This is a genomic window from Sphingomonas molluscorum (assembly GCF_039522995.1).
GTDB lineage: Bacteria > Pseudomonadota > Alphaproteobacteria > Sphingomonadales > Sphingomonadaceae > Sphingomonas > Sphingomonas molluscorum.
This window is the reverse complement of sequence record NZ_BAAAEL010000001.1, coordinates 702,963-758,197: the sequence shown is the minus strand read 5'-3', so window position 1 is coordinate 758,197 and position 55,235 is coordinate 702,963. Positions and strand designations below refer to the sequence as shown.

Sequence of the window (55,235 nt, the reverse complement as noted above, 5' to 3'; positions counted from 1 at the left end):
AGCGCCTTCACGCGGGCGGCGTCCCAGGCGGCGTCGTTGGGATAAAGCTCGGTCAGGTCCCAGGCGGCGGCAGTGGCGCCGGGCGCGGGGGCGGCGGGCTGCTGGGCCCAGGCGGGGGTGGCGGCGGCAAATCCGACAAGCGCAGAGGCGGCGAGGGCTTCGCGGCGGGTAAGATCGATCATGCGGGTTCCCGTGGATGGCTGCGTCGGACGACGCTCGGCCCCGATCATCGGGATTCGCGGGGTGGAAGGAAAGGGGGCGAAAAGAAAAGGGCCGGAAGGTTTCCCCTCCGGCCCCTTTCTGGGACGGCACCGGCAAAGCCGGTGCTGACGTCGGACGGACTTCGGCGGGCCGAAGTCCGCCGGCCGATCCGGTGCGAGTCCCGGGCCAGCACAGGCTGGCCCGGGCCGCAGCCGGATCAGAAGTCCATGCCGCCCATGCCGCCGCCGGGCATCGCCGGCATCGCGGGCTTGTCCTCGGGCAGCTCGGCCACGGTCGCTTCCGTGGTGATGAGCAGGCCCGCGACCGACGCCGCGTTCTGGAGGGCGGTGCGGACGACCTTGGTCGGGTCGATCACGCCGGCCGCCACCAGGTTCTCATAGGTGTCGGTCGACGCGTTGAAGCCGAACGAGGTGTCGTCCTGGTCGAGCAGCTTGCCCGACACGACGGCGCCGTCGTGGCCGGCGTTCTGCGCGATCTGACGGACGAGCGCGGTCAGCGAGCGGCGAACGATGTCGATGCCGCGGGTCTGGTCCTCGTTCGCACCGGTCAGGCCGGCGAGTGCCTTGGTTGCGTACAGCAGAGCCGTACCGCCGCCCGGGACGATGCCCTCTTCGACGGCTGCGCGGGTTGCGTGCAGCGCGTCGTCGACGCGGTCCTTGCGCTCCTTCACCTCGACCTCGGTCGCACCGCCGACCTTGATCACGGCCACGCCGCCGGCGAGCTTGGCGAGACGCTCCTGGAGCTTCTCACGGTCATAGTCGCTGGTGGTGACTTCGATCTGCTGGCGGATCGCGTCGGTGCGGCCCTTGATCGCGTCGGCTTCACCCGCACCATCGACGATGGTGGTGTTGTCCTTGTCGATCGTGACGCGCTTGGCGGTGCCGAGCATGCCGAGCGTGACGGACTCGAGCTTGATGCCCAGGTCTTCCGAGATGACTTCGCCCTTGGTCAGGATCGCGATGTCCTCGAGCATCGCCTTGCGGCGATCGCCGAAGCCCGGCGCCTTGACCGCTGCGACCTTCAGGCCGCCGCGCAGCTTGTTCACCACGAGCGTGGCCAGAGCCTCGCCCTCGATGTCCTCGGCGATGATCAGGAGCGGACGACCCGACTGAACGACGGCTTCCAGGATCGGGAGCATCGCCTGCAGGTTCGAGAGCTTCTTCTCGTGGATCAGGATGTACGGGTCGTTGAGTTCGACCGTCATCTTTTCCGGGTTGGTGATGAAGTAGGGCGACAGATAGCCGCGGTCGAACTGCATGCCCTCGACGACGTCGAGCTCGAATTCGAGACCCTTCGCCTCTTCGACGGTGATCACGCCTTCCTTGCCGACCTTCTCCATCGCTTCCGCGATCTTTTCGCCGACTTCACGGTCGCCGTTGGCGGAGATGATGCCGACCTGGGCGACTTCCTGGGTGCCAGCGACGGGCTTGGAGCGCGCCTTCACGTCCTCAACGACCTTGCCGACGGCGAGATCGATGCCGCGCTTCAGGTCCATCGGGTTCATGCCGGCTGCGACCGAGCGCATGCCTTCGCGAACGATCGCCTGGGCGAGAACGGTCGCGGTGGTGGTGCCGTCACCGGCGACGTCGTTGGTCTTCGAGGCCACTTCGCGCACCATCTGGGCGCCCATGTTCTCGAACTTGTCCTTGAGCTCGATTTCCTTGGCGACCGAGACACCGTCCTTGGTGATGCGCGGTGCGCCGAAGGACTTGTCGATCACGACGTTGCGGCCCTTGGGGCCGAGCGTCACCTTGACCGCGTCGGCCAGGATGTCGACGCCCTTGAGGATGCGCTCACGCGCGTCGCGCGAAAACTTTACTTCCTTGGCTGCCATGTTGGCTATTCCTCTTGCTCAGGCTCCAGCAGACGCAGGAACCTAGGATTCTGGATGCTTGGCTCTGGGCTCCTGCCTGCGCAGGAGCGCCGAACCGGGTCAGGAAATCAGCCGACGATCCCCAGGATGTCGCTTTCCTTCATGATCAGCAGGTCTTCGCCATTCACCTTGACCTCGGTGCCCGACCATTTGCCGAAGAGGATGCGGTCGCCAGCCTTGACGTCGAGCGGAGTGACCTTGCCGTCTTCAGCCTTGGTGCCGTTACCGGCGGCGACGACTTCGCCTTCCTGCGGCTTTTCCTTGGCGGTGTCCGGGATGATGATCCCGCCGGCGGTCTTTTCCTCGGCTTCGACGCGGCGAACGAGCACGCGGTCGTGCAGCGGACGAAAGTTCATGCGCGCTTTCCTTTCTGTGAACAGTGATTGGCACTCACCCGCAGCGAGTGCCAGCAGCCCGCATATGCGATCGCCCTCGCACCTCGTCAACGGGTCGCCCAGCCGAAAAAATGCGGTGCGCGACAGTGCGTGGCGGAATCGCGGGCGGCGCGCCCGGCCAGGCCGTAGCGCTGTGCCGAGACCCTGGAGACGCGCGGTTTACTCGCCTCTGGCGCTGCTTTAGCACCGCCATGACCTGACAAGGGGAAGATGCGCGTGAGACTGGTTCGGGGTGCCTGGAAGTTGCTGGTCGCGGTCAAGGACGGGCTCGTCCTGCTGGCGATGCTGCTGTTCTTCGGCCTGCTGTTCGCGGCGCTGGCCGCCAAGCCCAATCCGGCGATCAAGCCCGGCGCGCTGCTGGTGGCGCTGGACGGCACGGTGGTCGAGCAGCCGAGCGAGATGGACCCCTTTGCGACGCTGAGCGGTGCGAGCGTGGCGCGCGAACATCGGCTGCGCGACGTGGTGCACGCGCTCGACAAGGCGCGCGACGACAAGCGGGTGACGGCGGTGGTGCTGGATCTGGACCGGTTCGTCGGCGGCTACCCCTCCGTGGTGGCGGAAGTCGCCGCCGCGGTCGGCCGGGTGCGAGCGAGCGGCAAGCCGGTGCTCGCCTATGCGACCGGCTACACCGACAGCAGCTATCTGGTGGCCGCGAACGCCAGCGAGATCTGGGTCAACCCGATGGGCGGCGCGATGTTCACCGGGCCGGGCGGGGCGCAGCTCTACTACAAGGGCCTGATCGACAAACTGGGCATCAACGCGCACGTCTATCGCGTCGGCGAGTTCAAGTCGGCGGTGGAGCCCTATACCCGCGCTGACCAGTCCGAGCCGGCGCGTGCCGCCAACCAGGCGCTCTATGGCGCGATCTTCGGCCAGTGGCGCGAGGCGGTGGCGAAGGCCCGTCCCAAGGCGAAGGTCGCCGACTTCCTGACCCAGCCGGACAGGCTGGTGGTCGCGGCCGGGGGCGACATCGCCAAGGCCAATCTGGCGGCGGGGCTGGTCGACCGCCTGGGCGATCGCGTCGCGTTCGGCAAGCGCGTGGCCGAACTGGAGGGCGTCGGGATCGGCGACAAGAAGATCGCCGGCAGCTTCAAGGCGATCCCGCTTCGGAACTGGGTCGCGGCCAACCCGCTGCCCCAGACGGGCGACGCGGTCGGCATCCTGACCATCGCGGGCGAGATCGTCGACGGCGACTCCGGCTCCGGCACCGCCGGCGGCGACACGGTGTCGAAGCTGCTGCTCAAGGGCCTGGCCGAAAAGGAGCTGAAGGCGCTGGTGGTGCGGGTCGATTCGCCCGGCGGCTCGGCGCTCGCGTCCGAGCAGATGCGCCAGGCGATCCTGCAGGCCAAGCAGAAGGGCCTGCCGGTCGTCGTCTCGATGGGCGGCCTGGCCGCGAGCGGCGGCTATTGGGTGTCGACGCCCGGCGACGTGGTGTTCGCCGAGCCGAACACCATCACCGGCTCGATCGGCATCTTCGGGCTGATCCCGACGTTCGAGAACACGCTCGCCAAGATCGGCGTGACGACGGACGGCGTGCAGACGACGCCGCTGACCGGCCAGCCCAACGTGATGGGCGGCACCAACGCCACCTTCGACGCGCTGGTGCAGGCGACGATCGAGAACGGCTATCGCCGGTTCATCGGCCTGGTGTCGCAGTCGCGCCGGATGAGCCCGGAGCGGGTCGACCAGATCGGCCAGGGCCGGGTGTGGGACGGCGGCACCGCGCGGCAGCTGGGGCTGGTCGACCGGTTCGGCACGCTTTCCGACGCGGTGGCGGAGGCCGCGCGCCGCGCCAAGCTCGATCCGGCCAAGGTGCATGCGGAGTATCTGGAGAAGGAGCCGGGGGCGCTGGAGCAGTTCCTGGCGGCGATGAACGTGGGCGAGGAGGACGAGGATCGCGTCGGATCGGCCTCCACCGACCTGGTCTCGCGTCTGGCGGGCGAGCGGCGTGCGCTGCTGGCGCAGGCGCTGGGCGACGCCCGGCGGCTGGTAAAGGGTGGCGCCGCGATGCAGGCACGCTGCCTGGAGTGCGCCGGATTGGGGCCGGTGGTGCCGGCGCGCGAAGACGTGCGGCTGATGGACCTGATGCTGGCGCGGTTCGGCCTGTGATCGCAATCCGGGCGGCGACCGCCGACGATGCCGAGGCGATCGCGCAGATCTATGCCGCCTATGTGACCGGCAGCACGATCAGCTTCGAGGAGCAGCCGCCCGACGCCGCCGCCATCGCCGAGCGAATGGCGGAGCATGACGGCTTCTATCCGTGGCTGGTCGCGACGGGCACCGATCCGCTGGGGGAAACCGGGCCGGGCAAGATCCTGGGCTATGCCTATGCCGGGCCGTTCCGGTCGCGCGCCGCCTATCGCTTTTCGGTCGAGACGACGATCTACCTTGCGGGTGGCGCGCATGGGCAGGGCGCGGGGCGGCTGCTCTACGAGGCGCTGATCGTGACGCTGCGCGCGCAGGGCTTCACCCAGGCGATGGGGGTGATCGCGCTGCCCAACGGGCCGTCGATCTCGCTGCACGAGGCGGTGGGGTTCCGCCGCGCCGGCGTGATCCGCTCGATCGGCTACAAGCAGGGCCAGTGGATCGACATCGGCCTGTGGCAATGCGAGCTGGCGCACACGGGCATGCCGCCCGCCGAGCCGCGGCCGTTCCGCGACGTCGGCGTCGTGCGCGGCTAGGCTTCGTTCCAGGAGCAGAGGCCGGTGCCCGCGACCCTGGGCTCCTGCCTTCGCAGGAGCGCGGGAGCGTCAGTGCCGGCCGCGATAGGTCGGCAGGCCGAGCTTCCAGTGGATGGCGGCGGCCCGAAGCAGGAAGCCGGCGGCGGAGGCGCAGAGCGCCGAGGCGAAGCTCGGCAGCCCGAGCGAGACCAGCACCACATAGAGGCCGGAGGCGAGCGCTGCGGCGGTGACGTAGAGCTCCGGGCGCATCAGGATCGACGGCTCGCCCGCCAGCATGTCGCGCAGGATGCCGCCCGCGCAGGCCGTCACCACGCCCATGATCGCGGCCGGGATCGGCGGTACGCCGAACTCCAGCGCCTTGGCGACGCCATAGACCGCATAGGCGGCGAGCCCTGCCGCATCGAGCCACTCCAGCGCCTGCTGGCGCCACCAGCGTTGCGGGGTGATCCAGATCAGCACCGCCACCGACAGGCACAGCGCCGCGGTCTGCGCGTCGCGGACCCAGAAGACGGGCGCGCCGATCAGCAGGTCGCGGATCGTGCCGCCGCCGACACCGGTGATGAGCGCGAAGAAGGTGGCGGTCACCAGCGTCTGCGCGCGCTGCGCCGCCGCAAGCGCGCCGGTGGCGGCGAAGACCGCGATGCCGAGCAGGTTGAGAACCTGCAGCACGGGCCCGAGCGAGAGGGTTTCCATCGGCACGACCTCAGCTCGCTAGCGGTTCGTCGCAGATTGCGGAAGCCCGGGGGTTGGCGAGGGCAAACGAAGGAGGGAAAAGGGGCCATGCAACGTCTTCCGCTCTCCGTCCTGCTGGTCGCCGTGCTGCTCGCGGCGCTGGCCGGCTTCGTCGACGCCATCGCCTTTTCGGCCTTCGCCGGCTTCTTCGCTTCCTTCATGAGCGGCAACACCACCCGGCTGGGCGTGGCGATCGCGTCCGGGCTCCAGGACGAACTGCATACGGCGATCTCGCTGATCCTCGCGTTCGTCTCCGGCGTGATGGGGGGTGCGATCGCCGCACGGGCCGGCGGCGTACGGGGGCGCGAGGCGGTGATGCTGCTGGTCACGGCGCTGCTGGCGCTGGCGGCGCTGTGCCTGGGGTTCGGGCCGCGGCAGCTGGCGCTGGTGCTGCTGGCCGGCGCCATGGGGGCGGAGAACGCCGTGTTCAGCCGCAACGGCGAGGTGCAGGTGGGGCTCACCTACATGACGGGAACGCTGGTGCGCTTCGGCCAGCGGCTGGCGGACGCCCTGATGGGCGTGGGGCCGCGCACCGGCTGGTGGCGCGACCTGCTGTTCTGGGGCGGGTTCCTGTTCGGCACGCTCGGCGGCGCGGGGGCATACCAGCTGGCGGGCGACGGCGCGGTGTGGATCGCGGCGGTGCTGGCGGGGTTGCTGACGCTGCTGGTGGCGCGGATGCCGGCGGAGGGGTGAGGGCGTAGAATCCGCCTGTCGGAGCAGCGTGCGAGCGGGTTCCTCCGGCCAGCCGGCTTCCTTCTTCGTACCCCGGCGGAGGCCGGAGCCCACTTGCGCTGCCGTGGCGATCACGGCGCGCCTTTCAGACGCTATCCCAACTGGGCCCCGGCCTTCGCCGGGGTACGGGTGGTATGTAAGTATGCTTAGGCCGCCAGGATAGCGCTGGTGGCCCTGGGCTCCTGCCTGCGCAGGAGCACGCGAGAGAAAGCGGGCGGGCGTCTGCCTAGCCGTGCTCCTGCGCAAGCAGGAGCACCGGGGCAGTGGGCGGAGCGCTTGTTGTCTTGGACTGCTCCCGGCGCAGCGGGCAGGGCCGGATACGAAAACGGCGCCGGTGGGTGCCACCGACGCCGTTTCGCTAAACCAGAGGCCTGTCGATCACATGTGGATCGGCTTGCCCTGCACGGCCATGGCCGCTTCCTTGATCGCTTCCGAATGGGTCGGGTGCGCGTGGCAGGTGTAGGCGATGTCCTCGCTGGTGGCGCCGAACTCCATCGCCTGCGCCGCCTGAGCGATCATGGTGCCGGCGACCGAGGTGATGATCCAGACGCCCAGCACGCGGTCGCTCTTGGCGTCGGCGATCACCTTCACGAAGCCGGCGGTGTCGTCGATCGCCTTGGCGCGGCTGTTGGCCATCATCGGGAACTTGCCGACCTTGATCTCGCCGCGTTCCTTGGCCTGCTCTTCGGTCAGGCCGACGCCGGCGATCTCCGGGTGGGTGTAGACGACGCCGGGGATGACGTCGTGGTTCACGATGCCGGTGAGGCCGGCGATGTTCTCGGCCACCGCGACGCCCTCGTCCTCGGCCTTGTGCGCGAGCATCGGGCCCGGGATCACGTCGCCGATCGCCCACACGCCATCGACGGCGGTGCGGAAGTCATGGTCGGTCTCGATCTGGCCGCGCTGGTTGAGCTGGAGCCCGATCTTGTCGAGGCCGAGGCCCTCGGTGTTCGGGCGACGGCCGATCGCGACGAGCACGGCGTCCGCTTCCAGGGTTTCGGCAGCGCCGCCGGCTGCCGGCTCGACCGTCACGGTCGCGCGGCCGCCGTCGACGGCAACGCCGGTGACCTTGGTCGAGAGCTTCAGGTCCATGCCCTGCTTCTTGAAGATCTTGGCGGCTTCCTTGCGGACTTCGCCGTCCATGCCCGGCAGCAGCTGGTCGAGATATTCGACCACCGTCACCTTGGCGCCCAGGCGCTTCCACACCGAGCCGAGTTCCAGGCCGATCACGCCGCCGCCGATCACGACGAGGTGCTCCGGCACCTTCTCCAGCGTGAGCGCGCCGGTCGAGTCGACGACGACCTTCTGGTCGATGGTCACGCCCGGCAGCGGGGTCACTGACGAGCCGGTGGCGATGACGATGTTCTTGGCGGTGACGGTGCGGTCGCCGACCTGGACGGTGTGCGCGTCCTGGAAGGTGGCGAGGCCCTTCACCCACTCGACCTTGTTCTTCTTGAACAGATACTCGATGCCGCCGGTGAGGCCGCTCACGGCCTTGTCCTTGTCGGCCATCATCACGGAAAGGTCGAGCTCGACGCCCGAGAGCTTCACGCCATGCTTGGCGAGGACGCCCGAAACCGCTTCATCGAACTTCTCGGACGCGTTCAGGAGCGCCTTGGAGGGGATGCAGCCGACGTTGAGGCAGGTGCCGCCCAGCGTCTCGCGGCTTTCCGCGCAGGCGGTCTTGAGACCGAGCTGTGCCGCGCGGATCGCGGCGACATAGCCGCCGGGGCCGGCACCGATCACGAGAACGTCGAAGTCGTATTCAGCCATTGCTCACTCCTTCGTGCTCCTGCGAAGGCAGGAGCCCAGGGTTGCTGGCGGTGTCGCTCGTGGCTCTGGCCTCCTGCCTTCGCAGGAGCACTAGGGGCGGGCGACTTCCGGCCACAAATCCTTCCACAGCGGGTTGGATCGCTCGACAAGGGCGATTTTCCAAGCCCGCTTCCATTTCTTTATCTGGAGTTCGCGATGCCGCGCGGCTTCCAGATCATCGTGCGCCTCGTACCAGACGAGCAGCTTGCAGTCGTGCTCCTTGGCGAAGCCGTCCACGAGGCCGGTGCGATGCTGGTACACCCGGGCGGGCAAGTCGCTGGTGACGCCAGTGTAAGTCGTCCCATTGCGCTGGTTCGCCATGATGTAGACGCAGCCGGCCTTCGTCTTCGCCTCCCAGTCCTGTGCTCCTGCGGAGGCAGGAGCCTAGGGTCACAAGCGGTGCGCTCCGTCACCCTGGGCTCCTGCTTTCGCAGGAGCACAAGGTGGCAGAAGCTTACAGGTCGATCAGCAGGCGGGTCGGGTCCTCGATCGCGTTCTTGAGCGCGGCGAGGAAGGTCACTGCCTCACGACCGTCGATGATGCGGTGGTCGTAGCTGAGGGCGAGGTACATCATCGGGCGGACGACGACCTGGCCGTTGCGGACCACGGGGCGCTCCTCGATGCGGTGGAGGCCCAGCACTGCCGACTGCGGCGGGTTGATGATCGGGGTCGACATCAGCGAGCCGAACACGCCGCCGTTGGAGATGGTGAAGGTACCGCCCTTCATCTCGTCCATCTTCAGCGTGCCTTCCTTGGCGCGCTTGCCGAAGTCGCCGATCGTCTTTTCGACCTGCGCCACCGACATCTGGTCGGCCGAGCGGATCACCGGCACGACCAGGCCCTGCGGCGCGGAGACCGCGACCGAGATGTCGGCATAGTCGTGATAGACGATCTCGTCGCCCTCGATGTAGGCGTTGACCGAGGGGATGTCCTTCAAGGCCATGCACGCGGCCTTCACGAAGAAGCCCATGAAGCCCAGGCGGACGCCGTGCTTCTTTTCGAACAGGTCCTTGTACTTGGTCCGCGCCTCGATGACCGCGGTCATGTCGACGTCGTTGAAGGTGGTCAGCAGGGCTGCGGTGTCCTGCGCTTCCTTCAGGCGGCGGGCGATGGTCTGGCGCAGGCGCGTCATCTTGACGCGCTCTTCGCGACGCTCACCGCCGGCAGCGACAGGCGCCGCTGCGGGAGCGGCCGCCGGGGCCGCGGCGGGGGCTGCGGCCGGCTTGTTCGACGCGGCGGCGACGATGTCTTCCTTGGTCAGGCGACCGTCCTTGCCGCTACCCTTCACGGTCGCCGGATCGACGCCATGCTCAAGGATCGCGCGACGCACCGACGGCGACAGCGCAGCGGCGTCGACGTTGCCGCCGGCCTCCTGCGGGGCGGCTGCCGGAGCCGGAGCCGCAGCGGTGCTGCCGGCCTCGGGCGCGGCCGTCTTCGCCGGGGCGCCGTCGCCTGCGTCGATGGTGGCGATCATCGCGCCGACCGAGACGGTGTCGCCCGGCTGGACGGCATGCGCGCCCATCACGCCCGCGACGGGCGAGGGGACTTCGACCGAGACCTTGTCGGTCTCAAGGCTGGCGATGGGCTCGTCGGCCTTCACGGGGTCGCCCGGCTGCTTGAGCCATTCGCCCAGCGTCGCTTCGGTGATCGATTCGCCCAGTACGGGAACAAGGACTTCGGTTGCCATGGGTCTTCCTCTTGGTTCCCCGCCAGGGGACGCAGACATTGGGTTCGGATCAGGCGGTAGGCTTGCCGACGGGCGCGTCGTCGGACTTGCGCGTGCGGCGGATTTCCTCGCGCACGTTGTGGCCGAGCGCATCGGCTACCAACGCACCCTGTTCCGCGGTGTGGCGCTTCATGAGGCCGGTCGCAGGCGAGGCGGCAGCGGCACGGCCCGCGTAGCGAGCGCGCGACACGCGGGTGCCCGCCTTTTCCAGCGCTTCCTCGATCAGCGGCTCGACGAAGAACCAGTAGCCGTTGTTCTTCGGCTCTTCCTGAGCCCAGACCACGTCCTGGAGGTTCGGCATGCGCTTCAGGCGCTCGACCAGCGGCTCGCCCGGGAAGGGATAGAGCTGCTCGACGCGCACGATCGCGGTGTTCTTGTCGCCGGCCGCATCGCGTGCCTCGATCAGGTCGTAAGCGACCTTGCCCGAGCACAGCACCAGGCGCGTGACCTCCGTGTCGGCCGGGGCCGAGGGATCGGAGAGCAGGCGGTGGAACTGGCTGTCACCCAGGAACTCCTCGGTCGTCGACACGGCCATCTTGTGGCGCAGCAGCGACTTCGGCGTCATGAGGATGAGCGGCTTGCGGAAGTTGCGATGCATCTGGCGACGCAGCAGGTGGAAATAGTTCGCCGGCGAGGTGACGTTGGCGACCTGCATGTTGTCCTGCGCGCACAGCTGCAGGAAGCGCTCGGGGCGCGCGGAGCTGTGCTCCGGACCCTGGCCTTCATAGCCGTGCGGCAGCAGCATCACGAGGCCGTTGGCACGCAGCCACTTGGCCTCGCCCGACGCGATGAACTGGTCGATCATGATCTGCGCGCCGTTCACGAAGTCGCCGAACTGCGCCTCCCACAGCACCAGCGTCTTGGGATCGGTCAGCGCATAGCCGTATTCGAAGCCGAGCACGCCATATTCGCTGAGCGGCGAATCGAGCACCTCGAACCGGCCGTGCTCGACCTGCTGGAGCGGCACGTACTTGTGCTCGTCCTTCTGGTCGACCCACACGGCGTGGCGCTGCGAGAAGGTGCCGCGGCCCGAGTCCTGGCCGGACAGGCGGACGCCGAAGCCTTCCGACAGCAGCGAGCCGAACGCCAGCGCTTCCGCCGTCGCCCAGTCGAAGCCCTGGCCGGTCTTGAACATCTGCCGCTTGGCCTCGAGCACGCGGCCGAGCGTCTTGTGGATCTCGATGTCCGCCGGGATCTCGGTCAGCGTGCGGCCGAGCGAGTCGAACAGCTTGGCCTCGATGCCGGTGTCGGCGGTGCGGCGCGCGGTTTCCGGATCGGCCGGCATGTGCAGGCCCGACCAGCGGCCGGCGAACCAGTCCGCGCGGTTGGCCTTGTAGCTCTTGGCGCTTTCGAACTCGCCTTCCAGCAGCGTCGTGAACTCGTGCGTCTTGCCGTCCACGAACGCCTGGTCGACCACGCCTTCCGTGATCAGGCGCTTGGAATAGATTTCCGAGACCGGCGGGTGGGTCTTGATCTTGGCGTACATCAGCGGCTGGGTGAACGAGGGCTCGTCGCCCTCGTTGTGGCCGAAGCGGCGGTAGCACCACATGTCGATCACGACGTCGCGCTTGAACGTCTGGCGGAACTCGATCGCGACCTTGCAGGCGAAGGTCACGGCTTCGGGATCGTCGCCGTTGACGTGCAGGATCGGCGCCTGGACGCCCTTGGCGACGTCCGACGGGTAGGGCGAGGAGCGCGCGAACTGCGGGCTCGTCGTGAAGCCGACCTGGTTGTTGATGACGAAGTGGACGCAGCCGCCGGTGTTGTAGCCGCGGATGCCGGAGAAGCCGAGGCACTCCCAGACGATGCCCTGGCCGGCAAAAGCCGCGTCGCCGTGGATCAGCACCGGCAGCACCTGCTCATGATCGGCCAGGTCGTTACGCACGGTCTGGATCGCGCGCGACTTGCCGAGCACGACCGGGTTCACCGCCTCGAGGTGCGAGGGGTTGGCGACCAGCGACATGTGGACGGTGATGTCGTCGAAGCTGCGGTCGGTGGAGGTGCCGAGGTGATACTTCACGTCGCCCGAGCCGCCGACGTCCTCCGGGTTGGCCGAGCCGCCCGAGAATTCGTGGAAGATCACGCGGAACGGCTTTGCCATGACGTTGGCGAGCACGTTCAGGCGGCCGCGGTGGGCCATGCCGTAGACGATCTCGCGAACGCCCATCTGGCCGCCGTACTTGATCACCGACTCGAGCGCCGGGATCATCGATTCGCCGCCGTCCAGGCCGAAGCGCTTGGTGCCGACGTACTTGCGGCCCAGGAACTTCTCCCACTGCTCGGCCTCGATGACCTTGGAGAGGATCGCCTTCTTGCCGTCGACCGTGAACTGGATGGCCTTGTCCTTGCCCTCCATGCGGTCCTGGAGGAAGCGGCGCTCCTCCACGTCGGCGATGTGCATGTATTCGAGGCCGACGTTGCCGCAATAGTTGGCGCGCAGGATCGTCACCAGCTCGCGGATGGTCGCGGTCTCGAGGCCCAGCGTCCCGCCCAGATAGACCGGACGGTCGATCTCGGCATCGCTGAAGCCGTAATATTCGGTGGTGAGATCGGCCGGCAGCTCGCGATGGGGCGAGAGGCCGAGCGGATCGAGATTGGCGGCCAGGTGACCGCGCACGCGATAGGTGCGGATCAGCATCTGCGCGCGGATCGCGTCGCCGGCTGCCTTGGCGATGTCGGCGGTGGAGGCCTGCGCGGGGGCCGCGGCCGGTGCCGGCGCGGGCTTGCCGCCGCCCTTTGCGGGCTTGGGCGCGGGCTCCATCTGGGTCGGGTCGAGCGCCGCGGTGAGCGCGTCGGTTTCGGTCAGCGGCCAGCGCTTGCTCTGCCAGCTGGGGCCGGAGACCGCACCCTCGAGCCCGTCGAACCACTGGCGCCAGCCAGCGTCGACGCTGGCGGGATCCGCCTTGTAGCGGGTGTAGAGCGTCTCCACGAACGCCGGGCTGACGCCGGCTGCGATATCGGAGAAATCCTGGCCTTCGTAGCCCATGGTGCGTCCTGTCCGTCCGTTCGTCCCGAGAAACCGTCGAGGGACGTGCCGCGCGCTCCGGCGTGTCCTTGGCGAACACGCAAGATGGGAACGCGCGGCGGTGTCTTTAACCCTTCAGCACTTCCAGCAGCGTCGAGCCGAGCTCGCTGGGCGAAGCGGCGACCTTGATGCCGGCTTCTTCCATCGCCGCGATCTTGTCCTCGGCGCCGCCCTGGCCGCCCGAGACGATCGCACCGGCGTGGCCCATGCGGCGGCCCGGAGGCGCCGTGCGGCCGGCGATGAAGCCTGCCATCGGCTTCTTGCGGCCGCGCTTCGCCTCGTCCTTGAGGAACTGGGCTGCTTCTTCCTCGGCCGAGCCGCCGATCTCGCCGATCATGATGATCGACTCGGTCGCATCGTCGGCCAGGAACAGCTCGAGCACGTCGATGAAGTTGGTGCCGTTGACCGGATCGCCGCCGATGCCAACCGCGGTCGTCTGGCCGAGGCCCGCGTTGGAGGTCTGGAACACCGCCTCATAGGTGAGGGTGCCCGAGCGCGACACGACGCCGACCGAGCCCTTCTTAAAGATCGAGCCCGGCATGATGCCGATCTTGCACTCGCCCGGCGTCAGCACGCCCGGGCAGTTCGGGCCGATCAGGCGCGACTTGGAACCCGACAGCGCGCGCTTCACGCGCACCATGTCGAGCACGGGAATACCCTCGGTGATGGCGACGATCAGCGGGATCTCCGCGTCGATCGCTTCCAGGATCGAGTCGGCCGCGAAGGGCGGCGGCACGTAGATGACCGAGGCGTCGGCGCCGGTCTTCCACTTGGCTTCGGCGACGGTGTTGTAGACCGGGAGGCCGAGGTGCTCGGTGCCGCCCTTGCCCGGCGTCACGCCGCCGACCATCTGGGTGCCGTATTCCAGCGCCGCCTTGGTATGGAAGCTGCCGGTCTCGCCGGTCATCCCCTGGGTGATGACCTTGGTGTTCTTGTCGACAAGGATGCTCATTTCATTCCCTCGGCAATAGGGACGATCGTGGCGCGCACGCCCGTCCTCTTGGTATCTTCTTCGCCGGCGAGCATGACGCCCTTGTCGCCGACGATCCACAGGGTCGCCTCCGGACCGCTTTCGGTCGGCCGTACCCCAAGTTCCTTGGTGATCCCGTCGACGGTCGCCGCGAGGCTGTCGGTCGATCCGCGCGAAGCGAGGACGTGACAGCCCGATTCCTTCGCAGCGGCGCCGGTGCCGGTCATCAGGATCGGCCCGCGTCCGCGGGCGTAGATCCGAAGCGGCGGTCCGTCGCCGTCGATGTCATAGGCATTCCACCCGGCTGCCTTCAGCTGCACTTCGTCGATCCCGGAAGGGATCGTCGCCTGGAGGCAGGCACGGACCCCGGCGGGGAACGTATCTGCCGTGCCCGGCGCCGCAGCGGGAAGCTGCGGCGCCAGCGCCAGGGTCAGTGCAGCGAGGCTGCCGAGATCAGGCAAGGGAGCCGTCGATGCCCTTGCACGCGACCAGCAGTTCCTTGACCGCGTCGACCGACACGGTGAGGTTGGCCTGAGCCTCCTCGGAGAGCTTGATCTCGACGATCTTCTCGACGCCGTCCTTGCCGATGACGATCGGCACGCCGACGTAGAGGTTGTCCACGCCATACTGGCCGGTCAGGTTCGCTGCCGCCGGCAGGACGCGCTTCTTGTCGTAGAGATAGCTCTCGGCCATCGCGATCGCGGAAGTCGCGGGCGCGTAGAAGGCGGAGCCGGTCTTCAGGAGGCCAACGATCTCGCCGCCGCCCGAACGGGTGCGCTGGACGATCGCGTCGATGCGCTCCTTGGTCGAGAAGCCCATCTCGATCAGGTCGCTGACCGGGATGCCCGACACGGTCGAATATTCGAGCACGGGCACCATGGTGTCGCCGTGGCCGCCGAGCACGAAGCTGTTCACGTCCTTGACCGAGACGTTGAACTCCTCGGCGAGGAAGTGGCTGAAGCGCGCGGAGTCCAGCACGCCGGCCATGCCGACGACCTTGTTGTGCGGCAGGCCAGAGAATTCGCGCAGCGCCCACACCATCGCGTCGAGCGGGTTGGTGATGCAGATGACGAATGCGTCGGGGGCGTTGGCAGCAATGCCCTCACCAACGGCCTTCATGACCTTGAGGTTGATGCCCAGCAGGTCGTCGCGGCTCATGCCCGGCTTGCGAGCGACGCCGGCGGTGACGATGATCACGTCCGCGCCTGCGATGTCGGCATAGTCGTTGGAGCCGGTGATCTTGGCGTCGAAGCCTTCGACCGGGCCGCACTGGCTGAGGTCGAGCGCCTTGCCCTGGGGAACGCCCTCGACCACGTCGAACAGGACGATGTCGCCAAGGTTCTTGAGCGCTGCGAGGTGGGCGAGCGTGCCGCCAATGTTACCGGCGCCGATGAGCGCGATCTTCTTGCGGGCCATGAATCCTCCCGTGTGGATGCCGCGGTTCATTGGGAACCGCAATCGGGCGGGCATTACTCCCTTTGGAGAGCCCGAACAACCCGGGAAACCCACTATCTTTGCAGCTGCGAAGCAATTGCAATAAGGATCACGCGCCGCGGAAAACCGAAGCTTGCAGCGGGATGAACAACGCGCTTGGCGGCAAACGGTTGCCCCGCCCGCGGCACCGCTGGCCGGGCTGGGGAGGCGGTTGAACGCCCCCCGGTCGGGTCAGGCGCCGTCCGCCGCCGCCTCGCCATGGCCGGCGGCGAGATAGTCTTCCGATCGCATCTCGTTGAGGCGCGACACGGTGCGTTCGAACTCAAAGGCGCCGTCGCCCTGCTCGTAGAGGTGCTCGGGAAGCGCGTCGGCGGCGGCGAGCAGCTTCACCTTGTGCTCGTAGAGCGCGTCGATGAGGGTGACGAAGCGGGCGGCTTCGTTGCGGTTCTCCGGCCCCAGGCGCGGGATGCCGACCAGGATGACGGTGTGATAGTGGCGCGCGATCGCGAGATAGTCGGGCGCGCCGCGGGCCTCCCGGCACAGCCGCTTGAAGCTGAAGACGGCGACGCCCTTCAGCGACTTGGGCACGTGGAGCGTGCGGCCGCCGTGGACGGCGAGCTCTTCGCTCGGCACATGGTCCCGATCCTCGACCGGATAGTCGGTGAGGCGGAAGAAGGCAGCGGACAGCTTGGCGGTCGCCTCCGGCCCGTTGGGCACCAGCCAGGTGTCCATCACCCCCAGGCGGTCGCGGCGATAGTCGACCGGGCCGTTGAGCGGCATCACGTCGAGCCGCTCCTTCAACAGCGCGATGAAGGGCAGGAAGCTCTCCCGCTGGAGGCCGTTCTTGTAGAGATCGTCGGGCGGGCGGTTGGAGGTCGCGACCACGGTCAGGCCGTGCCTCATCATCTCGCTGAACAGGCGCGAGAGCACCATCGCGTCGGCGGTGTTGTTGATCACCATCTCGTCGAACGCGAGCAGGCGCAGGCCCTCCGCCATCGCAGCGGCGACGGGCGGCACGGGATTGCCCGCCTCGCGCTTGCGCTCGACGTTCAGGCGATCGTGCACCTCCAGCATGAACTCGTGAAAGTGGACGCGGCGCTTTTCGGGAATCGCGACGCAGTGGAACAGCAGGTCCATCAGCATCGACTTGCCGCGGCCGACCCCGCCCCAGAGGTAGACGCCGCGCGGGCTGGGCGCATGGCGGCCGGTGAGGCGCGCGAGCAGCCCGCGCGACGGCGGTGCCTCGAGCTCGGTGGCGAGGCGATCCAGGCGGACGGCGGCGGCGCGCTGGTCGGGATCGGCGCGCAGTTCGCCGGCGGCGATCAGCGAGTCGTAGCGGGCGAGAACCTTGGCCAAGCGGGACACTCCCGCACCGCCGGTTCGCGCAGTCGGCAACGGTGCGTCGGGCGCCGTAGACGGGCGCTAGGTGTCGCGACTGCGACCGACAAAAAGGAAAGGGGCCGCCCGCAGGCAGCCCCGGAGGATCAGAGCGTGCGCTCGAGTTCCAGCTTCTTCACTTCGGCGATCGCCTTGGCCGGGTTCAGACCCTTGGGGCAGACGTTCGCGCAGTTCATGATCGTGTGGCAGCGATAGAGGCGGAAGGGATCTTCCAGCTCGTCGAGTCGCTCACCCGTCATCTCGTCGCGGCTGTCGGCGAGCCAGCGATAGGCCTGGAGCAGGATCGCCGGGCCCAGGAACTTGTCGCTGTTCCACCAGTAGCTGGGGCACGAGGTCGAGCAGCAGGCGCACAGAATGCACTCGTAGAGGCCGTCGAGCTTCGCGCGGTCTTCCGGCGACTGCAGCCGCTCCTTGCCCGAGGGGGCCGGGGTGACGGTCTGCAGCCACGGCTTGATCGAGCTGTACTGCGCGTAGAAGTGGGTGAAGTCGGGGACCAGGTCCTTGATCACGTCCATGTGGGGGAGCGGCGTGATGCGCACCTCACCCTTGATGTCCTCGATCGCGGTCGTGCAGGCGAGGCCGTTGCGGCCGTCGATGTTCATCGCGCACGAGCCGCAGATGCCCTCGCGGCACGAACGGCGGAAGGTGAGCGAGGGATCCTGCTCGCTCTTCATCTTGATCAGCGCGTCGAGCACCATCGGGCCGCACTCGTCGAGGTCGATCTCGAACTTGTCGTAGCGCGGGTTCTCGCCCGTGTCGGGGTCGTAGCGATAGACCTTGAACTTCTTGACCCGGCCGGCGTCCGCAGCGGCCTTGTGCTCGCGGGACTTGCCGGTGATCTTGCTGTTCTTGGGCAGGGAAAATTCGGCCATTGCGCGGATTCCGTCAGCTCTGGATGCGGTGGGGCGACGCAGGCCCCGGGGCGATTTGGGCTTCCGATACATGACCCCTGCCGCTGTCGCAAACGGCAAGCGCGCTTTTCTGGGGGGAGGGCGTTTGCGGCCCGCTTCTTCCGTCATGCTGAACTTGTTTCAGCATCCATCGTGCCGCCAGGACCCGCGTCGCCAGTGGAGAGATGGACCCTGAAACAAGTTCAGGGTGACGAAGAGTCTCCGCGTCAGATGACGTCGAGCACCAGGCGGCGGCGCTTCGCCTCCTCCGCCTCGATGTACCAGTTGGAGGGGGCCTTTTCGACCAGCTCCTCGAACGGCACGTCGGAGCCGGCGACGAGGTCGCGGAAGCCTTCTTCCTCGATGCGGATCGAATGCTCAATCTCGTGGAGCTTGGCCTTGAGCGTGTAGCTGAGCGTCTTGAGCGGCCCCGAAAGCTCGACGGAGCTGGACATGAGTCGCTCGTGGAGCATCAGGCGCGTGCCCTTGGTCAGGAAGCGCGTCTCGACCGGGAAGGCGGCCATGAAGGTCGCGCCGGCCGAATAGACGGCGACTTTGCCGAGGAAGAGGATCTCGCGCCCGGAATATTCGCGCAGCAGGCGTACGTCGTCGCCCATCGCGCGCGCGACCTCCGGATCGCCACCCAGGGTGGAGATCGAGATCACCAGCGAGCCTTCGGCAGGGGCGTTGGCCATCTGCTGCCGGAAGTTGGTGTACATGGAATGGTCCACCGGCCCGGCGAGATGGACATGCGGGGCGGCGAGGAGCGGGTACTGGGTGGCGTCAGTCATGGCGCGCCAACCGAGGCGCTGTCCGATGGTTCCGAAGACGCGCGAGTCGCACCCAAAGAAAAAGGGGCAGACGTTGCCGTCCGCCCCTTTTGTCGGGTTCGTCGTTTCGACGGGATCAGTACACGCGCTTCTTGGGCTTGATGTAGTCGATCTCGTCGGTGAGCGTGTAATCGTGCACCGGACGGGTATCGAGGCTGGTCGAGCCGCCCTTGCCGCCCCAGCCATCGAAGGTCGCGATGGTGTGCTTCATCCAGTTGGCGTCGTCGCGCTCCGGGAAGTCCTCGTGCATGTGCGCGCCGCGGCTTTCCTTGCGGTTGATCGCGCCGCGGATCGTCACCAGCGCCTGGCCCACCAGGTTGTCGAGCTCCATGGTCTCGACCAGGTCGGTGTTCCAGATCAGCGAGCGATCGGTGATGCCGATGTCCTGCATGCCCGCATAGATGCCTTCCATCTTGGTGACACCTTCTGCCATCAGCTCGTCGGTGCGGAACACGGCGCAGTGGCGCTGCATCGTCTTCTGCATGTCGAGGCGCAGCTGCGCGGTGGGCGTGCCGCCCTTGGCATTGCGGAAGTGGTCGAGGCGGCCGAGCGCCATTTCTTCCGAGCCCTTGGGCAGCGGGTTGTGCGCGGTGCCGGGCTTGATCGTCTCCTTGATGCGCAGGCCGGTCGCGCGGCCGAACACGACAAGGTCGATCAGCGAGTTGGAGCCGAGGCGGTTGGCGCCGTGCACCGACACGCAGGCCGCTTCGCCGACGGCGAACAGGCCGGGGACGACCGCATCCGGGTTGCCGTCGCGCTTGTGCACGACCTCACCGTGGAAGTTCGTCGGGATGCCGCCCATGTTGTAGTGGACGGTCGGGACGACCGGCAGCGGCTGGCGGGTCAGGTCGACGCCGGCAAAGATCTTGCCGGTTTCGGTGATGCCCGGAAGCCGCTCGGCCAGCACCTTGGGATCGATGTGGTCGAGGTGCAGGAAGATGTGGTCGCCTTCCTTGCCGACGCCGCGACCCTCGCGAATCTCCATCGCCATCGAGCGCGAGACGACGTCGCGCGACGCCAGGTCCTTGGCCGACGGGGCATAGCGCTCCATGAAGCGCTCACCCTCAGAGTTGGTGAGATAGCCGCCTTCGCCGCGCGCACCCTCGGTGATGAGGACGCCGGCACCATAGATGCCGGTCGGGTGGAACTGCACGAACTCCATGTCCTGGAGCGGCAGGCCTGCGCGCAGCACCATGCCGCCGCCGTCGCCGGTGCAGGTGTGAGCCGAGGTCGCCGAGAAATAGCAGCGGCCGTAGCCGCCGGTCGCGAGCACCGTCGCATGGCTGCGGAAGCGGTGGATGGAGCCGTCTTCCATGCACAGCGCGATCACGCCGCGGCACTGACCATTCTCCATGATCAGGTCGAGCGCGAAATACTCGATGAAGAAGTCGGCGTCGTACTTCAGGCTCTGCTGGTAGAGCGCGTGGAGCATGGCATGGCCGGTGCGGTCGGCCGCGGCGCAGGTGCGCTGCGCGGGCGGGCCTTCGCCCATGTTCTGCATCATGCCGCCGAACGGGCGCTGGTAGATCTTGCCTTCCTGCGTGCGGCTGAACGGCACGCCGGCGTGCTCCAGCTCGTACACTGCGGCAGGCGCCTCGCGGCAGAGATACTCGATCGCGTCCTGGTCACCGAGCCAGTCGGAACCCTTGACCGTGTCGTACATGTGCCAGGTCCAGTGGTCCGGACCCATGTTGCCGAGGCTGGCGGCAATGCCGCCCTGCGCCGCGACCGTGTGGCTGCGGGTCGGGAACACCTTGGTGATGCAGGCGGTCTTCAGGCCCGACTCGGCGATGCCCATGGTGGCGCGCAGGCCGGAGCCGCCGGCGCCGACCACCACCGCGTCATAGGTGTGGTCGATGATCTTGTAGGCTTCAGACATCAGGCGGGCGTCCCCGTGAAAGCGATGCGCAGGATCGAGAAGATGGCGAGGCCGGCCCCGAGCGCAGTGAGCAGGTTGAGCACGACGAGCAGAACGACTCGCGTCTCGTCATGCTGATAGTCCTCGATCACGACCTGGAGGCCGAGTCGCGCATGATAGAAGAGGGTGGCGATCAGCAGCGCCATCGGCAGCGCCGCCCAGCCCGAGCTCAGCCATTTCGTGAGGCTGGCGATGTCGTAGGACGGCAGCATCGCGATCGAGAAGAGGAACCACAGGAGCAGCAGCAGGTTCGAACCTGCCGTCAGCCGCTGGTGCCACCAGTGATGGGTGCCCTGCTTGGCGGATCCCAGGCCGCGGACGCGGCCGATGCTCGTACCGTTACCCATCAGTGCTTCCCCACCAGCAGCCAGGCCCAGAAGGCGATCGTCGCGAGCGGCGAGAAGACCATGGTGGCCATTGCCGTCATCTTGCCCTTGCGCAGCTCATAGCCGGCGCCGATGTCGAGCACGAGGTGGCGGACGCCGCTCGCCATGTGCTGGAACACGGTCAGGGTCAGGCCGATGCCGACCACATAGCCGATCACGTTCAGCCCGCCGCCCGACACCGTGAAGACGTCGACAAAGGTGGCGTAGCTGTCTTCGCCGCCGGCGATCGCCGCCAGCCACCAGACCAGTAGGCCCAGGCCCACGGAATTGGCGACGCCGGTGGCGCGGTGCAGAATCGAGACCAGCATGTGCGGGCCCCAGCGCCAGATGCCGAGGTGTGGCGACAGCGGGCGCGCATATGGTTTGGAAGCCAAGTCAGTTCCTTTCGCGAACCGCGCCTATCTACCCGGGGGGCGGTGTGATGCAAGACGCAAGAGCCCGGGTAGGCCGACGTAACCGGCCTGACGGCGAATATCGTGGTGCGCCAGTTCTGTACGGCAAGTTGCGCCGGCGCCAAAGCGCCGATGTGGATCGGCGAATTCGCGGCTCTGGCGTGGCGGCCGGCCAGCCTCTATCGCCGGGGCATGACGCACATCCTCCTTACCGGCAGCTCGCGCGGCATCGGCGCTGCGATCGCGGGGGCGCTCGATGCGCCGGGCCTGCGCGTGGTCGGCCACGGCACCGCGAGCGGCATCCCGGCCGACTTCTCCGATCCTGCGGCGCCCGCGCGCCTGTGGGAGCAGGCGCTCGACGCGCTCGACGGGCGCATCGACGTGCTGGTCAACAACGCCGGCGTGTTCGAGGCGACGCCGCTCGACCTGCCGCACGACGACTGGGTCGCCGGCTGGGAGCGGACCATGCGCATCAACCTGACGGCGGCGGCCGAACTCTGCCGGCTGGCGGTGCGCCACTGGCAAGCGCGGGGCGAGGGCGGGCGGATCGTCAACGTCGCCAGCCGTGCCGCCTATCGCGGCGACAGCCCGGCGCACTGGCATTATGCCGCCGCCAAGGCGGGGATGGTGGCGATGACCAAGACCATCGCGCGCGGCTATGCGGCGCAAGGCATCCTGGCGTTCGCGATCTGCCCGGGCTTCACCATGACCGGCATGGCCGACGACTATCTGGAGAGCCGCGGCGGCGACACGCTGCTGGCCGACATTCCGCTGGGCCGAGTCGCCATGCCGGAAGAGGTGGCGACCGCCGCGCGCTTCCTGGCGCTGGAGGCGCCGCCGTCGATGACGGGCGCGGTGCTCGACATCAACGGCGCGAGCTACGTGCGTTGAATTCGTTCGGTACCGGCCCGCTCCCCCGCCCGGCCACCCAACGCCAGTATCCTATGGGTGGCCGGGTGGAGGAGCGGGCTGGTGCCGCCATGGTCCGGCACCGCCGGACCGCCAAGAAGGACTCCCATGCCTAGCTGGAAACTGACCCTGCCGTGCACCCGCGCCGAGGCCGAGGCGATCGACGCCGCCGAGGACCTGGGGCTCGAATCCGCGCCCGTGCTGATGACCACCGAGGACGTCGAGGACGACGCCGAGCGCTGGCACCTTGACGCCTATTTCGAGGTCGAGCCCAACGACGCGGCAGTGGCCGCGGTGCAGGCGCTGGTGCCGAGCGCGCGGGGGCGTGCGCCCGCAATCGAGCAGCTGGCCGACGAGGACTGGGTGACGATGAGCCAGGCCGGGCTGGAGCCGCTCCACGTCGGCCGCTTCTATGTCCACACTGCGGCGGACACGTCTCCGCCGCCCAAGGGCGCCCGCGTGTTCCGGATCGAGGCAGGACGCGCGTTCGGGACCGGGCATCACGAGACCACCAGCGGGTGCCTGGCGATGCTGGACGGACTGGCAGGCGAGCGCTTCACCGACGTGATCGACATCGGCACGGGTACGGGCCTGCTCGCCTTTGCCGCGCGCGAGCTCTGGCCCGAGGCGCGGGTGCTGGCGACCGACATCGATCCGGTCGCGGTCGACGTCACGCGCGAAAATGCCGAGGTGAATGGGGTGCCCGGCATCGACCTGGTGGTCGCGGACGGGGCGCTTGCCGATGCGATCACCGACCGCGCGCCCTATGACCTGCTGATCGCCAACATCCTGGCGGGGCCGCTGGTGTCGATGGCGCCGGAGGTGGCGGCGATCGCCGCTCCGCACGCGACGGTGGTGCTGGCGGGACTGCTCGGCCGTCAGGCGAGCGAGGTGATCGGCGCGTACACGGCGTGCGGCTGCACGCTGGAGGCGCGCGACGATCGCGGCGACTGGACGATCCTGCGGCTGCGCACGGGCGCGGAGCGTTACGTCCCGACCGCGCCGATCGATCCGGCCGGGCGCGACGGCTGGGCGCTGGACATCTGACCGCCAGCCCGCCCCTGCTCGGCCGCACCGGGCGCGGCCTGCTGCTCCTGCTGGCATGGCTGGGCGCGCTGGTGGTCGGCTATGGCGTGGCGGGGCTGGTCGGCGGCGCCTTTGCGCTCAACCGCGGCTGGGTGCCGCCCGAGGCAGGCGTGCGCGTCTGGGTCGAGGACAATGGCATCCACACCAGCATCATCGTGCCGGTGGCGGCGGAGGGCGTGGACTGGCGCGACCTGGTGCGGCCGGAGGACCTGCGCGACCCGCGCTTTGCCGGGCACAGCCACCTGTCGATCGGCTGGGGGGATCGCGGCTTCTATATCGGTACGCCAACCTGGGGCGAGCTGAGCCCGAAGACGGTGCTGCGCGCGGCGGTCGGCAGCGACGACACGGTAATGCACGTCGGCCATCTCGCAGAGCCCGTGGAGGAAGCGAGCGTGCGCTCCGTGCTGCTGCGGCCCGAGGAGTATCGCCGGCTGGCCGGCTTCATTCGCGGAAGCTTTGCAGTGGGCCCGGACGGGCGCGCCGGAAGCGTGCCGGGCTATGGACGGTCGGACGCCTTTTACGCGGCGCACGGCCGCTACAGCACGATCCGCACCTGCAACAGCTGGACCGGCGAGGCGCTGCGCCACGCGGGCGTGCGCATGGGCGCCTGGACGCCGTTTTCCGCAACGGTGATGGCATGGCTACGGTGAGGCCGCCGCTGGGGCCGCCGCCGCTTCGCCACACATTGGTCGAATGGCCGCGCGCCGCCTGGGGCGTGGCGCAGCTGGCGATCGAATGGCGAGCGCTGGTGACCAGTCCGGCCGGCGACGGTCGGCCCGTGATGGTGTTGCCCGGGCTGTTCAATTCCGATCGATCGAACCTGGTGATGGTCCGCTACCTCGCGGCGCTCGGCTACCGGGCGAGCGGCTGGGGGCTGGGGCGCAACCTGGGCCGCCGGACCATCGGTGCGGAGGGCGAGCGGCTGTTCGCGCGCGTGGACGAACTGGCCGAAAAGGCAGATGCGCCCGTCACGCTGATCGGCGTCAGCCTGGGCGGGATCATGGCGCGGCTGTCCGCGCACCGCATGCCGGGGCGGGTGCGGGAGGTGATCACCGTCTCCTCCCCCTATGCGGGGCCGGCGCGTGCGACGCGGGTGTGGCGCGCCTATCAGCGGATCACCGGCGACCGCATCGATGCGGCGGAGACGCTGGCGCTGGCGGAACTGGTGCGAAGCCCGCTGCCGGTGCCCGCCACCGCGATCTGGAGCCGGAGCGATGGGCTGGTGAACGGGCTCGCCTGCCGGAGCGACGACTGCCGCGCGATCGAGATCCGCAGCAGCCACCTGGGCGTTCAGCTGCGGCCCGACGTGCTCCGCGCGATCGCCAGCATCCTGGCGGAGGGTGCCGATCAGTAGGGCTGGTCGCGCTGGATGCGCTCGGCGTCCTTGCGGGCGCGCTTTTCCTCCTCGCGGGCGCGCTTCTCTTCCTTGCGGCGCTGGCGTTCTTCCTCGGCCTGCTGCTTGCGCAGCTTGCGGCCGGCGTTGCGATCGGCCTCGTCCTGGCTGGTGGTGGTCCAGTCGACCACTTGCGACCCGACGCGCACCGGCGCGGTGGCGACGTCCCAGGCGGTCTTGGCGACGCAGCCGCCGGCGAGCAGGGGCACGAGGGCCAGGGAAAGGATCAGGCGCGGGGACAGACGCATGGGAACAGCTCCTCGTGGGGCCGCGGCGCGGCGAAGCGACCCTAGCAGCATAACGCCCGGGCGGCAGGGGCGATGCGGCGGTTGGATCAGGCGGCCGCGCGTGCCTTTGCGACTGCCGCGGAAAGCCCTTCATAGCCGACCGCGCCGCTCAGCATCTGATCGCCGACCACCCAGGTCGGCGTGCCGGTGACGCCGAGTTGCCCCGCCTGCTGCAGGTTGCGCGCGATCTCCTGCGCGATCGCCGGCGAGGCGATGGCGGCACTCGCGCGTGCGACGTCGAGCCCGGCCTTGGCCGCGGCGCGCGCGATCGCATCCTCGCCGAGATCCTGCTCGGCATAGAGCGCGGCGTGGAAGGGCCGGAACTTGCCCTGTTCGGCGGCGGCGAGCGCCCATTCGGCGGCGGTGCGGCTGCCGGGGCTCAGGATCGGCAGCTCGCGGTAGACGATGCGGACCTTGGGATCGTCCGCGAGCAGCTTGTCGATGGCAGGCAGGCTCGCGCGGCAATAGCCGCAGGCATAGTCCATATAGGCGACCAGCGTGACGTCGCCCTGCGGGTTGCCGGCCCAGGCGCCGGCGAACGGCGTCTCGATGCCGCTGCGGTTGGCGGCGACGGCCTTGCCGACCTCGCGCTCCTGGAGCTTCTGCATCGCTTCCGGCAGGATTTCGGGGTGCGAGAGCACATAGTCGCGGACGATCGCCTCGGTACGGGCGCGGTCGCTGCCGGGAAGGAGCGGCTGCAGCAGGGCGAAGGCGCCGGCGCCCAGCAGCGCGGCGAGCAGCAGCGCGCCGAAGGCGAGGATAGGATTACGCGGCATCGGGGTCCTTATTGCGCGGAAAGGCGCCGGCGGTTGGGCTTGCGCTCGTCGAGTTCGTTCTGCGCGATCATCTGGATGTCCTGGGCGCGGAGCCGCTCGGAGCTTCCCTCGGGCAGGCCCGCAACCGCCGCGCGGGCGCTGGCGAGCGCCATCTGCGGCTCCCCGATCAGGCTCGCCCGCTCCGCCATGGCGAGTGCGACGCGCGGCTGATCGCCCTTGCGCTCGTAGATGGTGGCAAGCTGGGTCCAGGCGAACGGGTTTTCGCGATCCCGGCCGACCGCCTGGCGCAGCACCTTCTCGGCCTCCGCCAGATGGGCGGGGTCCTCGGTCGCGATCAGCGCGTGGCCGAAGGTGGCGGCGATCAGCGGCTGCGAATTGGTGCGCTCGGTCGCCTCGCGCAGCGGCGCGAGGGCGTCTGCGGGACGGCCGGACTCCAGGAGGATCTGCCCCTGAAGCTCCAGGAAATAGGGGTCGTGGGGCTTGGTCTTGACCAGCGCCGCCGCCTCCTGCTGCGCCTGTTCGGGATAGCCCGTCAGGTGATAGGCATAGGCGCGGGCGTAATGGGCCGGGATGCTGTTGTCGCTGGCGGGGTAGCGCCGCAGCGTTTCCTTGGGATCATTGACGTAGCCGCGCAGCTTCGCCTGGACGCGCAGGAAGCGTTCCTGGAGCGCGGGATCGGTCGGCTTGCCCCAGGCGGGCTGCGCCTGAAGATCTGCGGTCAGCGCGCTGATGCGCTCGCCGCTCAAGGGGTGGGTGCGGTTGTAGCTGTTCTCCTGCGGGATCGCGAGGCGGTACTCCATGTTCTGGAGCTTCTTGAAGAAGGACAGCATGCCCGCGCCATTGACGCCGGCGGCGCCGAGATAGCGGGCGCCGGCGGCGTCGGCAGAGGTTTCCTGCGTGCGGCTGAAGGCGAGATAATTGCCGAGCGCGGCCTGCTGGCCGGCGGCGAGGATGCCGGCTCCAGCCGAGCCCGCGCCCGCAGCCACGGCGGCGACGCCGAGCAGCAGGCTGAGGATCGAGATGCTGGTGGCAGGGCCGGCCCCGCGGCCGGCGAGCGCGACATGGCCGCCGACGATGTGGCCGACCTCGTGCGCGACGACGCCCTGCACTTCGTTGATGTTGTCGGCTTCGTCGATGAGGCCGGAGTGCAGATAGACTGCCTGACCGCCGGCCACGAAGGCGTTGACGCTGGGATCGTTGAGCAGGACGACGGTGAAGTTCTTCGGGTCGAGCCCGGCGGCGACGGCGATCGGCCGCGCCATGTCGGCGAGCAGCGACTCGGTTTCCGCATCGCGCAGGATCGACTGGGCGGCGGCCGGCTGCGCGCAGAGGAGGAGCGCGGTGGCGAGGCCTGCGAGGATGCGCTTCATGGCAGTCCTTATCGGCAATGCCGGCGCTAGGTTCAATGCCGGCAACGCGCTGCTGGCGATGTGCGGCTGAACCGATGGTGAAGCGAGCCCCTCCCGCCCGGGCGGGCGGGAGGGGCTGCGTGGCTTATGCGCCGAAGGTGCGCTGCCACCAGCCGCGACGCGGCGTGGCGCCCTCGGTCGCCTCGGACGAAGCATCGCCCTGGGCGGTGTCGGCGTCGGTGTCCGCCGGTGCCGCTTCCGGCTGCGCGGCAGGTTCGGGCGCGGCCTCGGCTGCAGGCGCTGCCGCTTCCGGTGCCGCCTCGGCGGCCGGCTCTGCCTTGCGGCGACGGGTGCGCTTGGGCTTTGCCGGTGCTTCCTCGGCCGGAGCCGGGGTCGCGGCCTCGACCGGTGCCGGGGCCTCAGCCTCGGCGGCAGGCTCCGCTGCCTTGCGGCGGCGGGTGCGCTTGGGCTTGGGCGCTTCCTCGGCGGCGGGAGCCTCGGCCTCGGGAGCGGGAGCCTCGAGTGCCGGGGCGGGAGCCGCCTCGACCGCTGCCGCCTCGGCAGGGCGTGCCGACGGACGGCGACGCGTGCGCTTGGGCTTGGCAGGTGCCTCTTCCGCAACCGGTGCCGGAGCCTCGGCGACTGGCTCGGCGGGAACTTCGGCCGGAGCCGGTTCCGCCGCGGCCTCTACCGGCGCTTCCTCGGCAGGCGCGCCGGTCTCGACCGGAGCCTCGTTCTGCGCGGTCTCGGTTTCGCCAGCCGCTGCCGGTGCGTCGCTGCGGCGACCGCCACGACGGCCACGGCGACGACGGCGACGGCCTTCGCCACCGGCTTCGCTTTCGCCCGCCGGGCTTGCCTCGGCTTCGTCGAGTGCCTCAACCTCGACGACCTCGGTTTCCTCGTCGGTGTCCGCGGTGTCGACGCCGGCGTCCTCGGCCTCACCGCTGTCCCCTTCCTCGCGGTTGCGACCGCGGCGACCGCGACGGCGACGGCGGCGCTTGCGGCCTTCGCCTTCGTCCTCGTCGCGGCGACGCTGCGGCTGTTCCTCGCGGGCCTCGGTCGCCTCCTCGGCTTCGTCCAGCTCCTCCTCGTCCTCGATCTCGTCGAGGAACTCGTCCTCGGGCAGCTCGAGCAGGGGCGCGATCTTGGGCGGATAGGCCGGGGGCGGGCCGGCGGCCTCGACCGTCATGCGCGCGCCCTCAAGCGTGCCGTCCGCCGCAACCTCGACGCTCACGCCGTAGCGATCCTCGATCTCGGCGATGTCGGCGCGCTTCTTGTTGAGCACGTAGAAGGCGGCTTCCTGGCTGCAGCGCAGCAGCAGTTCGGAGCCGCGGCCGCGAGCGGCCTCGTCCTCGATCATGCGCAGCGCCGACAGGCCGGCGGACGACGCGGTGCGGACCAGGCCCGAACCCTCACAATGCGGGCAGGTGCGCGTGGACGCTTCCAGCACGCCGGTGCGCAGGCGCTGGCGGCTCATTTCCATGAGGCCGAAGGCGGAGATGCGGCCGACCTGGATGCGCGCGCGGTCGTTCTTGAGCGCTTCCTTCATCGCCTTCTCGACCTTCCGGACGTTGGACCCGTGGTCCATGTCGATGAAGTCGATGACGACGAGTCCGGCCATGTCGCGCAGGCGCAGCTGGCGGGCGATTTCCTGCGCCGCTTCCAGGTTGGTCGCGGTCGCGGTCTGCTCGATGTTGTGCTCGCGCGTCGACCGGCCGGAGTTGATGTCGATCGAGACCAGCGCCTCGGTCGGGTTGATGACCAGGTAGCCGCCCGACTTCAGCTGCACGACCGGGTTGTACATGGCCGCCAGCTGGTCCTCGACGCCTGCGCGCTGGAACAGCGGCACGGCGTCGGCGTACTGCTTCACCTTGCGCGCGTGGCTGGGCATCAGGAGCTTCATGAACTCGCGGGCCTGACGATAGCCGTCCTCGCCCTCGACGATCACTTCCTCGATGTCGCGGTTGTAGATGTCGCGGATCGCGCGCTTCAGCAGATCGCTGTCGCCATAGACCAGCGCGGGCGCGGTCGAGTGCAGCGTCTGTTCGCGGATGCCGTCCCACACGCGGGCGAGATAGTCGAAGTCGCGCTTGATCTCGGTCTTGGTGCGCTGGAGCCCGGCGGTGCGGACGATGCAGCCCATCGAGGGCGGCAGCTGCAGCTCCGACATGATCGACTTCAGGCGCTTGCGGTCCGACGACGAGCTGATCTTGCGGCTGATGCCACCGCCATGCGCGGTGTTGGGCATGAGCACGCAGTAGCGGCCGGCGAGCGACAGATAGGTGGTGAGGGCCGCGCCCTTGTTGCCGCGTTCTTCCTTGACGACCTGGACCAGCAGCACCTGGCGGCGGCGGATCACGTCCTGGATCTTGTAGCGGCGGCGCAGGTTCATGCGGCGCTGGCGCAGCGCGTCGACCGCGGCATCGTCGCCACCGCCGCGACGCTTGCGCTTGCGGTTGGACGGCGCAGGCGCGCCTTCCTCGTCGCCGGCGTCCTCGCCCGCGTCGTCGTCGTGCTCGTCCTCGTCGTGCTCCAGCACGTCGACGTCGCCGTCCGCGTCCAGCGCGATCGCGTCTTCGTCGTCGTAGCCTTCCTCGTCCTCGTCCTCGTCGTCCTCCCGGGCGCGCAGGGCGGCTTCCTCGGCGGCGTGCTCCGCCTCCTCGCGCAGCAGCGCCTCGCGATCCTCCTTGGGGATCTGGTAATAGTCCGGGTGGATTTCGGAGAAGGCCAGGAAGCCGTGGCGGTTGCCGCCGTACTCGACGAACGCGGCCTGGAGCGACGGCTCGACGCGCGTCACCTTGGCGAGATAGATATTGCCCTTGAGCTGCTTGCGCTCAGCGGATTCGAAGTCGAACTCCTCGATCCGGTTCCCTTTGACGACAGCCACGCGGGTTTCTTCCCGGTGGCGTGCGTCGATCAGCATACGCGTGGTCATTGAAAAGTCTCCGGGCGCGGCGGGCGGCCTGTGGCCGGCGCGGCGCGCCATGGGCGGCGCTGCCGGGCGGATCGGGATCCGCGGCGGCGCTGCATGGGTCGATGAATGCCTCTGCCGCACGGGCATGGCCGGACCGGTGGTCCGGGCCAAACGTCACCGACCAGCGTCCGCCTGTCGCGGTGCTGCTGGAACGGGACGGAACATGCCTCATGCGAGCGTCAACCTGGTTTCCCCGCTGGTCGGCGCAGATGCGGCGGGCGGGTGTGGGAGCGCCGGCCGTCGAGTGGACGACAAACGGCGTATCCGTTGCGTAGCATTGCCGTTGCGATGCGGCAACAGCGCGCTACGGCACCTGACGGCCGCACGCGGCTTGCATCGGCAGACAGGCTTAGGAAGACTTTAACCCGATGCTTTCACCATCGCTCGGGCAAGGGGGTGCGCCCCCGGCAAGACTGCACGCGGACAACGAGTAGGCTTATGATTTCACGCCGGGCCGGGTTCGGACCCACCCTTCGCACCGCTGGGCTCTGCGCCGCCGCGCTGGCGATGCTGGCGTCGCCGCTGGCCGCAACCGCAGCGCCGCCGCCGGGAGGCGATGCGGCGCGGGCGCGGATGACCGTGCCGGCTGCCCGCAAGGCCGGCCGCCTGCCGCGCATCGAGGGCGTGGCGGGGCGTCCGCTGGTGGTGATCGATGCGGGCCATGGCGGGCATGATCCCGGCGCGCTGGCGTCCTGGGACGGGGGCCTGCGCGAAAAGGACCTGACGCTGAAGCTCGCACGCGAAATGCGCGACCGGCTGCTCGCGTCCGGCCGAGTGCGCGTGGCGCTGACCCGCGACCGCGACGAGTTCCTGATCTTGCAGGAGCGATTCGGCATCGCCCGCCGGCTGGGCGCGGACCTCTTCATTTCGGTGCATTGCGACAGTGCGGAGAACCAGGGCGCATCGGGCGCGTCGATCTACACGCTGTCCGAAGTCGCCTCGGACCGCGAGGCGGCCCGCCTGGCGGCGCGCGAGAACAAGGCGGACATCCTGGCGGGCGTCGACCTGGCCGATGCCTCGGCCGACATTTCGTCGATCCTGATCGACCTGACCCAGCGCGAGACCATGAACGCCTCGGCCGGGTTCGCCCGCCTGTTGGGCCGCGAGGCCAAGCCGCTGGTGCCGCTGAAGCCCAACTACCACCGCATGGCATCGCTGATGGTGCTGAAGGCGCCGGACATGCCGTCGATCCTGTTCGAGACGGGCTATATCTCCAACGAAGACGACGCCAAGCGGCTCAATTCGGACTCCGGCAGGCGCGCCCTTGCCGAGAGCGTGCGCCGTGCGGTGGAGGTGCATTTCGCGCGCCGGCTCGCCGCGCGCTGACGCCCGGGCGGGACGGGTCGACCGTCGCCCCGCGGCCAAGCTGCTGGCACGGCGGTCCAAACCTGCTACATCGCGCGGCCGATGAGTGCCGCTTTCGATCCCGCGACCGCCCGCCCCGAACCCGCGCCCGAGGGCCGGCGCGCCCGCTTCCGCCGCATCCGGCGCCGCTGGTGGTTCCGCCTGCTCGCCTGGGCAGCGCTGCTGGCGGGCCTGGCGATGGTGGTGATCTGGTTCTTCCTGATCCGCACGCTGCCGTCGGTGGAGGCGCTGCGCAGCTACGAGCCGCCGCTGCCGACCAACGTGCGCGGCATCGAGGGAACGCCGATCCATAGCTATGCCCGCGAGCGCCGGGTCGAGCTGTCCTATCCCGAATATCCGCCGCTGCTGGTGAAGGCTTTCCTGGCCGCTGAGGACCGCACCTTCTTCGAGCATCACGGCGTCGACTATCCCGGTATCGCCAGCGCGATGCTGACCAACCTGCGCAACGACGGGCGGCCGATCGGCGCCTCGACCATCACCCAGCAGGTGGCCAAGAACCTGCTCTTGAGCAACGAGGTGAGCTACGTCCGCAAGGCGAAGGAGGCGTTTCTCGCCTATCGCATCGAGGACGTGCTGACCAAGCAGCAGATCCTGGAGCTCTACCTCAACCAGATCGCGCTGGGCCGGAACGCATTCGGCGTCGAGGCGGCGAGCCACGCCTATTTCGACAAGGACCTGGAGCAGCTGTCGCTGGCGCAGATGGCGTATCTGGCGATCCTGCCCAAGGGACCGTCCAACTACACGCCCGAGCGCGGCTATGACCGCGCCATTGCCCGGCGCAACTGGGTGCTGGGCGAGATGCTGCGCAACGGCTTCATCACCCAGGCACAGCATGACGGTGCGGTCGCCCAGCCGCTCGGCACCACGCCCCGCCAGACGCCGCGGTTCGAACGCGTCGGCGGCTATTTCATCGAGGAAGTGCGCCGCCAGCTACTCGGCCGCTTTGGCGAGAACGACAAGGACGGGCCGCACAGTGTCTATGCCGGCGGCCTGTGGGTGCGCACCTCGCTCGACCCGCGGCTGCAGGGCTTTGCCCAGGACGCGCTGCGGCGCGGGCTGATCCGCTACGAGTCGGGCCGCGGCTGGTCCGGGCCGGTGCGCCAGGTGGAGATCGACGGCGACCGCTGGCAGCAGGCGCTGCTGAACACCAATATCGGGCTGGACTATAGCGACTGGCGCGCCGGCATCGTGGTGTCGCGCGACAGCGGTTCGGCGGTGATCGGCTTTGCCGACGGCAGCACGGGCACGCTGCCGCGCTCGGCCGCGCAGATGCCGGTGCGGGGCAAGGGCGGCGCTGCCTTTGGCGCGCTCAAGGCCGGTGACATTATCGCGGTGGCGCCCGAGGGCGGGCACTTCGCGCTCCGCTCCGTGCCGCGCGTCTCGGGCGGCATGGTGGTCGAGGAGCCGCGCACCGGGCGTATCCTTGCGATGCAGGGCGGGTTCGATTCGCGACTGCAGGCGTTCAACCGCGCCACCCAGGCAAAGCGCCAGCCGGGATCGACGATCAAGCCGATCGTCTATTCGGCCGCGCTGGAAAAGGGGATGACCCCGGCGACGATCATCGCCGACGCGCCCTATTGCGTCGACCAGGGCGGGCGGCTGGGCACCAAATGCTTCCGCAACTTCTCCGGCTCCTATGCCGGCCCGCACACCATGCGCTGGGGCATCGAGCAGTCGCGTAACCTGATGACGGTTCGCGCGGCGGCGGCGACGGGCATGACGAACGTCACCGACCTGATCCAGCGGCTGGGCGTGAGCGAGGGGCGCTATCCGTCCTACCTCTCCTATGCGCTGGGCGCGGGCGAGACGACGGTCGCGCGGATGGTCAACGCCTATTCGATCCTGGTGAACCATGGCCGCGCGCTGAAGCCGAGCGTCATCGACTTCGTGCAGGACCGCCATGGCAAGGTGATCTGGCCGCAGGACTGGCGCGCGTGCGACCGCTGCAATGCGCGCGATTGGGACGGCAAGGCGATGCCGCGGCCGGTGATCCGTTCGCGCCAGCTGCTCGACCCGCTGACCGCCTACCAGATGGTCCACATCACCGAGGGTGTGGTCCAGCGCGGCACCGCCGTCACGCTGCGCGACCTCGACCGGCCGATGATGGGCAAGACCGGCACCAACAACGGGCCGACCGACGTGTGGTTCGTGGGCGGCACGCCGCAGATGATCGGCGGGCTCTACATCGGCTATGACACGCCCCGGAACCTGGGCGGCTATGCGCAGGGCGGGACGCTGGCGGCGCCGATCTTCAAGGCGTTTGCGGTCAAGGCGTTCGAGGGCATGGAGAAGCTGCCGTTCACCGCGCCCGCCGGCATCCGCATGGTGCGGGTGGACCGCGGGAGCGGCAAGCCGGTCTATGGCGCCTGGCCGACGACCGATCCCAAGGCATCGGTGATCTGGGAAGCGTTCAAGCCGGAGAGCGAACCGCGCCGCCGCGCGCGCCGTTCGCGCGAGGGTGAAGGGGCGGCACCGGTGCAGAAGGCAGCGCCGCGGGCGCAGGCGGCACCGCAGGACAGCGATTTCTTGCAAAGGGAGGGCGGCATTTACTAGGGGCGGGGACGACCATCCTGCCCGAGCCGGCAGTTCCTTTTCTGACGATACATTGAAGCGCCGCCCTTGCGGCCCGAGATTCCCGGGTTCATCCGGGATCTTCGAAGGTGGAGAGAATTTCGATGCGCGCCGAAGCGCAAGCCCATGTCGACAAGATCAACGACGCGCTGGCGCTGTTGCGCCGCTTCCTCGACTGGGACCGCGCGCTGCGCCGCCTGGACGAGCTGAACGCGCGCGTCGAGGACCAGAGCCTGTGGAACGACCCCAAGGCCGCGCAGGAAGTGATGCGCGAGCGGCGGCGGCTGGACGAGGCGATCACCGCGACCCGTGCGATCGAGGCGGAGCTGTCCGACACGGTCGAGCTGATCGAGATGGCGGATGCCGAGGGCGACGCCGAGATGGCGGACGAGGGCACGCAGAGCCTGGCCCAGCTGGCGGAACGCGCCGAGCAGGACAAGGTAAAGGCGCTGCTGTCGGGCGAGGCCGACGCCAACGACACCTATATCGAGATCAACTCGGGTGCCGGCGGTACCGAGAGCCAGGACTGGGCGGGCATGCTGCAGCGCATGTACACGCGCTGGGCCGAGCGGCGCGGCATGAAGGTCGAGCTGATCGACTATCATGCCGGCGAGCAGGCGGGCATCAAGTCGGCGACGCTGCTGGTGAAGGGCGAGAACGCCTATGGCTATGCCAAGACCGAGAGCGGCGTGCACCGGCTGGTGCGCATCAGCCCGTACGACAGCGCGGCACGGCGCCACACCAGCTTTTCGAGCGTGTGGGTCTATCCGGTGATCGACGACAACATCGACATCGAGATCAACGAAAGCGAGCTGCGCATCGACACCTATCGCGCGTCGGGCGCGGGCGGTCAGCACATCAACACGACCGATTCGGCGGTGCGCATCACCCACCTGCCGACCGGCATCGTGGTGCAGTGCCAGAACCAGCGTTCGCAGCACAAGAACAAGGCCGAGGCGTACAACCAGCTGCGCGCGCGCCTGTACGAGCGGGAGCTTGCCGAGCGCGAGGCGGTGGCGAACGCGCAGAATGCCACCAAGACGGACATCGGCTGGGGCCACCAGATCCGTTCCTACGTCCTCCAGCCGTACCAGCTGGTGAAGGACCTGCGCACGGGCGTGACCTCGACCGCGCCGGGCGACGTGCTCGACGGTGCGCTCGATCCGTTCATGGCAGCGGCGCTGTCGCAACGCGTGACCGGCGAGACGGTCGAGGTGGAGGACGTCGACTGATCGTGGGGCGGGTCTTGCCTGGGCTGGATAGGCGACGCGCGGCACGGGCCGGGGCGGCGGCGGTGGCGGCGTGCGCCCTGCTGCTGGGCGCCTGCGACGCGACCGAGCCCAAGCTGCCCGAGCGCAAGTCCGAGGCGAAGGCGTCCGACTTTCCGGCGGCCGACCGGCCGGTGGCGACCATCGTGTCCGCGCGCTGGTCGACCGAGGAAGCACGCGACCGGCTGAACGAGGCCGAGGAAGTGATGGACGGCGCCGGCATCGCCAAGGGGATGACGGTCGCGGACATCGGCGCGGGCGAGGGCTATTACACGATCCGCCTGACCCAGCGGGTCGGCCCGGACGGCCGGGTGCTGGCCGAGGACATCGTGCCCGAGGTGCGCGACGCCCTGGCGCAGCGCGTGGCACGCGAGCGGCTCGACAACGTCAGCGTGCGGCTGGGCAAGGCTGACGACCCGCGGCTGCCCGAGGCGAGCTTCGACCGGGTGCTGATGGTGCACATGTACCATGAGATCGCCGAGCCTTACGCGTTCCTGTGGCACCTGCGGCCCTCGCTGCGCCCGGACGGGCTGGTCGTGGTGGTGGATGCCAACCGTGCGACGCAGAACCACGGCACGCCGCCGGCGCTGCTGCGCTGCGAGTTCGAGGCGGTCGGCTATCGCCAGGTGTCGATGCGGCCGATGCCGTCCGCGGGCGGCTATCTGGCGACCTTCCAGGCGGTGGGGCCGCGCCCGGAGCCGAGCGCGATCCGCCCGTGCCGGCTGAACCCGCCGGCGCCCAAGGCAGGCTAGGCTTCCGCACGCGCAGCCGCTACGCCGGCGGCATGCAGCAATATCTCGACCTGATGCAGCGCGCGCTCGACACGGGCGTGGAGACGATGGACCGCACCGGCGTCGGCACCCGTTCGGTGTTCGGCCACCAGATGCGCTTCGACCTTTCGGCGGGCTTTCCGGTGCTCACCACCAAGAAGCTGCACCTGCGCTCGATCATCGTCGAGCTTTTGTGGTTCCTGCGCGGCGACACCAATGTGCGCTGGCTGCAGGAGCGCAAGGTGAGCATCTGGGACGAGTGGGCGGACGAATCGGGCGACCTCGGCCCTGTCTATGGCAAGCAGTGGCGCGATTGGGAGACGGCCGATGGCCGCCACCTCGACCAGATCGCCGAGCTGATCGCGACGCTGAAAAGCAATCCGGCGTCGCGGCGGATGGTGGTCTCGGCCTGGAATCCGGGTGACCTGCCGGCGATGGCGCTGGCGCCCTGCCACTGCCTGTTCCAGTGCCATGTCGCCAACGGCAAGCTGTCGCTGCAGCTCTACCAGCGCTCGGCCGACATCTTCCTGGGCGTGCCGTTCAACATCGCGAGCTATGCGCTGCTGACCCATATCCTGGCGGACCAGTGCGGGCTGGGGGTCGGCGAGTTCGTGTGGACGGGCGGCGACTGCCACCTCTACCTCAACCACCTCGACCAGGCGCGCGAGCAGCTGTCGCGCACGCCCACCGCGCTGCCGCGGCTGGAGATCCTGCGGCGGCCGGACGGCATCGACGGCTACGAGCTGGAGGACTTCGTGCTCCACGACTATGTCGCCCAGCCGCATATCAAGGCGCCGGTCGCGGTATGATCGTCTTCCACCTGGCGCGGGCCGACAATGGCGTGATCGGACGCGACGGGCAGCTGCCCTGGCACCTGCCGGCCGACCTCAAGCGGTTCAAGGCGGGCACCATGGGCAAGCCGATGGTGATGGGCAGGAAGACGTTCGAGAGCTTCCCGAGCCCCCTGCCGGGGCGGCGGCACATCGTGCTGACGCGCGACCGCAGCTGGAATGCACCGGGTGCCGAGGTGGTGCATGATCCGGAGGCGGGGATGGCGCTGGCCGGCGATGGCGAGGTGGCGGTGATCGGCGGAGCGGAGGTGTTCGCGCTGTTCCTGCCGCATGCGGACCGGATCGAGCTGACCGAGGTGCATGCTGCGCCTGATGGCGATGCGGTGGTGCCGGCGTTCGAGGGCTGGCGCGAGGTGGCGCGGGAGGACTTTCCGGCTGAGGGCGAGCGGCCGGGGTACAGCTTTATAACACTGGTGCGGTAGCAAGGCCGCGGACGGTAGCGCCCGGTGCCCTGGGCTCCTGCCTGCGCAGGAGCACGGTAGAGTTGGAGCGCGACCTGCGGTGACGCGCATGGTTTGCCTGCGCGCCCGCTTTCCCTATAGCGCGGGGCATGGAGCGGCTGGACGGCAGCTCGGCGGTCCCCGCAGGGTTGCGCGGCGGGATCGTCGCGCTCGGCAATTTCGATGGTTTCCACCTCGGGCACCAGGCGGTGGTGCGCCGGGGGGTGACGCGCGCGCATGCCGAGGGACGACCCGCGATCGTCGCGACGTTCGACCCGCATCCGATCCGCCACTTCCGGCCTGATGCCGCCCCGTTCCGGCTGACGACGCTCGATCAGCGCGAGCGGCTGTTCGCCGACGCCGGCGCCGATGCAATGCTGGTGTTCCGGTTCGATGCCGCGCTTGCGAGCCTGTCGGCCGCGGCGTTCGTGGAGGAGCGGCTGCGCGGGCTGGCGGGGATCGGCGGCGTGGTGACGGGCGCCGATTTCACCTTCGGCAAGGGACGCGATGGCAATGTCGCGGTGCTGGCGGCGCTGGGCGCGGCGCAGGGGTTTTCGGTCGACACGGTGGCGCCGGTCGAGGAGGGGGGCGAGCCGGTCTCGTCGAGCCGCATCCGCGCGCTGTTGGAGGCGGGCAGGCCGGCGGAGGCCGCGGCGCTGCTGACCCGGCCGTTCGCGATCCAGGGCATGGTAGAGCCGGGCGCGCGGCTGGGGCGGGAGCTGGGCTTCCCGACCGCCAATCTGACGCTCGGGAGCTATCTGCGCCCGGCCTATGGCATCTATGCGGTGCGCGGGCGGCTGGCCGATGGGCGCGTGCTCGACGGCGTCGCGAACCTGGGCATCCGGCCGATGATCGAACCGCCGCTGGAGCTGCTCGAGCCGCATTTCTTCGACTTCTCCGGGGACCTGTATGGGCAGCGGATCGAGGTCGACCTGATCGAGTATCTGCGGCCGGAGTGGCGGTTCGACGGGCTGGATGCGCTCAAGGCGCAGATCGCGCGCGATTGCGAGGACGCGCGGGCGGTGCTTGCGGGGACGGCGCGCCCATAGCGCGCACCGTGCTCCTGCGGAGGCAGGAGCCTAGAGGTATCCGCCGTTGCGCTTTGCTGCCCTGGGCTCCTGCCTGCGCAGGAGCACACAGATGTCAGGCGGCGCGGCGCATTTCCAGGCGGCCCCAGATCTCGACCAGCGCCTCGGTGAGTTCGCGCATCATCGACTCGTCATGGGCGGGGCCGGGGGTGAAGCGCAGGCGCTCGGTGCCGCGGGGCACAGTCGGGAAATTGATCGGCTGCACGTAGACGCCGTATTCGGCGAGCAGGATGTCGCTGACGCGCTTGGCCTTGACCGGATCGCCGACCATCAGCGGCACGATGTGCGTGGTCGAATCCATCACCGGCAGGCCGGCGTCGCGGAACATCGCCTTGAGCTTGGCGGCAGCGACCTGCTGGCCCTCGCGCTCGGCTGACGATGCCTTCAGGTGGCGGACGCTCGCGAGGGCGCCTGCGACCAGCACCGGCGACAGCGAGGTCGTGAAGATGAAGCCAGGCGCATAGCTGCGGATCACGTCGATGATCGTGCGATCGGCCGCGATATAGCCGCCCATCACGCCGAAAGCCTTGCCGAGCGTGCCTTCGATGATGTTGAGGCGATCGGCGACGCCGTCCCGCTCCGAAATGCCGCCGCCGCGTGCGCCGTACATGCCGACGGCATGGACCTCGTCGAGATAGGTCAGGGCGTTGTACTTGTCGGCGAGGTCGCAGATTTCGGCGATCGGCGCGATGTCGGCGTCCATCGAATAGACGCTTTCGAACGCGATCAGCTTGGGCGCCTGCGGATCCGACTCGGCCAGCAGCTCTTCGAGGTGCTCGAGGTCGTTGTGGCGGAAGACGCGCTTCTCGCAGCCCGAGTTGCGGATGCCCGCGATCATCGAGGCGTGGTTGAGCTCGTCGGAAAAGATGATGCAGCCCGGCAGCACCTTGGCGAGGGTCGCCAGCGTCGCCTCGTTGGAGACATAGCCGCTGGTGAACAGCAGCGCGCCTTCCTTGCCGTGCAGGTCGGCCAGCTCGCTTTCGAGGTCGATGTGATAATGGGTGTTGCCACCGATGTTGCGGGTGCCGCCGGAGCCAGCGCCGACGTCGTGCAGCGCCTCTTCCATCGCGGCGATCACCTTGGGGTGCTGCCCCATCGCCAGATAGTCGTTGGAGCACCACACCGTGATCGGCTTGGGCCCGTTATGCCCGGCGAAGCAGCGCGCGTTGGGGAACATGCCCTTGTTGCGCAAAATGTCGATGAAGACGCGGTAGCGCCCCTCGGCATGGAGCCTGTCGATCGCTTGGTTGAAGACGCGGCTGTAATCGACCGCGCGAACGGTTTCGTCGCTGGACATGCCGGTCTGCATAGCGGCAGGACCCTTGTTTTTCTACTCTCAAAGCCTCGTTTAGAGCGAGCGGGGCGTTCGATTACAGCAATTTGATCCTGGTCAAGCCGAAGCGCGCCAGCGCAGGCCGCAGCAACTCGATCGCGGGGTCCACGCCGGTGAACACGGCCGTGCCTTCGCCCGAAGTGTGAGGCCAATCGGCGCCGTCGAGCAGATGGGCGATGCGCCGCGCGATGCCTTCTCCACCGTCGACGAACTGCAGCGGGCGCCCGGCTGCCGCCTCCAGCCGATCCGAAACCAGCGGGAAGTGGGTGCAGGCGTTGACGATCACGTCGATCCGATCGCCGTCGGGCTGGTCGAGCAGGCCCGCGAGCACGGCGCGGTAGGCGTCGTCCTCCGCCTCCTCCCCGCGCAGTCGCGCCTCGGCAAGGGCGACCAGCGCGGCCGAGCCGTGGCGCAGGACGCGGCAGTCGGCGGCGAATCGGGTGGCCAGATCGTCGACATAGGGCTGGCGCACCGTCGCCTCGGTCCCGAGCACGCCGATGACGCGCGTGCGGCTCAACTCGGCCGCGGGCTTGATCGCCGGGACGGTGCCGACCACGGGCAGGTCGAGCGCGGCGCGCACCGCCGGCAGCGCGATGGTGGAGGCGGTGTTGCAGGCGATCACGATCAGCCGGGGATGAAAGCGTTCTGCCAACCGCCCGAGCAGTGCCGGGACGCGTGCGGCGATCTCCGCCTCGCTGCGGGTGCCATAGGGATAGCCTGCCGAGTCGGCTGCGTAGACGATCGGCGCGCGGGGCAGCAGCCGCTGGGTGGGGGCGAGCACCGACAGGCCGCCGACGCCGGAATCGAAGAACAGGATCGGGCGGGAGTCGGGCATGCGGGGCAGATCCTTGCGCGCGGAGAGACGTTCCCGCTTTGATCGAGGTTGTTGCGCCCCGATACCGAAACGCCTAGCGTCGGGGCAACAGGGGTACGAAATCAGTCTTGCCAACCGACTTCTCATCGGCGCCGGCGCTTTGCGCAATGCTGCTTGGCTATCTGCTGGGCGCGATCCCGTTCGGGCTGCTGCTCGCGCGGTGGTTCGGCGCGGGCGACCTGCGGGCGATCGGATCGGGCAACATCGGCGCGACCAACGTGCTGCGCACCGGGCGCAAAGGGCTGGCGGCGGCGACGCTGCTGCTGGACGCGGCCAAGGGCACGCTCGCGGTGGTGCTGGCCGAATGGCTGTTCCCCGGCCATGGCCCCTTCGCGGCGGGGGCTGCGTTCCTGGGCCATTGCTATCCCGTCTGGCTTGGCTTTCGCGGCGGCAAGGGCGTCGCGACGATGCTGGGCGTGGTGCTCGCGCTCCACTGGCCGAGCGCGCTGGTGTTCGCGGTCGTGTGGTTGGGGCTGCTCGCGCTGCTGCGCATCTCCTCGGTGGCGGGCATGACCGCCTGCATCTCCGCACCGGTGAGCGCGGCCTGGTTCGGGCAGTTCGACCTGGTGCTGCTGCTGCTGGGAATGGCCGCGGTGGCGCTGTGGAAGCATCGCGAGAATTTGGGCCGGTTGCTCGACGGCACCGAGCCCCGCGTCGGCAGCCGCAAGGGTGGCTGACGCCGACCCGCGGATCGATCGGCTCCGGCTGATCCGTTCCGCGAACGTCGGCCCCATCACCTATCGCCAGCTGGTTGCGCGCTTCGGCAGCGCGACCGCCGCCTTGGAGGCCCTGCCACACCTGGCCGCACGCGGCGGCGGGCGCGCGCCGGTGATCGCGTCCGAGGACGCGGTGCGGCGGGAGGTCGCGCGGACCGAGCGGCTGGGCGCGGGCTATCTGTTCCTGGACGATGCCGACTATCCGCCGCTGCTGGCAGAGATCGAGAATGCGCCGCCTGCGCTGATCCTGCGCGGGAGATTGGCGCTGCTGGCACGGCCGTGCGTGGCGATGGTCGGCGCGCGCAATGCGTCGGCCGCCGCCTGCCGTTTCGCGCGCCAACTGGCGGAGGCGCTGGCGGACGAGGGGATCACGGTCGTCTCCGGCCTGGCGCGCGGGATCGACACCGCGGCGCATGCGGGGTCGCTCGCCGGCGGTACGGTGGGGGTGATCGCGAGCGGGATCGACATCGCCTTTCCGCCGGAGAATGCCGCGCTGCAGGAGGCGGTGGCGGAGCGGGGCCTGCTGGTGGCGGAGCAGCCGCCGGGGACGGAGCCGCGCGCGCGGCACTTCCCGTATCGCAACCGGATCATCGCCGGACTGTCGCAGGGGACGGTGGTGGTGGAGGCGGCGCCCAAGTCGGGATCGCTGATCACTGCGCGCCTCGCGGCGGAAGCAGGGCGCGAGGTGATGGCGGTGCCCGGCAGTCCGCTCGACCCGCGGGCGCAGGGCTGCAACTTGCTAATTCGGGAGGGGGCGACGCTGATCCAGTCGGCAGCCGACGTGGCGGAGATGCTGCGCCCGATCGATCCGCGCAGCGTCCGCTCGCCCGGCAGCCGGTATGCGGCCGAGCCGGTCGCCGAGGATGCCGGCGAGGCAGAGCGGCGGCGGGTGACGGACTTGCTCAGCCCCGTGCCGGTGCCCGTGGACGAGCTGGTCCGCCAATCCGCGCTCCCCGCAGCCGTGGTGCAGATCGTGCTGCTGGAGTTGGAGCTTGCCGGGCGACTGGAGCGGCATGCGGGCGGACGGGCGAGTCTGGCGGGCTGAACCAAGTCGGCGGCGCAGTCGCCGGGCGCGGGGGTGTCACATCAGGAGCGAGGACGGGGGGCGTCGTCTTCAAGGGCGGTGCCGCCGCCCATGCCCATGCCGCCCATGCCTCCTCCCATGCCGCCGCCGCCGCCACCACCACCGCTGCCGCCGCGCTCGCCTTCCTTTCCGCGCCCCCCGGAACTGGCCGGACGGCTGGGGCCCTGGAGCGGCATGGCGAGGTCGGCGGGGATCGGGTCGAGGCCCAGCGCCTCCCGGATGAAGTCGCGCAACGCCACCACCAGGGCGTGGGTGTGGACCGGATGGCCGGCGACGAGTTCCTCCACCGCCTGCCGGGCCAAGCGGACGTGCTGCTCGGTCCCGAGCAGGATGATGTCGGAAAGCGCCGCTTCGACGGCGTCGCGGATGCGGCGGGTGCGCTCGGAGCCGGCGGCGCGCTCTGCCGTGAGGTCGAGCGCCGCCATCGGTTCGGTGGCGGCGCCGGCATCGCTGCGGCGGCGCAGCTCGCGCAGGTGGGTGGGATCGACGGTCAGATCCCCGGTGAACGAGCCGCCGAGCGTCTTGTAGGCGGCGATCAGCGTGCGGACCCGCTCGTTGATCTGCCGGTTCATGCGCTCCCGGCGCTGCTGGATGGTCATCATCATCACCAGCCGGGTGCCGACGCCGATCAGGGTGAAGAGCGCGAGCCCGACCAGCGTTGTGAGCACGCTGTGCCAGTCGGTGAAATCCAGATTGCGCATATCCTGCCTCCCGCGGCCGTCCCTGTGGTGGGGAACGCCCGGGCGGGAGGCTGGTGCCGGTCAGGCAGGCAGGACGGCGACGTTGTCGATCAGCCGGGTGTTGCCGATCCGGGCGGCGGCGAGCAGGCGCATCGGGTGGCCGGGAACAGGATCGCCCAAGGTCTCCGCATCGACCAGCGCGATATAGTCGGTCTCGAACCCGGCCTGGGCGAGCATGTCGTGGGCCTGGGAGAGCGCCTCGTCGGCAGCCCCGCCCTTTTCCAGCGTGCGCGCGGCGATGCCGAGCGCGCGAGGCAGGGCGACGGCACGCTGGCGCTCGTCCGGATCGAGGTAGAGGTTGCGGGAAGAGAGGGCGAGGCCGTCGTCGTCGCGCTGGGTCGGCACGCCCACCACCTCGATGCCCAGGTCGAGATCGGTCGCCATGCGGCGGATCACCGCCAGCTGCTGGAAATCCTTTTCGCCGAACAGGGCGACGTCAGGCCGGACCTGGCCGAAGAGCTTGGCGACGACGGTGGCGACGCCGTCGAAGTGGCCGGCGCGATGCGCGCCCTCCAGGATGTCGCTCACGCCGGACACCGAGACGGTGGTGGCGAAGCCCGCGGGATAGATTTCCTCGACCGACGGCATCCACAGGACGTCGGCGCCTGCTTCCGTCAGCATGCGGGCATCCTGCATCTCGCGCCGGGGATAGCGGGCGAGATCCTCGTTGGGGCCGAACTGCTTGGGATTGACGAAGATCGACACCACCACGCGGTTGGCGCGGCGGCGCGCGGCATCGACCAGGGCCATGTGGCCGGCATGCAGCGCGCCCATGGTCGGAACGAGGGCGACGCTGTCCCCTGCGGCGCGGTAAGAAGCCAGCGCGTCGCGAAGCGCGTCGAGCTGACGGATGGTTTGCACGGCCCCAATGCCTCCGGTAAGAATGAGAAGGCGGCCTTCTATGGGGGTGCCGCCACGGGATCAACACCATGGCACCAGCACCAGGGTACCAACAGGGGACAGCAGGCACCTTGAGCACGGCCTCAAACGGATTGCACGTCATCGTGTTCGCCAACGAGAAGGGCGGCACGGGCAAGTCGACGACCGCGGTTCACGTCGCAATCGCACTTGCCGCCAAGGGGGCGCGGGTGGCGGCGTTCGACCTGGACCATCGCCAGCGCACGCTGGGTCGCTACCTGGACAATCGCGCGGAGACGGCGCGGCGCCAGGGCGGCACCCTGCCGATGCCGATCCACGCGACCCACGACGGCGAAAGCATGGACTTCTTCACCGACACGCTGGAGCGTCTGTCGGAAGAGGCCGACTATCTGGTGATCGACACGCCGGGCCGCGACGATCCGTTCGCGCGCATGGCCGTCACCAACGCGGACACGCTGGTCACGCCGATGAACGACAGCTTCGTCGACTTCGACCTGATCGGCCAGGTGCACCCGGAGACGTTCAAGGTCACGCGGCCGAGCTTCTATTCGGAGCTGATCTGGGAAACGCGCAAGCATCGCGCCCGCGCCGACGGGTCGACGATCGACTGGGTGGTGCTGCGCAACCGCCTGCAGCACATCGAGGCGCGCAACATGCGGCGCGTATCCGAGGCGATTGAGCAGCTGTCCAAGCGCGTCGGCTTCCGGGTGATCCCGGGGCTTTCGGAGCGCGTGATCTATCGCGAGCTGTTCCCCAAGGGGCTGACCATGCTCGACAGCCGCGAGTTTGGCGCGATGGGGCTGAGCCACGTCGCCGCGCGCCAGGAACTGCGCGAGATGATGGCCGGGCTGGCGCTGCCGGACCCGGTCGTGCCCTCTGCCGCTGCCTGATGCTGAAGGTCCTTCTGGTCGCGGCGGTGCTGGTGGGGCTGTGGCTGTACCTGCGCCCGCGCAAGCCTGTGCTGACGGGCGAGGCCGAGGCGCGGCAGGTGCTGGGCGTCGGCCCGGACGCGGACGAGGCGACGATCCGCGCCGCGCATCGACGGCTGGTGGGTGCCGTCCATCCCGACCGCGGCGGATCGGCCGACCTCACGCGGCGGGTGAATGCAGCCCGCGACGTGCTGCTCGGCCGCTTGCGACATTGAACTTTCCGCGGCGTCGCGCGATCTGACGCCACCGAATTCCAGGGAGAAAGCCATGAGCCACGTCTTCGACCCCACCTCGCTGCGCGAATATGACATCCGCGGGGTGGTCGGCAAAACCCTGGGCACGGCGGATGCGACCGCGATCGGCCGCGGCTTCGGCACGATCGTGCGCCGCGCCGGCGGCACCCGCGTGGCGGTGGGCCGCGACGGTCGCGTCTCCTCGGTCGAGCTCGAAGCGGCGCTGGTCCAGGGCCTGACGCAGAGCGGCGTCGACGTGGTGCGGGTCGGCCTGGGGCCGACGCCGATGCTCTATTACGCCGAGGCGACGCTGGAGGTCGACGGCGGCATCATGATCACCGGCAGTCATAACCCGGCCGACTACAACGGTTTCAAGATGGTGCTGCAGCACAAGCCGTTCTTCGGCGAGGACATCCAGAAGCTCGGCCGCATGGGCGCCGAGGGCGACTGGGAAGAGGGCGAAGGCACCGTCAGCGACTATGACATCGAGGACGCCTATGTCGGGCGGCTGATGGCAGGCTATGCCGGCGGCGCGTACCGGATCGGCTGGGATGCCGGCAACGGTTCGGCAGGCCGGGTGATCGAGAAGCTCACTGAGCTGCTGCCGGGCGAGCACCACCTGCTGTTCACCGACATCGACGGGCGCTTCCCCAACCACCATCCCGACCCGACCGAGGAAAAGAACCTGGCAGCGCTGAAGCAGCTGGTGGCGGACAAGAACCTCGACTTCGGCATCGCCTTTGACGGCGACGGCGACCGTATCGGCGCGATCGACGGCACCGGCCGGGTGATCTGGGGCGACCAGCTGCTGTCGATCCTGGCCGAGCCGGTGCTGAAGGAACTGCCGGGCGCGACGATCATCGCCGACGTGAAGGCGAGCCAGGCGCTGTACGACCGCATCGCGGAGCTGGGCGGCGAGCCGCTGATGTGGAAGACCGGCCACAGCCTCATCAAGACCAAGATGAAGGAAACCAACTCGCCGCTGGCCGGCGAGATGTCGGGCCACATCTTCTTTGCGCACGACTATTACGGGTTCGACGATGCGCCCTATGCCGCGGTGCGGCTGATCCGCGCGGTGCACATGATCGGCAAGTCGATGACCGAGATCCGGTCTGCGATGCCGGAGATGATCAACACCCCGGAAATGCGTTTCCAGGTCGACGAGAGCCGCAAGTTCGCGGTGGTCGACGAGATCCTGGAGCGGCTGGAAGCGGCCGGCGCGGACGTCAACCGCACCGACGGCGCACGCGTCAACACGCCGGACGGCTGGTGGCTGCTGCGCGCGTCCAATACCCAGGACGTGCTGGTGGCGCGCGCCGAGGCCAAGAGCCAGGAAGGCCTCGACCGGCTGATGGCGCAGATCGACGAGCAGCTGGCGCTGAGCGGGCTGCAGCGCGGGCCGCAGGCGGCGCACTGATCGGGTGCGGGCCGGGCGAGGGTGCCCGGCCCGCCGGCAGCCGCGGCGAGCGGCCGCCGATCTGAAACGCGCGGGCTGGCAATTCGCGCCCGCCTGCCCCATTTCGGGGCCATGGCTTCCCCCCAGATCGTTCGCGTCATCGACCTCGAAACCACCGGCAACGCACCCCCCGCACATGGGGTGTGCGAGATCGGCTGGCAGGATGTGGCGCTGGGCGAGGACGGACGCTGGGAGCTGGTGGGCGAGGGCGGATCGCAGCTCGTCAATCCGGGCCGGATGATCCCGCCCGTCACCCAGGCCATCCACCATATCCTGGACGAGCAGGTCGCCGATGCGCCCTATTGGCATGACGTCGCGCGGCGGGTGCTGGATCCCTATCCGCGGCGGATCGCGCTGGCGGCGCACCGGGCGGATTTCGAGCAGAAATTCTGCACCGCGCCGCTGACCCATGGCGCCGACTGGATCTGCACCTGGAAATGCGCGCTGCGGCTGTGGCCGGACTCGCCGGGCTTTTCCAACCAGATGCTGCGCTATTGGCGGCGGCCGCACGGCATCGAGCATGAGCGCGGCCTGCCGGCGCACCGGGCGTTTCCGGACGCCTATGTCACCGCATTCCACCTGCGCGACATGCTGAACGAGGCGAGCATCGCGCAGCTGATCGAATGGTCGAACCTGCCCGGGCTGCTGCCGCGCGTGCGCTATGGCCCGGACCGGGGGCGCGAGTGGACGGAGATCGACGACGATTCGCTCGACGGCTTCCTGTCCGACCGGGACGAGGACGTGCGGTACACCGCCGAGCAGGAGCTCGCGCGGCGGCAGAATGGGGGCGCGGTTGGGCGTACGCGCGAGGATTGGCTGCTGCTGTAGGCACGCAAGGCTTTCTCGCCGGCCGGAGCGCTTGAGCCGCCAGGTTTCCCAACTGGGCCCCGGCGTTCGCCGGGGCACGATCGGGAGTGCTGCTGGGCGGCGGCGCTCAGCGGCGGCCGGCGATCAGGGTGCGGGTGCCTTCCAGTGCCATGCCGTAGACCAGGTGCGAGGCGAGGCCGTAGCCGTGGCTGGTGAGCGACGCCTGCCACGGGCCGGGCGCGAGACCTGCGGCCGGGACGGCGGCTTCGTCGACCAGCAGCGAGGTGACGACGCCATAGGCGCCGCCGAAGCCGCGGCGGGTGGCGGGCTGATATTCCGCGAGCACGCCATAGATGCCGCCCAGCGCGGCGCCGACCAGATAATGGACCGCTTGCCCGGCGGCGGCGCGGTTCGGCTCGGCGACCGGCTGGCCGGTAGCGGCCCGGCTGACGCGGTCGGCGGCCCTCACCGTCGCGGGATCGTCCTCGCTGTCGGAGGGCATGAGGCGGGCAGCGGCAGCCTGGAAGCCGGCCATGGCGGCGGAGGCGACGACCCCGGCGGCGATGCCGGCAACGAGGCCGAGGAAGGGGCGGGGAGCGGTGTCGGCCATGCGGCGTCCTTTGCTGGAGGCTGTGGCGACAACGAGCGTTCGCGCGAACCGCTCCCTGGCCGCATCAATAGGGGACGCGCTCGGCCTTCAGACGGTGGGCGGCGAGCTGCGCCTGGACGCTGTCCTTGCCCGCGAGATGGCCGGCGCCGACCGCGACAAAGACGGTGCCGGGCTTTGCCATGCGATCCGCGATCCAGCTGGCCCAGCGGACGTTGCGGTCCAGCAGCAGGATCTTGGCCACTTCCGGCGTCGCATCGAGCCCCTCGTTCATCGTCTCGGCCAGCGCATCCGGATCGCCGGCCGACCATTGCGCGACCATCTTGCCGACTTCCTTTTCGGCATCGGGCAGCTGCTTGATGGTGTCGGTCAGGAAGGCGATCTGCGACTTTTCGGACAGGCTGTCGAAATAGCCGAACTGTTGTTCGAGGGTCTCGAGGCCCGTGACGCGCTTGCCCGCCTGCTTGGCGGCGGCGGTGAGCGCCTGTTCGGCGCCGCTGTTGGGGTCGTAGCCGGCCTTCACCAGCTTGAGCACGGTCAGGTTGGTGGCCGCGAACCAGGGATCGAAGCGGTCGAAGCTCGCCGCCGGCACGCCGACATCGGCGAGCGCTGCCAGGTAAGCCTTGCGCGCGTCGGCAGGCAGCCGTTCTTCGAGACCCGGACCGGTGGGATTGATGGCGGTGGCGATCAGCGCCTTTTGTACCGTCTGCGGATCGGGGAGCACGATCTCCTGCACCAGCTCGTCGCTGCGGTCGAAGGCGGTCTTCACCGCCTCGTCGAACCAACTGAGGCCGGGTTTCAGCAGATGGATGGTGCCGAAGAGATAGATGGTGGTGTCCGCGTCCTTCACCACCCAGAGGGCGGGATCGGCATCGACGGTCTGCGCCGGGGCGGCGGGTGCGGCCGTCTGATGCGCGGCGAGCGGCATCGTCCAGGCGGCAAAGGCGAACAGGCCGGCGGCACGCAGCAGGGTCTTGATCATCCGGTTCTCATCCTTGGGCAGCAGCCGTGCGTTGCGCCCGAGCGGGCGGGCTGTGTCAAGCGTTGGCGGGAAGATCCGCCTGGACATAGCGCCGCGCGATGACGGCACAGGCGAGCAGCTGGAGCTGGTGGAAGATCATCAGCGGCAGGATGAGGGCGCCGACCTGCGCCGCGGGGAACAGCACGCCCGCCATCGGCACGCCTGAGGCGAGGCTCTTCTTCGAGCCGCAAAAGACGATCGCGATCTCGTCCGCGCGCGAGAAGCCAAGGCGGCGCGCCAGCGTGCGGGTGGCGAACAGCACGACCGCGAGCAGCACGCAGCAGACGGCCGTGACCAGCACCAGCTGCCAGACGGGGACGCGGTGCCACAGCCCCTCGGTCACCGCGGCGCTGAAGGCGGTGTAGACGACGAGCAGGATCGAGCCGCGGTCGACGGTGGAGACCAGCGGCTTGTGCCGTTCGATGAAGCCGCCGACGAGCGGGCGGGCGAGATGGCCGACGATGAAGGGGAGCAGCAGCTGGAGCGCGATCTCCTCGATGGCGGCAAGCGAGTCGCCGCCGCTGGCGGACACGCCCATCAGCAGCGCGACGAGCACGGGCGTGATGAAGATGCCGGCGATGTTGGAGAGCGATGCGCTGCACACCGCCGCGGGGACGTTGCCGCGGGCGATGGCGGTGAAGGCGATGGAGGACTGGACGGTGGAGGGCAGGAGCGTGAGGAACAGCAGCCCCTGCGCGAGTGCCGGCGAGAGGAACCAGGACGCGCCCCGCTCGACGCCCAGCCCCAGCAGCGGGAACATCAGGAAGGTGGCGGCGAAGACGACCAGGTGCAGCCGCCAGGCGGTGAGGCCGGCGACGATCGCCGCGCGCGACAGCTTGGCGCCGTGGAGGAAGAAGAGCAGCGCGATCGCCGCCTGCGTGAGGAGCGCGAAGCCGTCCGCCACGCGGCCGCGGCACGGAAGCAGCGTCGCCACCACCACGGTCGCGATCAGCAGCATGCTGTAGCGGTCGATGCTGGCGGTGAGTCGGCGGAAGAGCGGCGGGCGGGGCGAGGACGTCATGCGGCCTCCCTACCGGAGAGCAGCGGAGGCGCCGAGCGGAATCCTGCGACGAACCAAACAGGTACAAAGCGCTTGACATCGTCACGCTGATGTGGAACAAGACAGGAACGCTGAGGAATTGCGGGCGGGGCTGAAGCCGAAGGGCTGCGGCCCCGTCTTGCGTTCGGGGGAGGGGCGATGGCGCGGCAGATCGGGACGGGATCGGAAGCAGCATCGGGAACGGGGCGTACCCGTGTGATCCGGGCTGGAGTGCAGCGCGCGTTCCTGGATCACCTGGCGGCGACCGGCAGCGTGGAGGCAGCGGCCGCGGCGGTCGCGATCGCGCCGTTGCAGGCCTATGCCGCGTGCCGGAGCGATGCCGGGTTCGCGGAAGGCTGGCGCGCCGCGCTGCGGGTCGGATACGACCGGCTGGAGGCGATGCTGATCGAACGTACGGCCGCGGTGCTGACCGGCGCTTCGAGCGATCCGCTGGAGACGCCGGACGTGCTGTTCGCGCTGCGGCTGATCGAGCGACAGCGGGAGGCGGAAGCGCCGGTGGGCAAGCGCGCCAAGGCCGGCGCGGGCGCGGCGGACAAGACGGATGCGGCGATCCTCAAGCGGCTGGCGATGCTGAGCAAGCGCCATGCGGCCGAGGAAGCGCGGGCGCGTCGGACCCAGGAGGGAGGCGATGCGTGAGCCCGGCGGAGGAACGCGAGGCGGCGATGCGGGCGCTGGCCCGTGCCGATCCGGCCACGCAGGCGGCGACGCTGGCGATCCTGTCGCCGGAGCAGCGACGTGAGCTGCTGCACCGCTGGGAGCGCTGGGCGCATCCCGGCCAGCTGCCGACCGCGGAGGGGTGGCGGATCTGGCTGATCCTGGCCGGCCGCGGCTTCGGCAAGACGCGGGCGGCGTCCGAGTGGGTGTCCGAGTTCGCGCGCAGCCACCCCCAGGCGCGGATCGCGCTGGTGGGGGCGACGCTGGACGACGTGCACCGGGTGATGGTGGGCGGCGAGGGCGGGTTGCAGGCGAGCGCGCACGACGACGAGCCGATGCTGTGGAAGGGGGGCGTGCTGCACTTCGCGTCCGGCGCAAAGGCCTTCGCCTATTCGGCGGAGGCGCCCGAGAAGCTGCGCGGCCCCGAACACCACGCCGGCTGGTGCGACGAGATCGCCAAGTGGCGGCTGGGCGACGCGGCCTGGGACAATCTGATGATGGGGATGCGGCTGGGCACGCATCCGCAGCTGGTGGTGACCACCACGCCCAAGCCGGGCGCGCTGCTGCGGCGGGTGCGCACACTGCCGGGCGTGCACGAGACACACGGACGGACGGTGGACAACCCGCACCTGCCGGCAAGCTTCGTCGAGGCGATGGCCGCGCAATATGCGGGCACGCGGCTGGGACGGCAGGAGCTCGACGGGGAGTTGCTGGAGGATGTGCCGGGTGCACTGTGGACGCGCGGGCTGATCGAGCGGTGCCGGGTGGCGGCTACGCCCGACCTGGTGCGGGTGGTGGTGGGCGTCGACCCGCCTGCGAGTGCGGAAGGAGATGCGTGCGGCATCGTGGCGGCGGGCTTGGGCGGCGATGGGCGCGGCTATGTGCTCGAGGATGCGAGTGCCTCCGGGCTGACGCCGGACGGCTGGGCACGGGCGGTGGCGGCGTGCGCGGCGCGCCATGACGCGGACCGGGTGGTGGCGGAGGCGAACCAGGGCGGCGCGATGGTGGAGACGGTGTTGCGCACAGCCGAGGCGGCGCTGCCGGTGCGGCTGGTGCATGCCTCGCGCGGCAAGTCGGCACGGGCGGAGCCGATCGCCGCCCTCTATGAACGCGGCCGGATCGCGCATGCCGGTGCCTTTCCAGCGCTGGAGGACGAGCTGTGCGGGTTGGTGGCGGGCGGCGGCTACGAGGGGCCGGGCCGGTCCCCCGATCGTGCCGACGCTTTGGTGTGGGCGATGGACGAGCTGATGCTCGGCCGCCGCGGGGCTGCCTCGGTACGGGGGCTGTGAGCCCGGTTCAGGTGAAGAGCGACAGGAACAGCAGCACGAAGGCGGCGGCGCACACGCTGCCGCCGATCGTGAGGTGGCGGGTGGCGGAGCGGGCATAGGGCTCACCGCCGGCGGGGCGGACCTGCTGGCGGCGAATGCGCCAGCCGGCCCAGACGAACATGCCGCCCAGCCAGAACAGCATCAGCGATGCGGGGAACAGGGCGAAGTGTGCGCTTTGCGGCATCCAGACTCTCCTTGGCGGAGGAAGCTAGCATGAAATGGTTCGGCAGGAAGAGCCTGGGCGCACAGGGCGCGGCGGGCGAGGGGTGGCGGCCGGCGCTGTCGCCGGGCGGATCGGTCGCGGCGCTGGGCAGCTGGCCGACGAGCTACGAGGCGCAGGTGCGCGCGGGCTATCTGGAGAATGCGATCGCGCAGCGCGCGGTGCGGATGGTGGCCGAGGGCGTCGCGGCGGCCCCGGTCACGGGTGCGGACCCGGAGCTGGTGCGGCTGGTGTGCCGGCGGTCGGCCGGGCAGGTGCTGGTCGAGACGATCGCGGCGCAGCTGCTGCTGCACGGCAATGCGTTCGTGCAGTTGCTGGACGATGGGCGCGGCGGGGTGGGCGAGCTCTATGCGCTTCGGCCCGAGCGGGTGAGCGTGGAGCCGGACGCCAATGGCTGGCCGGTGGCGTTCCGCTACCGAGTGGGGGCGCAGGTGCAGCGGCTGGCGGCGGAGGATGCCCGGGGGCGGGCGGCGGTGGTGCACATCAAGGCCTTCCATCCGCTCGACGACCATTACGGGCTGGGGTGTCTGGGGGCGGCGGCGGGTGCGATCGCCGTCCACAATGCGGCGGCGCGGTGGAACAAGGCGCTGCTCGACAATGCCGCGCGGCCCTCGGGGGCGCTGGTCTATGATCCGGGCGACGGCGGCGTGCTGTCGCGCGACCAGTTCGACCGGCTGCGCGCGGAGATGGAAGCCGGCTTTGCGGGTGCCGCCAACGCGGGGCGGCCGATGCTGCTGGAGGGCGGGCTCAAGTGGCAGGCGATGAGCCTGACTCCGGCGGACATGGACTTCAACGGGCTGAAGGCACAGGCGGCGCGGGAGATCGCGCTGGCGTTCGGGGTGCCGCCGATGCTGCTGGGGCTGCCCGGCGACAATACCTACGCCAATTATCGCGAGGCCAATCGCGCGCTCTGGCGATTGTCGATCCTGCCGCTTGCCGAGCGGATCCTGGCGGAGCTGAGCCAGGGGCTTGGCGGGCATTTCGCGGAGGCGGCGCTGTCGGTGGACCTCGACCGGGTGCCGGCGCTGGCGGAGGACCGCGAGCGGCTTTGGGGCCAAGTGAGTGGGGCGGAGTTCCTGACCCGCGAGGAGAAGCGCGCGCTGGTGGGCGTGGGGCCGGCGGTGGGCGCGGGGCTGTAATCCTCCTTGTGCTCCCGCGCAGGCGGGAGCCCAGGGATGAGCAGAACTGAGGACAGCGTCTGGGGCCCTGGGCTCCCGCCTGCGCGGGAGCACGAAGGTGGGATCAGCGGTGGCGCTCTGACGGGAGGGTGCACGCCATGGTGGTGCGCTCGAAGCGGCCGCCCTGGGCCGCGCACTGCTTGCCGCGGACGAAGGGCAACACGAACGCGATCGATACCAAGGCTGCAAGCGCGGCGAACAGGACGATGCGGAGGCGGCGGCGCATCGCAGGGGACTATCAGGCGGAGGCGGCAATGGACAATGCACAGGTGCTGGCGCAGCTGATGGGCCAGGCGCGGCAGGATGGCGCCGACCTGGCGACGCTGCGCGCGATCGTCGAGGAAGCGGGCGAGGTCGGGGCAGTGCGCGCGCTCACCCGGCTGGGGCTGGAGGATGCTGCGGCCGGTGGAGACATGAAGGAGCTGCGCGAACTGCTGGCGGCCTGGCGCGATGCCAAGCGATCAGCGGCGCGCGCGGCGATGGGCTGGGTCGTGCGGATGCTGCTGGCGCTGGTGCTGGTCGGCGTGGCGGTGAAGACCGGTTTTGAGGACTGGCTGCGGTGAGCGTCCGCTTTGCCGGCTATGCCGCGATCTTCGATGTGCCGGATCGGGGCGGCGACGTGGTGCGTGCGGGCGCTTTTGCCGGATCGGGGCCGGTGCCGCTGCTTTGGCAGCACCGGGGAGTGCCGGTCGGGCGGATCGAGCAACTGGCGGAGGACAGCCGGGGCCTGCGCGTCATCGGGCGGGTGGAGCTGCCGGAGCTTGCCCAACTGGTTCGGGACGGTGCGCTGGGCGGATTGTCGTTCGGGTATCGCGTGCAGGCGGCGCGGCATGGGCGGTGGCGCGAGTTGGAGCGACTGGACCTGATCGAGGTGAGCCTGGTGGCGGTGCCGATGCAGCCGCTGGCGTGGGTGCATGCGGTGGCGCCTGGGTGACGGTGCAGAGCTTTGAAGCGTGGTGCGGGCGTCCCGGTGGGGCGCCTTTTTTCTTGCGGGAGACGGTGACGATCGAGACCAAGGCAGATGCGCTGGAGGCAAGCTTCGCAGGCGTGGAGGGTGCGGGGACGCCGGCGGCGCGGCCGATGCTGGCGGGGGCGGCGGCCCGGCCCGGCGGTGCGGCGTTCGAAGGGTTCGTGCGCAGTGGTGCTGTGCTGGAGATGAAGGCGTTCACCGGCACGGCCGGTGAAGGCGGCGGCTATGCGGTGCCCACCGAGATCGACCGGCAGATCGACACGCTGCTGAATTCGGCAAGCCCGATCCGGGCGATCGCCAATGTCGTGAAGGTCGGGACTGCCGGCTATCGCAAGCTGGTGACGAGCGGCGGCACGCCTTCGGGCTGGGCGTCGGAGACGGCGGCGCGGCCGGAGACGGCGACGCCGACCTTCCATGAGGTGTCGCCGCCGATGGGTGACCTCTACGCCAATCCGGCGGCGAGCCAGGCGATGCTGGACGATGCCGCGTTCGACGTGGAGGAGTGGCTGGCGGGCGAGATTGCGGCGGAGTTCGCGGCGGCCGAGGGGCAGGCGTTCGTCAACGGCACCGGCATCGACCAGCCCAAGGGGTTCCTGCGCCAGC

The 55,235-nt window shown here is 69.5% G+C and carries 56 protein-coding genes (2 of these 56 cut by a window edge); 26 read left to right on the top strand and 30 right to left on the bottom strand.

The genetic code is table 11. From position 1 onward, the window contains the following. The 3 genes from pepF to groES form a co-directional block, all read right to left on the bottom strand. On the bottom strand, positions 1-182 hold the 5' portion of the coding sequence (gene pepF, locus ABDZ92_RS03690) for an oligoendopeptidase F (RefSeq protein ID WP_272695264.1). The gene continues 1,693 nt to the left of window position 1, outside the view; the window shows 182 of its 1,875 coding nt (coding positions 1-182); it begins with the start codon at positions 180-182; its stop codon lies beyond the left edge, outside the window. 236 nt (positions 183-418) lie between these two features. Continuing rightward, positions 419-2,056 carry a chaperonin GroEL gene (gene groL / locus ABDZ92_RS03685; RefSeq protein ID WP_125961799.1) on the bottom strand — a complete coding sequence of 546 codons (1,638 nt, stop codon included), beginning with the start codon at positions 2,054-2,056 and terminating at the stop codon, positions 419-421. Positions 2,057-2,163: 107 nt separating this feature from the next. Then, positions 2,164-2,451 (bottom strand): co-chaperone GroES, encoded by a 288-nt coding sequence (groES, locus tag ABDZ92_RS03680; RefSeq protein WP_125961798.1) that lies wholly within the window; start codon positions 2,449-2,451, stop codon positions 2,164-2,166. A 255-nt stretch (positions 2,452-2,706) separates the two neighbouring features. Between groES and sppA the strand changes: the two genes are divergently transcribed. Further along, positions 2,707-4,599: a signal peptide peptidase SppA gene (sppA, locus tag ABDZ92_RS03675; protein WP_125961796.1), complete on the top strand. Its 1,893-nt coding sequence runs from the start codon at positions 2,707-2,709 to the stop codon at positions 4,597-4,599. Then, complete coding sequence (locus ABDZ92_RS03670) at positions 4,596-5,171, top strand: GNAT family N-acetyltransferase (protein ID WP_125961795.1); 576 nt, start codon at positions 4,596-4,598, stop codon at positions 5,169-5,171. Before sppA ends, ABDZ92_RS03670 begins: the two co-directional genes overlap by 4 nt. 69 nt (positions 5,172-5,240) lie before the next feature. Here the strand turns inward: ABDZ92_RS03670 and ABDZ92_RS03665 are convergent, their stop codons facing one another. After that, positions 5,241-5,864: a trimeric intracellular cation channel family protein gene (locus ABDZ92_RS03665; protein WP_125961858.1), complete on the bottom strand. Its 624-nt coding sequence runs from the start codon at positions 5,862-5,864 to the stop codon at positions 5,241-5,243. An 87-nt stretch (positions 5,865-5,951) separates the two neighbouring features. On the opposite strand from ABDZ92_RS03665, the gene ABDZ92_RS03660 reads away from it, so the two are divergent. Continuing rightward, entirely contained in the window at positions 5,952-6,596 is a 645-nt protein-coding gene (locus tag ABDZ92_RS03660) for a DUF1275 family protein (RefSeq protein ID WP_125961793.1), read from the top strand. Positions 6,597-7,013: 417 nt separating this feature from the next. Here ABDZ92_RS03660 and lpdA read toward each other — a convergent pair whose 3' ends face one another. The 13 genes from lpdA to sdhC form a co-directional block, all read right to left on the bottom strand. Beyond that, the gene (lpdA, locus tag ABDZ92_RS03655; protein WP_125961791.1) at positions 7,014-8,408 is read right to left on the bottom strand and encodes a dihydrolipoyl dehydrogenase; all 1,395 of its coding nucleotides are present in this window, start codon (positions 8,406-8,408) and stop codon (positions 7,014-7,016) included. Between the two features lie 90 nt (positions 8,409-8,498). After that, entirely contained in the window at positions 8,499-8,771 is a 273-nt protein-coding gene (locus tag ABDZ92_RS03650) for a GIY-YIG nuclease family protein (RefSeq protein ID WP_272695281.1), read from the bottom strand. A 130-nt stretch (positions 8,772-8,901) separates the two neighbouring features. Next, a complete protein-coding gene (odhB, locus tag ABDZ92_RS03645; RefSeq protein WP_125961788.1) occupies positions 8,902-10,134 on the bottom strand; it encodes a 2-oxoglutarate dehydrogenase complex dihydrolipoyllysine-residue succinyltransferase in 1,233 nt (410 codons plus the stop codon). A gap of 49 nt (positions 10,135-10,183) precedes the next feature. After that, positions 10,184-13,159, bottom strand: a complete 2,976-nt coding sequence (locus tag ABDZ92_RS03640) for a 2-oxoglutarate dehydrogenase E1 component (RefSeq protein ID WP_125961787.1) — start codon at positions 13,157-13,159, stop codon at positions 10,184-10,186. 106 nt (positions 13,160-13,265) lie between these two features. Continuing rightward, a complete protein-coding gene (gene sucD, locus ABDZ92_RS03635; RefSeq protein ID WP_125961785.1) occupies positions 13,266-14,150 on the bottom strand; it encodes a succinate--CoA ligase subunit alpha in 885 nt (294 codons plus the stop codon). After that, a complete protein-coding gene (locus tag ABDZ92_RS03630; RefSeq protein ID WP_125961783.1) occupies positions 14,147-14,629 on the bottom strand; it encodes a hypothetical protein in 483 nt (160 codons plus the stop codon). Before ABDZ92_RS03630 ends, sucD begins: the two co-directional genes overlap by 4 nt. Next, the gene (gene mdh / locus ABDZ92_RS03625) at positions 14,622-15,584 is read right to left on the bottom strand and encodes a malate dehydrogenase (RefSeq protein ID WP_125961782.1); all 963 of its coding nucleotides are present in this window, start codon (positions 15,582-15,584) and stop codon (positions 14,622-14,624) included. Before mdh ends, ABDZ92_RS03630 begins: the two co-directional genes overlap by 8 nt. 249 nt (positions 15,585-15,833) lie before the next feature. After that, positions 15,834-16,958: a cell division protein ZapE gene (gene zapE / locus ABDZ92_RS03620; protein WP_125961781.1), complete on the bottom strand. Its 1,125-nt coding sequence runs from the start codon at positions 16,956-16,958 to the stop codon at positions 15,834-15,836. Positions 16,959-17,086: 128 nt separating this feature from the next. Next, on the bottom strand, positions 17,087-17,872 hold the full coding sequence (locus ABDZ92_RS03615) for a succinate dehydrogenase iron-sulfur subunit (RefSeq protein WP_125961780.1): 786 nt from the start codon (positions 17,870-17,872) through the stop codon (positions 17,087-17,089). 245 nt (positions 17,873-18,117) lie between these two features. Beyond that, the gene (locus tag ABDZ92_RS03610) at positions 18,118-18,681 is read right to left on the bottom strand and encodes an ATP-dependent Clp protease proteolytic subunit (protein ID WP_125961778.1); all 564 of its coding nucleotides are present in this window, start codon (positions 18,679-18,681) and stop codon (positions 18,118-18,120) included. Between the two features lie 115 nt (positions 18,682-18,796). Continuing rightward, positions 18,797-20,599, bottom strand: coding sequence for a succinate dehydrogenase flavoprotein subunit (gene sdhA, locus ABDZ92_RS03605; RefSeq protein WP_125961776.1), 1,803 nt, complete (start codon positions 20,597-20,599; stop codon positions 18,797-18,799). After that, positions 20,599-20,985, bottom strand: coding sequence for a succinate dehydrogenase, hydrophobic membrane anchor protein (gene sdhD / locus ABDZ92_RS03600; protein WP_125961774.1), 387 nt, complete (start codon positions 20,983-20,985; stop codon positions 20,599-20,601). Before sdhD ends, sdhA begins: the two co-directional genes overlap by 1 nt. Continuing rightward, positions 20,985-21,398, bottom strand: a complete 414-nt coding sequence (gene sdhC, locus ABDZ92_RS03595; RefSeq protein WP_125961772.1) for a succinate dehydrogenase, cytochrome b556 subunit — start codon at positions 21,396-21,398, stop codon at positions 20,985-20,987. The genes sdhD and sdhC overlap by 1 nt, the downstream gene beginning before the upstream one ends. Positions 21,399-21,608: 210 nt before the next feature. Here sdhC and ABDZ92_RS03590 point away from each other — a divergent pair, with 210 nt between their 5' ends. The 4 genes from ABDZ92_RS03590 (at position 21,609) to ABDZ92_RS03575 (ending at position 24,765) form a co-directional block, all read left to right on the top strand. Then, positions 21,609-22,307, top strand: a complete 699-nt coding sequence (locus ABDZ92_RS03590; RefSeq protein WP_125961856.1) for an SDR family NAD(P)-dependent oxidoreductase — start codon at positions 21,609-21,611, stop codon at positions 22,305-22,307. A 126-nt stretch (positions 22,308-22,433) separates the two neighbouring features. Continuing rightward, positions 22,434-23,372: a 50S ribosomal protein L11 methyltransferase gene (locus ABDZ92_RS03585; RefSeq protein ID WP_125961770.1), complete on the top strand. Its 939-nt coding sequence runs from the start codon at positions 22,434-22,436 to the stop codon at positions 23,370-23,372. 71 nt (positions 23,373-23,443) lie between these two features. Further along, positions 23,444-24,061: a TIGR02117 family protein gene (locus ABDZ92_RS03580; protein WP_241211949.1), complete on the top strand. Its 618-nt coding sequence runs from the start codon at positions 23,444-23,446 to the stop codon at positions 24,059-24,061. Further along, entirely contained in the window at positions 24,049-24,765 is a 717-nt protein-coding gene (locus ABDZ92_RS03575) for an esterase/lipase family protein (RefSeq protein WP_206432238.1), read from the top strand. Before ABDZ92_RS03580 ends, ABDZ92_RS03575 begins: the two co-directional genes overlap by 13 nt. On the opposite strand, the gene ABDZ92_RS03570 is transcribed toward ABDZ92_RS03575, so the two are convergent. From ABDZ92_RS03570 to ABDZ92_RS03555, 4 genes are all read right to left on the bottom strand, one after another. Next, entirely contained in the window at positions 24,759-25,052 is a 294-nt protein-coding gene (locus ABDZ92_RS03570) for a hypothetical protein (protein ID WP_125961769.1), read from the bottom strand. The genes ABDZ92_RS03575 and ABDZ92_RS03570 overlap by 7 nt on opposite strands. Before the next feature lie 86 nt (positions 25,053-25,138). Then, positions 25,139-25,867 (bottom strand): DsbA family protein, encoded by a 729-nt coding sequence (locus ABDZ92_RS03565; RefSeq protein ID WP_125961767.1) that lies wholly within the window; start codon positions 25,865-25,867, stop codon positions 25,139-25,141. An 8-nt stretch (positions 25,868-25,875) separates the two neighbouring features. Next, positions 25,876-27,237, bottom strand: a complete 1,362-nt coding sequence (locus ABDZ92_RS03560; protein ID WP_125961765.1) for a M48 family metalloprotease — start codon at positions 27,235-27,237, stop codon at positions 25,876-25,878. 124 nt (positions 27,238-27,361) lie between these two features. Continuing rightward, on the bottom strand, positions 27,362-30,151 hold the full coding sequence (locus ABDZ92_RS03555) for an Rne/Rng family ribonuclease (protein WP_241211947.1): 2,790 nt from the start codon (positions 30,149-30,151) through the stop codon (positions 27,362-27,364). A gap of 435 nt (positions 30,152-30,586) precedes the next feature. Between ABDZ92_RS03555 and ABDZ92_RS03550 the strand changes: the two genes are divergently transcribed. The 7 genes from ABDZ92_RS03550 (at position 30,587) to ABDZ92_RS03520 (ending at position 38,504) form a co-directional block, all read left to right on the top strand. After that, positions 30,587-31,516 carry an N-acetylmuramoyl-L-alanine amidase family protein gene (locus tag ABDZ92_RS03550; protein WP_425542270.1) on the top strand — a complete coding sequence of 310 codons (930 nt, stop codon included), beginning with the start codon at positions 30,587-30,589 and terminating at the stop codon, positions 31,514-31,516. 81 nt (positions 31,517-31,597) lie between these two features. Next, positions 31,598-34,108: a penicillin-binding protein 1A gene (locus ABDZ92_RS03545; protein ID WP_125961762.1), complete on the top strand. Its 2,511-nt coding sequence runs from the start codon at positions 31,598-31,600 to the stop codon at positions 34,106-34,108. A 122-nt stretch (positions 34,109-34,230) separates the two neighbouring features. Beyond that, positions 34,231-35,358 (top strand): peptide chain release factor 2, encoded by a 1,128-nt coding sequence (gene prfB / locus ABDZ92_RS03540; protein WP_125961761.1) that lies wholly within the window; start codon positions 34,231-34,233, stop codon positions 35,356-35,358. A 62-nt stretch (positions 35,359-35,420) separates the two neighbouring features. After that, complete coding sequence (locus ABDZ92_RS03535) at positions 35,421-36,146, top strand: class I SAM-dependent methyltransferase (RefSeq protein ID WP_241211946.1); 726 nt, start codon at positions 35,421-35,423, stop codon at positions 36,144-36,146. Positions 36,147-36,178: 32 nt separating this feature from the next. Further along, the gene (locus tag ABDZ92_RS03530; protein WP_125961848.1) at positions 36,179-36,973 is read left to right on the top strand and encodes a thymidylate synthase; all 795 of its coding nucleotides are present in this window, start codon (positions 36,179-36,181) and stop codon (positions 36,971-36,973) included. After that, a complete protein-coding gene (locus ABDZ92_RS03525; protein WP_125961760.1) occupies positions 36,970-37,437 on the top strand; it encodes a dihydrofolate reductase in 468 nt (155 codons plus the stop codon). Before ABDZ92_RS03530 ends, ABDZ92_RS03525 begins: the two co-directional genes overlap by 4 nt. Positions 37,438-37,565: 128 nt before the next feature. Beyond that, positions 37,566-38,504, top strand: coding sequence for a bifunctional riboflavin kinase/FAD synthetase (locus tag ABDZ92_RS03520; protein WP_125961758.1), 939 nt, complete (start codon positions 37,566-37,568; stop codon positions 38,502-38,504). 94 nt (positions 38,505-38,598) lie between these two features. Here the strand turns inward: ABDZ92_RS03520 and hemA are convergent, their stop codons facing one another. After that, a complete protein-coding gene (gene hemA, locus ABDZ92_RS03515; protein WP_125961757.1) occupies positions 38,599-39,840 on the bottom strand; it encodes a 5-aminolevulinate synthase in 1,242 nt (413 codons plus the stop codon). Between the two features lie 73 nt (positions 39,841-39,913). Further along, entirely contained in the window at positions 39,914-40,711 is a 798-nt protein-coding gene (murI, locus tag ABDZ92_RS03510; protein ID WP_125961755.1) for a glutamate racemase, read from the bottom strand. Between the two features lie 146 nt (positions 40,712-40,857). Between murI and plsY the strand changes: the two genes are divergently transcribed. Both plsY and dprA read left to right on the top strand, forming a co-directional pair. Beyond that, positions 40,858-41,427 carry a glycerol-3-phosphate 1-O-acyltransferase PlsY gene (plsY, locus tag ABDZ92_RS03505; protein ID WP_125961754.1) on the top strand — a complete coding sequence of 190 codons (570 nt, stop codon included), beginning with the start codon at positions 40,858-40,860 and terminating at the stop codon, positions 41,425-41,427. Beyond that, complete coding sequence (gene dprA / locus ABDZ92_RS03500; protein WP_125961753.1) at positions 41,420-42,511, top strand: DNA-processing protein DprA; 1,092 nt, start codon at positions 41,420-41,422, stop codon at positions 42,509-42,511. Before plsY ends, dprA begins: the two co-directional genes overlap by 8 nt. A 41-nt stretch (positions 42,512-42,552) precedes the next feature. Here the strand turns inward: dprA and ABDZ92_RS03495 are convergent, their stop codons facing one another. Both ABDZ92_RS03495 and panC read right to left on the bottom strand, forming a co-directional pair. Beyond that, positions 42,553-43,251, bottom strand: a complete 699-nt coding sequence (locus tag ABDZ92_RS03495; RefSeq protein WP_125961752.1) for a hypothetical protein — start codon at positions 43,249-43,251, stop codon at positions 42,553-42,555. A gap of 60 nt (positions 43,252-43,311) precedes the next feature. Then, on the bottom strand, positions 43,312-44,151 hold the full coding sequence (gene panC, locus ABDZ92_RS03490) for a pantoate--beta-alanine ligase (RefSeq protein WP_125961751.1): 840 nt from the start codon (positions 44,149-44,151) through the stop codon (positions 43,312-43,314). Positions 44,152-44,219: 68 nt separating this feature from the next. Between panC and ABDZ92_RS03485 the strand changes: the two genes are divergently transcribed. From ABDZ92_RS03485 to ABDZ92_RS03470, 4 genes are all read left to right on the top strand, one after another. Continuing rightward, complete coding sequence (locus ABDZ92_RS03485) at positions 44,220-45,059, top strand: division plane positioning ATPase MipZ (protein ID WP_125961750.1); 840 nt, start codon at positions 44,220-44,222, stop codon at positions 45,057-45,059. Continuing rightward, entirely contained in the window at positions 45,059-45,313 is a 255-nt protein-coding gene (locus tag ABDZ92_RS03480; protein WP_125961749.1) for a J domain-containing protein, read from the top strand. Before ABDZ92_RS03485 ends, ABDZ92_RS03480 begins: the two co-directional genes overlap by 1 nt. A gap of 52 nt (positions 45,314-45,365) precedes the next feature. Further along, on the top strand, positions 45,366-46,748 hold the full coding sequence (gene pgmG / locus ABDZ92_RS03475) for a phosphoglucomutase/phosphomannomutase PgmG (protein WP_125961748.1): 1,383 nt from the start codon (positions 45,366-45,368) through the stop codon (positions 46,746-46,748). A gap of 111 nt (positions 46,749-46,859) precedes the next feature. Beyond that, positions 46,860-47,615, top strand: a complete 756-nt coding sequence (locus ABDZ92_RS03470; RefSeq protein ID WP_125961747.1) for a 3'-5' exonuclease — start codon at positions 46,860-46,862, stop codon at positions 47,613-47,615. Positions 47,616-47,721: 106 nt separating this feature from the next. On the opposite strand, the gene ABDZ92_RS03465 is transcribed toward ABDZ92_RS03470, so the two are convergent. From ABDZ92_RS03465 to ABDZ92_RS03455, 3 genes are all read right to left on the bottom strand, one after another. Further along, a complete protein-coding gene (locus ABDZ92_RS03465) occupies positions 47,722-48,204 on the bottom strand; it encodes a DUF1440 domain-containing protein (protein ID WP_125961746.1) in 483 nt (160 codons plus the stop codon). Positions 48,205-48,268: 64 nt separating this feature from the next. Next, complete coding sequence (locus ABDZ92_RS03460) at positions 48,269-49,183, bottom strand: TraB/GumN family protein (RefSeq protein ID WP_125961745.1); 915 nt, start codon at positions 49,181-49,183, stop codon at positions 48,269-48,271. A gap of 55 nt (positions 49,184-49,238) precedes the next feature. After that, entirely contained in the window at positions 49,239-50,243 is a 1,005-nt protein-coding gene (locus ABDZ92_RS03455; protein WP_343761609.1) for a bile acid:sodium symporter family protein, read from the bottom strand. A gap of 177 nt (positions 50,244-50,420) precedes the next feature. On the opposite strand from ABDZ92_RS03455, the gene ABDZ92_RS03450 reads away from it, so the two are divergent. Then, the gene (locus tag ABDZ92_RS03450) at positions 50,421-50,918 is read left to right on the top strand and encodes a hypothetical protein (protein ID WP_125961743.1); all 498 of its coding nucleotides are present in this window, start codon (positions 50,421-50,423) and stop codon (positions 50,916-50,918) included. 26 nt (positions 50,919-50,944) lie between these two features. Beyond that, positions 50,945-52,225, top strand: a complete 1,281-nt coding sequence (locus ABDZ92_RS03445) for a DNA-packaging protein (RefSeq protein WP_125961846.1) — start codon at positions 50,945-50,947, stop codon at positions 52,223-52,225. A 7-nt stretch (positions 52,226-52,232) separates the two neighbouring features. Here the strand turns inward: ABDZ92_RS03445 and ABDZ92_RS03440 are convergent, their stop codons facing one another. Then, positions 52,233-52,448, bottom strand: coding sequence for a hypothetical protein (locus ABDZ92_RS03440; protein WP_125961742.1), 216 nt, complete (start codon positions 52,446-52,448; stop codon positions 52,233-52,235). A 29-nt stretch (positions 52,449-52,477) separates the two neighbouring features. On the opposite strand from ABDZ92_RS03440, the gene ABDZ92_RS03435 reads away from it, so the two are divergent. Beyond that, on the top strand, positions 52,478-53,623 hold the full coding sequence (locus tag ABDZ92_RS03435; protein WP_125961741.1) for a phage portal protein: 1,146 nt from the start codon (positions 52,478-52,480) through the stop codon (positions 53,621-53,623). A 103-nt stretch (positions 53,624-53,726) separates the two neighbouring features. Here the strand turns inward: ABDZ92_RS03435 and ABDZ92_RS03430 are convergent, their stop codons facing one another. Beyond that, positions 53,727-53,888 (bottom strand): hypothetical protein, encoded by a 162-nt coding sequence (locus ABDZ92_RS03430; protein ID WP_164521328.1) that lies wholly within the window; start codon positions 53,886-53,888, stop codon positions 53,727-53,729. Positions 53,889-53,916: 28 nt separating this feature from the next. Here ABDZ92_RS03430 and ABDZ92_RS03425 point away from each other — a divergent pair, with 28 nt between their 5' ends. The 3 genes from ABDZ92_RS03425 to ABDZ92_RS03415 form a co-directional block, all read left to right on the top strand. Continuing rightward, positions 53,917-54,225, top strand: a complete 309-nt coding sequence (locus ABDZ92_RS03425) for a DUF6127 family protein (RefSeq protein ID WP_125961740.1) — start codon at positions 53,917-53,919, stop codon at positions 54,223-54,225. Next, a complete protein-coding gene (locus ABDZ92_RS03420) occupies positions 54,222-54,596 on the top strand; it encodes an HK97 family phage prohead protease (RefSeq protein WP_125961739.1) in 375 nt (124 codons plus the stop codon). Before ABDZ92_RS03425 ends, ABDZ92_RS03420 begins: the two co-directional genes overlap by 4 nt. Before the next feature lie 92 nt (positions 54,597-54,688). Then, positions 54,689-55,235: the 5' portion of a phage major capsid protein gene (locus ABDZ92_RS03415; RefSeq protein WP_343761724.1), read on the top strand. Its footprint extends 488 nt past the window's final position; 547 of the gene's 1,035 nt are visible here — the first part of the coding sequence; it begins with the start codon at positions 54,689-54,691; its stop codon lies off the right edge, out of view.

Excerpts from the sequence above, each read along its gene's own strand:
- groL (WP_125961799.1), bottom strand. The coding sequence starts at position 2,056 with ATGGCAGCCAAGGAAGTAAAGTTTTCGCGCGACGCGCGTGAGCGCATC.
- groES (WP_125961798.1), bottom strand. The coding sequence starts at position 2,451 with ATGAACTTTCGTCCGCTGCACGACCGCGTGCTCGTTCGCCGCGTCGAA.
- ABDZ92_RS03665 (WP_125961858.1), bottom strand. The coding sequence starts at position 5,864 with ATGGAAACCCTCTCGCTCGGGCCCGTGCTGCAGGTTCTCAACCTGCTC.
- ABDZ92_RS03660 (WP_125961793.1), top strand. The coding sequence starts at position 5,952 with ATGCAACGTCTTCCGCTCTCCGTCCTGCTGGTCGCCGTGCTGCTCGCG.
- lpdA (WP_125961791.1), bottom strand. The coding sequence starts at position 8,408 with ATGGCTGAATACGACTTCGACGTTCTCGTGATCGGTGCCGGCCCCGGC.
- odhB (WP_125961788.1), bottom strand. The coding sequence starts at position 10,134 with ATGGCAACCGAAGTCCTTGTTCCCGTACTGGGCGAATCGATCACCGAA.
- ABDZ92_RS03640 (WP_125961787.1), bottom strand. The coding sequence starts at position 13,159 with ATGGGCTACGAAGGCCAGGATTTCTCCGATATCGCAGCCGGCGTCAGC.
- sucD (WP_125961785.1), bottom strand. The coding sequence starts at position 14,150 with ATGAGCATCCTTGTCGACAAGAACACCAAGGTCATCACCCAGGGGATG.
- mdh (WP_125961782.1), bottom strand. The coding sequence starts at position 15,584 with ATGGCCCGCAAGAAGATCGCGCTCATCGGCGCCGGTAACATTGGCGGC.
- ABDZ92_RS03615 (WP_125961780.1), bottom strand. The coding sequence starts at position 17,872 with ATGGCCGAATTTTCCCTGCCCAAGAACAGCAAGATCACCGGCAAGTCC.
- ABDZ92_RS03610 (WP_125961778.1), bottom strand. The coding sequence starts at position 18,681 with ATGACTGACGCCACCCAGTACCCGCTCCTCGCCGCCCCGCATGTCCAT.
- sdhA (WP_125961776.1), bottom strand. The coding sequence starts at position 20,599 with ATGTCTGAAGCCTACAAGATCATCGACCACACCTATGACGCGGTGGTG.
- sdhD (WP_125961774.1), bottom strand. The coding sequence starts at position 20,985 with ATGGGTAACGGTACGAGCATCGGCCGCGTCCGCGGCCTGGGATCCGCC.
- ABDZ92_RS03590 (WP_125961856.1), top strand. The coding sequence starts at position 21,609 with ATGACGCACATCCTCCTTACCGGCAGCTCGCGCGGCATCGGCGCTGCG.
- ABDZ92_RS03585 (WP_125961770.1), top strand. The coding sequence starts at position 22,434 with ATGCCTAGCTGGAAACTGACCCTGCCGTGCACCCGCGCCGAGGCCGAG.
- ABDZ92_RS03575 (WP_206432238.1), top strand. The coding sequence starts at position 24,049 with ATGGCTACGGTGAGGCCGCCGCTGGGGCCGCCGCCGCTTCGCCACACA.
- ABDZ92_RS03570 (WP_125961769.1), bottom strand. The coding sequence starts at position 25,052 with ATGCGTCTGTCCCCGCGCCTGATCCTTTCCCTGGCCCTCGTGCCCCTG.
- ABDZ92_RS03565 (WP_125961767.1), bottom strand. The coding sequence starts at position 25,867 with ATGCCGCGTAATCCTATCCTCGCCTTCGGCGCGCTGCTGCTCGCCGCG.
- ABDZ92_RS03560 (WP_125961765.1), bottom strand. The coding sequence starts at position 27,237 with ATGAAGCGCATCCTCGCAGGCCTCGCCACCGCGCTCCTCCTCTGCGCG.
- ABDZ92_RS03555 (WP_241211947.1), bottom strand. The coding sequence starts at position 30,151 with ATGACCACGCGTATGCTGATCGACGCACGCCACCGGGAAGAAACCCGC.
- ABDZ92_RS03545 (WP_125961762.1), top strand. The coding sequence starts at position 31,598 with ATGAGTGCCGCTTTCGATCCCGCGACCGCCCGCCCCGAACCCGCGCCC.
- prfB (WP_125961761.1), top strand. The coding sequence starts at position 34,231 with ATGCGCGCCGAAGCGCAAGCCCATGTCGACAAGATCAACGACGCGCTG.
- ABDZ92_RS03530 (WP_125961848.1), top strand. The coding sequence starts at position 36,179 with ATGCAGCAATATCTCGACCTGATGCAGCGCGCGCTCGACACGGGCGTG.
- ABDZ92_RS03525 (WP_125961760.1), top strand. The coding sequence starts at position 36,970 with ATGATCGTCTTCCACCTGGCGCGGGCCGACAATGGCGTGATCGGACGC.
- ABDZ92_RS03520 (WP_125961758.1), top strand. The coding sequence starts at position 37,566 with ATGGAGCGGCTGGACGGCAGCTCGGCGGTCCCCGCAGGGTTGCGCGGC.
- hemA (WP_125961757.1), bottom strand. The coding sequence starts at position 39,840 with ATGTCCAGCGACGAAACCGTTCGCGCGGTCGATTACAGCCGCGTCTTC.
- murI (WP_125961755.1), bottom strand. The coding sequence starts at position 40,711 with ATGCCCGACTCCCGCCCGATCCTGTTCTTCGATTCCGGCGTCGGCGGC.
- plsY (WP_125961754.1), top strand. The coding sequence starts at position 40,858 with ATGCTGCTTGGCTATCTGCTGGGCGCGATCCCGTTCGGGCTGCTGCTC.
- ABDZ92_RS03495 (WP_125961752.1), bottom strand. The coding sequence starts at position 43,251 with ATGCGCAATCTGGATTTCACCGACTGGCACAGCGTGCTCACAACGCTG.
- ABDZ92_RS03485 (WP_125961750.1), top strand. The coding sequence starts at position 44,220 with ATGGCACCAGCACCAGGGTACCAACAGGGGACAGCAGGCACCTTGAGC.
- ABDZ92_RS03480 (WP_125961749.1), top strand. The coding sequence starts at position 45,059 with ATGCTGAAGGTCCTTCTGGTCGCGGCGGTGCTGGTGGGGCTGTGGCTG.
- pgmG (WP_125961748.1), top strand. The coding sequence starts at position 45,366 with ATGAGCCACGTCTTCGACCCCACCTCGCTGCGCGAATATGACATCCGC.
- ABDZ92_RS03470 (WP_125961747.1), top strand. The coding sequence starts at position 46,860 with ATGGCTTCCCCCCAGATCGTTCGCGTCATCGACCTCGAAACCACCGGC.
- ABDZ92_RS03465 (WP_125961746.1), bottom strand. The coding sequence starts at position 48,204 with ATGGCCGACACCGCTCCCCGCCCCTTCCTCGGCCTCGTTGCCGGCATC.
- ABDZ92_RS03460 (WP_125961745.1), bottom strand. The coding sequence starts at position 49,183 with ATGATCAAGACCCTGCTGCGTGCCGCCGGCCTGTTCGCCTTTGCCGCC.
- ABDZ92_RS03455 (WP_343761609.1), bottom strand. The coding sequence starts at position 50,243 with ATGACGTCCTCGCCCCGCCCGCCGCTCTTCCGCCGACTCACCGCCAGC.
- ABDZ92_RS03450 (WP_125961743.1), top strand. The coding sequence starts at position 50,421 with ATGGCGCGGCAGATCGGGACGGGATCGGAAGCAGCATCGGGAACGGGG.
- ABDZ92_RS03445 (WP_125961846.1), top strand. The coding sequence starts at position 50,945 with ATGCGGGCGCTGGCCCGTGCCGATCCGGCCACGCAGGCGGCGACGCTG.
- ABDZ92_RS03440 (WP_125961742.1), bottom strand. The coding sequence starts at position 52,448 with ATGCCGCAAAGCGCACACTTCGCCCTGTTCCCCGCATCGCTGATGCTG.
- ABDZ92_RS03435 (WP_125961741.1), top strand. The coding sequence starts at position 52,478 with ATGAAATGGTTCGGCAGGAAGAGCCTGGGCGCACAGGGCGCGGCGGGC.
- ABDZ92_RS03430 (WP_164521328.1), bottom strand. The coding sequence starts at position 53,888 with ATGCGCCGCCGCCTCCGCATCGTCCTGTTCGCCGCGCTTGCAGCCTTG.
- ABDZ92_RS03425 (WP_125961740.1), top strand. The coding sequence starts at position 53,917 with ATGGACAATGCACAGGTGCTGGCGCAGCTGATGGGCCAGGCGCGGCAG.